The 56,141-nt window shown below is 61.0% G+C and carries 58 protein-coding genes (1 of these 58 only partly in view); 27 read left to right on the top strand and 31 right to left on the bottom strand.

Annotated elements, in window-relative coordinates:
- Positions 1-134, bottom strand: the beginning of a protein-coding gene (locus tag FFR93_RS11785; protein ID WP_138393341.1) for an AraC family transcriptional regulator. 688 nt of this gene lie to the left of the window's left edge; 134 of the gene's 822 nt are visible here — the first part of the coding sequence; its start codon is at positions 132-134; its stop codon lies beyond the left edge, outside the window.
- Between the two features lie 94 nt (positions 135-228).
- On the opposite strand from FFR93_RS11785, the gene FFR93_RS11780 reads away from it, so the two are divergent.
- The gene (locus tag FFR93_RS11780) at positions 229-1,152 is read left to right on the top strand and encodes a phytanoyl-CoA dioxygenase family protein (RefSeq protein WP_138393340.1); all 924 of its coding nucleotides are present in this window, start codon (positions 229-231) and stop codon (positions 1,150-1,152) included.
- 53 nt (positions 1,153-1,205) lie between these two features.
- On the opposite strand, the gene FFR93_RS11775 is transcribed toward FFR93_RS11780, so the two are convergent.
- Positions 1,206-1,715, bottom strand: a complete 510-nt coding sequence (locus tag FFR93_RS11775; RefSeq protein WP_138393339.1) for a nuclear transport factor 2 family protein — start codon at positions 1,713-1,715, stop codon at positions 1,206-1,208.
- A 94-nt stretch (positions 1,716-1,809) separates the two neighbouring features.
- Between FFR93_RS11775 and FFR93_RS11770 the strand changes: the two genes are divergently transcribed.
- The 4 genes from FFR93_RS11770 to FFR93_RS11755 all read left to right on the top strand — a co-directional run bounded on the left by FFR93_RS11770 (position 1,810) and on the right by FFR93_RS11755 (position 5,224).
- Positions 1,810-2,787 (top strand): LysR family transcriptional regulator, encoded by a 978-nt coding sequence (locus tag FFR93_RS11770; protein WP_138393338.1) that lies wholly within the window; start codon positions 1,810-1,812, stop codon positions 2,785-2,787.
- A gap of 104 nt (positions 2,788-2,891) precedes the next feature.
- Entirely contained in the window at positions 2,892-4,295 is a 1,404-nt protein-coding gene (locus tag FFR93_RS11765) for an aspartate aminotransferase family protein (RefSeq protein WP_138393337.1), read from the top strand.
- A gap of 135 nt (positions 4,296-4,430) precedes the next feature.
- Entirely contained in the window at positions 4,431-4,670 is a 240-nt protein-coding gene (locus FFR93_RS11760) for a hypothetical protein (RefSeq protein ID WP_138393336.1), read from the top strand.
- Between the two features lie 65 nt (positions 4,671-4,735).
- Positions 4,736-5,224: a hypothetical protein gene (locus FFR93_RS11755; RefSeq protein WP_171049159.1), complete on the top strand. Its 489-nt coding sequence runs from the start codon at positions 4,736-4,738 to the stop codon at positions 5,222-5,224.
- A gap of 42 nt (positions 5,225-5,266) precedes the next feature.
- Here FFR93_RS11755 and FFR93_RS11750 read toward each other — a convergent pair whose 3' ends face one another.
- Both FFR93_RS11750 and FFR93_RS11745 read right to left on the bottom strand, forming a co-directional pair.
- Positions 5,267-5,689 (bottom strand): TIGR02594 family protein, encoded by a 423-nt coding sequence (locus FFR93_RS11750; RefSeq protein WP_138393335.1) that lies wholly within the window; start codon positions 5,687-5,689, stop codon positions 5,267-5,269.
- A 416-nt stretch (positions 5,690-6,105) separates the two neighbouring features.
- Positions 6,106-7,689, bottom strand: a complete 1,584-nt coding sequence (locus FFR93_RS11745; protein ID WP_138393334.1) for a Na+/H+ antiporter — start codon at positions 7,687-7,689, stop codon at positions 6,106-6,108.
- A gap of 214 nt (positions 7,690-7,903) precedes the next feature.
- On the opposite strand from FFR93_RS11745, the gene FFR93_RS11740 reads away from it, so the two are divergent.
- From FFR93_RS11740 to FFR93_RS11730, 3 genes are all read left to right on the top strand, one after another.
- A complete protein-coding gene (locus FFR93_RS11740) occupies positions 7,904-9,805 on the top strand; it encodes a potassium transporter Kup (protein ID WP_138393333.1) in 1,902 nt (633 codons plus the stop codon).
- A 123-nt stretch (positions 9,806-9,928) separates the two neighbouring features.
- Positions 9,929-10,705, top strand: coding sequence for a protocatechuate 3,4-dioxygenase (locus FFR93_RS11735; protein WP_138393332.1), 777 nt, complete (start codon positions 9,929-9,931; stop codon positions 10,703-10,705).
- Positions 10,706-10,812: 107 nt separating this feature from the next.
- Positions 10,813-11,094, top strand: coding sequence for a nodulation protein (locus tag FFR93_RS11730; protein WP_138393331.1), 282 nt, complete (start codon positions 10,813-10,815; stop codon positions 11,092-11,094).
- Between the two features lie 52 nt (positions 11,095-11,146).
- Here FFR93_RS11730 and FFR93_RS11725 read toward each other — a convergent pair whose 3' ends face one another.
- The 15 genes from FFR93_RS11725 to FFR93_RS11650 form a co-directional block, all read right to left on the bottom strand.
- Positions 11,147-12,616: a right-handed parallel beta-helix repeat-containing protein gene (locus FFR93_RS11725; protein WP_171049158.1), complete on the bottom strand. Its 1,470-nt coding sequence runs from the start codon at positions 12,614-12,616 to the stop codon at positions 11,147-11,149.
- A gap of 315 nt (positions 12,617-12,931) precedes the next feature.
- A complete protein-coding gene (locus FFR93_RS11720) occupies positions 12,932-14,419 on the bottom strand; it encodes a right-handed parallel beta-helix repeat-containing protein (protein ID WP_138393329.1) in 1,488 nt (495 codons plus the stop codon).
- Between the two features lie 382 nt (positions 14,420-14,801).
- Entirely contained in the window at positions 14,802-16,028 is a 1,227-nt protein-coding gene (locus tag FFR93_RS11715; protein ID WP_138393328.1) for an ABC transporter permease, read from the bottom strand.
- A 4-nt stretch (positions 16,029-16,032) separates the two neighbouring features.
- On the bottom strand, positions 16,033-17,169 hold the full coding sequence (locus FFR93_RS11710; protein WP_138393327.1) for an FtsX-like permease family protein: 1,137 nt from the start codon (positions 17,167-17,169) through the stop codon (positions 16,033-16,035).
- Complete coding sequence (locus FFR93_RS11705; protein ID WP_138393326.1) at positions 17,166-17,870, bottom strand: ABC transporter ATP-binding protein; 705 nt, start codon at positions 17,868-17,870, stop codon at positions 17,166-17,168. The genes FFR93_RS11710 and FFR93_RS11705 overlap by 4 nt, the downstream gene beginning before the upstream one ends.
- A gap of 82 nt (positions 17,871-17,952) precedes the next feature.
- A complete protein-coding gene (locus tag FFR93_RS11700) occupies positions 17,953-19,146 on the bottom strand; it encodes an efflux RND transporter periplasmic adaptor subunit (protein ID WP_246661297.1) in 1,194 nt (397 codons plus the stop codon).
- A 248-nt stretch (positions 19,147-19,394) separates the two neighbouring features.
- Complete coding sequence (locus FFR93_RS11695) at positions 19,395-20,402, bottom strand: AraC family transcriptional regulator (RefSeq protein ID WP_138393325.1); 1,008 nt, start codon at positions 20,400-20,402, stop codon at positions 19,395-19,397.
- 144 nt (positions 20,403-20,546) lie between these two features.
- Entirely contained in the window at positions 20,547-21,128 is a 582-nt protein-coding gene (locus FFR93_RS11690; protein WP_064705387.1) for a dienelactone hydrolase family protein, read from the bottom strand.
- Positions 21,129-21,248: 120 nt separating this feature from the next.
- Positions 21,249-21,614, bottom strand: coding sequence for a cytochrome C oxidase subunit IV family protein (locus FFR93_RS11685; protein WP_064705388.1), 366 nt, complete (start codon positions 21,612-21,614; stop codon positions 21,249-21,251).
- A 7-nt stretch (positions 21,615-21,621) separates the two neighbouring features.
- Positions 21,622-22,341: a heme-copper oxidase subunit III family protein gene (locus FFR93_RS11680; protein WP_064705389.1), complete on the bottom strand. Its 720-nt coding sequence runs from the start codon at positions 22,339-22,341 to the stop codon at positions 21,622-21,624.
- Positions 22,342-22,428: 87 nt separating this feature from the next.
- Complete coding sequence (locus FFR93_RS11670) at positions 22,429-23,142, bottom strand: cytochrome c oxidase subunit 3 (RefSeq protein ID WP_138393323.1); 714 nt, start codon at positions 23,140-23,142, stop codon at positions 22,429-22,431.
- Positions 23,139-24,917, bottom strand: coding sequence for a cytochrome c oxidase subunit I (ctaD, locus tag FFR93_RS11665; RefSeq protein WP_064705391.1), 1,779 nt, complete (start codon positions 24,915-24,917; stop codon positions 23,139-23,141). Before ctaD ends, FFR93_RS11670 begins: the two co-directional genes overlap by 4 nt.
- Before the next feature lie 26 nt (positions 24,918-24,943).
- Positions 24,944-25,762: a cytochrome c oxidase subunit II gene (locus FFR93_RS11660; RefSeq protein ID WP_138393322.1), complete on the bottom strand. Its 819-nt coding sequence runs from the start codon at positions 25,760-25,762 to the stop codon at positions 24,944-24,946.
- A 145-nt stretch (positions 25,763-25,907) separates the two neighbouring features.
- Complete coding sequence (locus FFR93_RS11655; RefSeq protein WP_246569368.1) at positions 25,908-26,297, bottom strand: cytochrome c family protein; 390 nt, start codon at positions 26,295-26,297, stop codon at positions 25,908-25,910.
- A gap of 157 nt (positions 26,298-26,454) precedes the next feature.
- The gene (locus FFR93_RS11650) at positions 26,455-27,354 is read right to left on the bottom strand and encodes a LysR family transcriptional regulator (RefSeq protein WP_348640324.1); all 900 of its coding nucleotides are present in this window, start codon (positions 27,352-27,354) and stop codon (positions 26,455-26,457) included.
- Between the two features lie 111 nt (positions 27,355-27,465).
- On the opposite strand from FFR93_RS11650, the gene FFR93_RS11645 reads away from it, so the two are divergent.
- Complete coding sequence (locus FFR93_RS11645) at positions 27,466-28,833, top strand: hypothetical protein (RefSeq protein WP_138393320.1); 1,368 nt, start codon at positions 27,466-27,468, stop codon at positions 28,831-28,833.
- Between the two features lie 183 nt (positions 28,834-29,016).
- On the opposite strand, the gene FFR93_RS11640 is transcribed toward FFR93_RS11645, so the two are convergent.
- The 4 genes from FFR93_RS11640 to FFR93_RS11625 all read right to left on the bottom strand — a co-directional run bounded on the left by FFR93_RS11640 (position 29,017) and on the right by FFR93_RS11625 (position 32,620).
- Entirely contained in the window at positions 29,017-29,940 is a 924-nt protein-coding gene (locus FFR93_RS11640; RefSeq protein WP_138393319.1) for an MYG1 family protein, read from the bottom strand.
- Between the two features lie 147 nt (positions 29,941-30,087).
- Entirely contained in the window at positions 30,088-30,651 is a 564-nt protein-coding gene (locus FFR93_RS11635) for a hypothetical protein (RefSeq protein WP_138393318.1), read from the bottom strand.
- Positions 30,652-30,862: 211 nt separating this feature from the next.
- Positions 30,863-32,143 (bottom strand): bifunctional sulfur transferase/dioxygenase Blh, encoded by a 1,281-nt coding sequence (gene blh, locus FFR93_RS11630; RefSeq protein WP_138393317.1) that lies wholly within the window; start codon positions 32,141-32,143, stop codon positions 30,863-30,865.
- Positions 32,144-32,251: 108 nt separating this feature from the next.
- On the bottom strand, positions 32,252-32,620 hold the full coding sequence (locus tag FFR93_RS11625) for a DsrE family protein (protein ID WP_138393316.1): 369 nt from the start codon (positions 32,618-32,620) through the stop codon (positions 32,252-32,254).
- A 101-nt stretch (positions 32,621-32,721) separates the two neighbouring features.
- On the opposite strand from FFR93_RS11625, the gene FFR93_RS11620 reads away from it, so the two are divergent.
- On the top strand, positions 32,722-33,717 hold the full coding sequence (locus tag FFR93_RS11620; RefSeq protein WP_064705396.1) for an AraC family transcriptional regulator: 996 nt from the start codon (positions 32,722-32,724) through the stop codon (positions 33,715-33,717).
- Positions 33,718-33,839: 122 nt separating this feature from the next.
- Here the strand turns inward: FFR93_RS11620 and FFR93_RS11615 are convergent, their stop codons facing one another.
- Positions 33,840-34,220, bottom strand: coding sequence for a VOC family protein (locus FFR93_RS11615; protein ID WP_138393315.1), 381 nt, complete (start codon positions 34,218-34,220; stop codon positions 33,840-33,842).
- 170 nt (positions 34,221-34,390) lie between these two features.
- Here FFR93_RS11615 and FFR93_RS11610 point away from each other — a divergent pair, with 170 nt between their 5' ends.
- Positions 34,391-34,894: a 2'-5' RNA ligase family protein gene (locus tag FFR93_RS11610; protein ID WP_246661295.1), complete on the top strand. Its 504-nt coding sequence runs from the start codon at positions 34,391-34,393 to the stop codon at positions 34,892-34,894.
- 346 nt (positions 34,895-35,240) lie between these two features.
- Here the strand turns inward: FFR93_RS11610 and FFR93_RS11605 are convergent, their stop codons facing one another.
- Positions 35,241-35,651 (bottom strand): hypothetical protein, encoded by a 411-nt coding sequence (locus FFR93_RS11605; protein ID WP_138393314.1) that lies wholly within the window; start codon positions 35,649-35,651, stop codon positions 35,241-35,243.
- 320 nt (positions 35,652-35,971) lie between these two features.
- On the opposite strand from FFR93_RS11605, the gene ftsZ reads away from it, so the two are divergent.
- Positions 35,972-36,994: a cell division protein FtsZ gene (ftsZ, locus tag FFR93_RS11600; protein ID WP_064705398.1), complete on the top strand. Its 1,023-nt coding sequence runs from the start codon at positions 35,972-35,974 to the stop codon at positions 36,992-36,994.
- 184 nt (positions 36,995-37,178) lie between these two features.
- Positions 37,179-37,592: a hypothetical protein gene (locus tag FFR93_RS11595; RefSeq protein WP_064705399.1), complete on the top strand. Its 414-nt coding sequence runs from the start codon at positions 37,179-37,181 to the stop codon at positions 37,590-37,592.
- Between the two features lie 28 nt (positions 37,593-37,620).
- Here FFR93_RS11595 and FFR93_RS11590 read toward each other — a convergent pair whose 3' ends face one another.
- Positions 37,621-38,445 (bottom strand): helix-turn-helix transcriptional regulator, encoded by an 825-nt coding sequence (locus FFR93_RS11590; RefSeq protein WP_138393313.1) that lies wholly within the window; start codon positions 38,443-38,445, stop codon positions 37,621-37,623.
- Between the two features lie 91 nt (positions 38,446-38,536).
- Between FFR93_RS11590 and FFR93_RS11585 the strand changes: the two genes are divergently transcribed.
- Positions 38,537-39,427, top strand: coding sequence for an SDR family oxidoreductase (locus FFR93_RS11585; protein ID WP_138393312.1), 891 nt, complete (start codon positions 38,537-38,539; stop codon positions 39,425-39,427).
- 36 nt (positions 39,428-39,463) lie between these two features.
- Here the strand turns inward: FFR93_RS11585 and FFR93_RS11580 are convergent, their stop codons facing one another.
- Together FFR93_RS11580 and FFR93_RS11575 are read right to left on the bottom strand one after the other, a co-directional pair.
- Positions 39,464-39,673 (bottom strand): hypothetical protein, encoded by a 210-nt coding sequence (locus FFR93_RS11580; RefSeq protein WP_138393311.1) that lies wholly within the window; start codon positions 39,671-39,673, stop codon positions 39,464-39,466.
- 1 nt (position 39,674) lies between these two features.
- Positions 39,675-39,875 (bottom strand): hypothetical protein, encoded by a 201-nt coding sequence (locus FFR93_RS11575; protein WP_064692058.1) that lies wholly within the window; start codon positions 39,873-39,875, stop codon positions 39,675-39,677.
- A gap of 125 nt (positions 39,876-40,000) precedes the next feature.
- Here FFR93_RS11575 and FFR93_RS40805 point away from each other — a divergent pair, with 125 nt between their 5' ends.
- Complete coding sequence (locus FFR93_RS40805; RefSeq protein WP_020921649.1) at positions 40,001-40,174, top strand: hypothetical protein; 174 nt, start codon at positions 40,001-40,003, stop codon at positions 40,172-40,174.
- A 202-nt stretch (positions 40,175-40,376) separates the two neighbouring features.
- Here the strand turns inward: FFR93_RS40805 and FFR93_RS11570 are convergent, their stop codons facing one another.
- A complete protein-coding gene (locus FFR93_RS11570; protein WP_138393310.1) occupies positions 40,377-42,128 on the bottom strand; it encodes a VCBS domain-containing protein in 1,752 nt (583 codons plus the stop codon).
- A 482-nt stretch (positions 42,129-42,610) separates the two neighbouring features.
- Here FFR93_RS11570 and FFR93_RS11560 point away from each other — a divergent pair, with 482 nt between their 5' ends.
- A complete protein-coding gene (locus tag FFR93_RS11560; protein ID WP_138393309.1) occupies positions 42,611-42,895 on the top strand; it encodes a hypothetical protein in 285 nt (94 codons plus the stop codon).
- A gap of 174 nt (positions 42,896-43,069) precedes the next feature.
- Here the strand turns inward: FFR93_RS11560 and FFR93_RS11555 are convergent, their stop codons facing one another.
- Positions 43,070-43,513 carry an SRPBCC family protein gene (locus FFR93_RS11555; RefSeq protein WP_064705405.1) on the bottom strand — a complete coding sequence of 148 codons (444 nt, stop codon included), beginning with the start codon at positions 43,511-43,513 and terminating at the stop codon, positions 43,070-43,072.
- A gap of 144 nt (positions 43,514-43,657) precedes the next feature.
- Complete coding sequence (locus FFR93_RS11550) at positions 43,658-44,350, bottom strand: type 1 glutamine amidotransferase domain-containing protein (protein WP_138393308.1); 693 nt, start codon at positions 44,348-44,350, stop codon at positions 43,658-43,660.
- A 229-nt stretch (positions 44,351-44,579) separates the two neighbouring features.
- Between FFR93_RS11550 and FFR93_RS11545 the strand changes: the two genes are divergently transcribed.
- The 11 genes from FFR93_RS11545 (at position 44,580) to FFR93_RS11495 (ending at position 56,139) form a co-directional block, all read left to right on the top strand.
- Positions 44,580-45,581, top strand: a complete 1,002-nt coding sequence (locus FFR93_RS11545) for a LacI family DNA-binding transcriptional regulator (protein ID WP_138393307.1) — start codon at positions 44,580-44,582, stop codon at positions 45,579-45,581.
- A gap of 168 nt (positions 45,582-45,749) precedes the next feature.
- Positions 45,750-46,784 (top strand): sterol desaturase family protein, encoded by a 1,035-nt coding sequence (locus FFR93_RS11540; protein ID WP_064705408.1) that lies wholly within the window; start codon positions 45,750-45,752, stop codon positions 46,782-46,784.
- The gene (locus tag FFR93_RS11535; RefSeq protein WP_138393306.1) at positions 46,781-47,092 is read left to right on the top strand and encodes a MocE family 2Fe-2S type ferredoxin; all 312 of its coding nucleotides are present in this window, start codon (positions 46,781-46,783) and stop codon (positions 47,090-47,092) included. Before FFR93_RS11540 ends, FFR93_RS11535 begins: the two co-directional genes overlap by 4 nt.
- 99 nt (positions 47,093-47,191) lie before the next feature.
- Positions 47,192-48,397 carry an FAD-dependent oxidoreductase gene (locus FFR93_RS11530; protein WP_138393305.1) on the top strand — a complete coding sequence of 402 codons (1,206 nt, stop codon included), beginning with the start codon at positions 47,192-47,194 and terminating at the stop codon, positions 48,395-48,397.
- The gene (locus tag FFR93_RS11525) at positions 48,394-49,227 is read left to right on the top strand and encodes a sugar phosphate isomerase/epimerase (protein WP_171049157.1); all 834 of its coding nucleotides are present in this window, start codon (positions 48,394-48,396) and stop codon (positions 49,225-49,227) included. Before FFR93_RS11530 ends, FFR93_RS11525 begins: the two co-directional genes overlap by 4 nt.
- A gap of 244 nt (positions 49,228-49,471) precedes the next feature.
- On the top strand, positions 49,472-51,118 hold the full coding sequence (locus FFR93_RS11520; protein WP_138393304.1) for an EAL domain-containing protein: 1,647 nt from the start codon (positions 49,472-49,474) through the stop codon (positions 51,116-51,118).
- Positions 51,119-51,193: 75 nt separating this feature from the next.
- Complete coding sequence (locus FFR93_RS11515) at positions 51,194-51,703, top strand: hypothetical protein (RefSeq protein ID WP_138393303.1); 510 nt, start codon at positions 51,194-51,196, stop codon at positions 51,701-51,703.
- On the top strand, positions 51,700-52,872 hold the full coding sequence (locus FFR93_RS11510) for a class I SAM-dependent methyltransferase (protein ID WP_138393302.1): 1,173 nt from the start codon (positions 51,700-51,702) through the stop codon (positions 52,870-52,872). The genes FFR93_RS11515 and FFR93_RS11510 overlap by 4 nt, the downstream gene beginning before the upstream one ends.
- Positions 52,872-55,229, top strand: a complete 2,358-nt coding sequence (locus FFR93_RS11505) for a SpoIIE family protein phosphatase (RefSeq protein ID WP_138393301.1) — start codon at positions 52,872-52,874, stop codon at positions 55,227-55,229. Before FFR93_RS11510 ends, FFR93_RS11505 begins: the two co-directional genes overlap by 1 nt.
- 3 nt (positions 55,230-55,232) lie before the next feature.
- Positions 55,233-55,793 carry a hypothetical protein gene (locus FFR93_RS11500; RefSeq protein ID WP_138393300.1) on the top strand — a complete coding sequence of 187 codons (561 nt, stop codon included), beginning with the start codon at positions 55,233-55,235 and terminating at the stop codon, positions 55,791-55,793.
- A 7-nt stretch (positions 55,794-55,800) separates the two neighbouring features.
- Positions 55,801-56,139 carry a hypothetical protein gene (locus FFR93_RS11495; protein ID WP_138393299.1) on the top strand — a complete coding sequence of 113 codons (339 nt, stop codon included), beginning with the start codon at positions 55,801-55,803 and terminating at the stop codon, positions 56,137-56,139.
- Positions 56,140-56,141 lie beyond the last annotated feature (2 nt).

Here is a 56,141-nt window from a genome sequence, read left to right as displayed (position 1 = left end):
ACCAGCACGGCCGCGAAACTCGGCAGTCTCCGGTCCTTCACCGCATGGCGGGCATGCTGCGTACCGCTGCCGGTGATGGCAAGCCCGCCGGCCACAGCAAGGGAAGATCGATAGATGGCCTCGGCTTGCCTCATGAGCGAAAAGTCCAGCTGCAGTTTTCCTCCATGGCTATTGGCCCGCACGGCGAGCTAATTGGTAACAGGTGAAATCAAGCTGTGGATGGATGAAATGTCAATTGCCGCGACTGCCGCCGGGAAGAGAACGCTGCAAACACCCCTCGTCGCCCATGGCAAAACGATTCCCGCCGAACGGCTCGGCGCGCTCGCGCCGACCGATCCCGCCATCGGCATCGAATCCATCCGCCGCCGCTATGAGGAGGATGGTTATGTCTGGCTTAAGGGCCTTCTGCCGCGCCCCGAAGTGATCGATTTTCGCCGCTGGGTCTTCACCCGCCTCGCCGACACCGGCCTGCTGGCATCCGGCCATGATTTGGCACTCGGCATCGCCGCCACCGAGGGCGTCGACTGGAACCTCGCCAACCGCCGGCTGATGTCGATCGTCCGCTCCGCCGCCTATGAAGGCTTCTGCGCCCAGCCGAGCCTCGTGCACTTCATGGACGCCTTGCTCCAGGGCATCTCCTATCTCCATAAACGCAAGCTGATGCGCTACGTCCAGCCGGGCACAGCGGCCGTGACGCCCGCCCATTACGACCTCGTCTACCTCCGCGGCGGCACCAGCCGGCTGGTGACGGCTTGGATCCCGATCGGCGACACCCCTGTCGAGATGGGCGGCCTCGTCTATCTCGAAGGCTCGCATGCGCTTGGCCGCAGCATGGAGGCCGAGTTTCAGGCGAAGAGCGGCGATCTCTCGCCGGAGGAGCGGATCAGCGCTTATAACAGCCACATGGCCGAAGGCGGCTGGATCTCCAAGGATCTGCCCGACATGGCCGAGCGCTTTGACACCCGCTGGCTCGCCGCCGATTACGAGGCCGGCGACGTCGTGCTGCACTCCCCCTACATGATCCACGCCGCCACCACCAACGAGGACGGCGCCCGGCGGCTGCGCCTTTCCACCGACATCCGCTACCAGAACGTCGACGACGAAATCGACGCCCGCTGGAGCAACCACTGGAGCCTGGGGGATATGCTGTAGATCTTTCACATGTCTCTGAATCAAAACCGCTGCATGGTTTTGTCAGACATGCTTCAGGAAGCCGTCAGCGCCGCTGCCTGCTCCAGGCTGATGCCATTGGCAAGCGGGTCGGCGTGGCGGTGCGCCAGCCGCCATTCTGCGCCCTCGCGGCGATAGACCAGGGTGACGCGCAGCGACCAGTCCTGCATCGGCAGGCCGCCGACTTCGACCCTGCAGCGCTCGATGACGGCAAGTACGACCATATCGGCCGAGCCATAGGCCTGCACCACCTCCTGCTCGAAACTGCCATTCGCAAAGAAGCGGCCGACGGATTGCCAGCGCTCCTCGGTCAGTTCGGCCTCACGCGTCGGCCGGCCGCCGAAGGGAGACATCAGCGTGAAATCGGCCGCATGCGGGTTGAGGGCGCGATAGGCTTCAATATCACCGCGCATCAACGCCGCATTCGCCTCGGCCGTGCGGCAGACGAGTTCGGCGCACGCATGATTGACGACGAAACCTTCGTTGCCCGCGCCGGAAAAGCGGCGATCGGCCTCGGCCAGTATTGAATTGGATTTTGATGACATGAGCTTGCTCCATGAGCGATGCGAACGCCCTTTACGCCGCCGCCGGACGATCCCACTTCAGCCATGCTGAATCCAATGATATGATTTCAGCGATATGCTGAATTTGGTTGACCTCTCCCGCACAGATCTCAACCTCCTCGTTCTCTTCGAGGCGGTGCTGGAGGAGCGACATGTCGGGCACGCGGCCGAGCGGCTGAACCTCACCTCCTCGGCCGTCAGCCACGGCCTCAGCCGCCTGCGGCGGCTCATGAACGATCCGCTGTTCCTGCGCACGCCGAAGGGCGTCGTGCCCACGGCCCGCGCCTTGGAGCTCTCCGCGCCGATCGCCGATGTGCTCGCCCGCGTGCGCAAGGTGCTGTCGGCCGCCGAACCCTTCGATCCCGCCAGCTCCACGCGCCGTTTCACCATCGGCGCCCCTGACGGCATTTCCGCCGTGCTGCTGGCGCCTGTTCTGGGCGAGCTTGCTCGCACGGCGCCGGGCATCGATATCAGCATCCGCCAATTGCTGCCGACGCCGGGGGAGACCAGGCCTGAGCGCGCCTGGCGCGGCGCCTTCGCTGATCTCGACGACCGGGTGACCGATATCGCGGTCATCCCCACCGGGCACATTCCTGAGCGCTTTCATGTGGGCGGGCTTTATGACGAGGATTTCGTCGTGGCAATGCGCGCCGGCCATGCTTTCACCGATGAGCCGACGCTCGCGCGGTATTGCGAGCTGCAGCATCTGGTCGTCTCGCTCGGCGGGGATCCTCACGGCTTCGTCGACGAGGCGCTGGCGAGGCTCGGCTGCACACGGCGCGTCGCGCTGACCGTGCCGAACTTCATGTTCGCGCTCGCAATCCTTGCCGAGACAGACCTGCTCTGCGCCCTGCCGAGGCGCTTTGCCGCCATGCATGCGGCGCGCTTCGGTCTCGAAAGCGTCGACGCGCCGCTGGAGCTCACGCGGTTCCGCATCAATGCCGTGCTTCCCAAGGTCGCCTTGATGGATGCCGGCGTCGCCTGGCTGCTTGTCATCCTCGAAAAAGCCCAGCCACCCTTGCCGCCAGCCGGCCGATCCTCCGCCACCATTTGAGCCCTTCAACACGGCCGGGAAAGGTTTTAGACTACCGGCGCCGACAGCTCGTTTGGAGGCGGTCCTCTTGAGGACCGGCGGGCGTTCGGCTGAGAGGGACCCGCATGTCGGCAATCGCATCTTTGTTTCAGGAAGCAGCCCGGCTTGCGGCGGGGTTTCGTGAGCGCGCGCCCGCCCGCCATGTGCCTCGGCACGACTATGCCGCCTCGCTTGCCACCTTCGACGAGCCGCTGCCGGCTGCCGGCGCCGAGATGGCCGATGTCATCAGACAGCTTGCCGAAGGCGCCGAGCCCGGCCTGCACTTCATGACCGGCCCGCGCTTCTTCGGCTGGGTCATCGGCGGCTCTCATCCGGTCGGCGTCGCGGCCGATTTCCTGACCAGCGCCTGGGGCCAGAATGCCGGCAACCACACCGCCGCCCCAGCCGCAGCCGCCGTCGAAACCGTCTCGGCGCGATGGCTTCTCGATATATTGAAGCTGCCGGCCGAAAGCTCTGTCGGCTTCGTCACAGGAGCGACGGTCGCCAATTTCACCTGTCTTGCCGCCGCCCGAGGCGAAGTGCTGCGCAAGGCCGGCTGGGATGCGGACGCCAAGGGCCTTTTCGGCGCGCCCGAAATCACCGTGCTGATCGGAGACGACGCCCACACGACCGTCTTCTCCGCGCTTCAGTTCCTTGGGCTCGGCCACGACCGCGTGCTGCGCCTGCCGACGGACCCCATGGGCCGGATCGACACGGCCGCGTTCACCGGCGCGCTTGACCCGGTCGTCGGCCCCTGCATCGCCATCCTCCAGGCCGGGCAGATCAATACCGGCGGCTTCGACGATTTTATGAGCTTGATCCCGGCGCTTCGAGAAAAAGGCGCTTGGGTACATATCGACGGCGCCTTCGGCCTCTGGGCGCAGGCATCGGAGAAATTCAGCCATCTCAGCCGCGGCGTCGAGTCCGCCGACAGCTGGGCGACCGACGGCCACAAATGGCTGCAGACGCCTTATGACTGCGGCTATGCGATCGTGCGCGACGAGCTTGCCCACCGCCGTGCCATGACGATTGCCGCGAGCTACCTTCCGCTTGCATCAGAGGGCGAGCGCGACCCCTCTCATTACGTGCCGGAGCTTTCCAGGCGCGCCCGCGGCTTCGCCACCTGGGCGATGCTGAAGCATCTCGGCCGCGACGGCATAGCCGCCCTCATCGACCAATGCTGCGCCTCTGCCCGGTTGCTGGCCGAGCATCTCCAGCGCGAATCCGGCATCACCATCGTGAACGAAGTCACACTGAACCAGTTCATCCTCCGCTTCGCCACTGACCGCCCGGACGACGAAAGCGACGCGATCACCCGCAAGACTATTGAAAAGATCCGCGAGGAGGCCACCCTCTTCGCCGGCGGCGCCAGATGGCGCGGCCGCGACGTCCTGCGCCTCTCCGTCATCAATTTCCAGACCACCGCGGACGAGGCAAGGTTGGCGGCGGAGAGCATTGTCGCGGCCTTCCGGAGCGTCAGCCGCGGCTGACCTTATTCGCTCGCAGCTCCACTATTGACACTTCCCCGAGCAGCATTACGGTCCTCTCTTCTGGATTGAGGAGGAGACGTGTCGCTCCGAGTCACTCCCGATCGGAACGACCGATAACCGAGATGAGAAACGGATATGAATAGGTCACGGCGATCACACGCCGTTCCGGGAACGGCAGCCATCTTCCTGATGGTGATCGGTCTGGCCTGCACAATGCCGGCTTTTTTCCTCTCCGGGATCGGCGCTTTGATGGCGTGGGCAGACTACGCCGACCGCGGCTGTCCCTATGGCGTGCAGTGCGAGGATGCCGTGGACGTGATGTGGATTGCCGGCCTGGTATCCCTCACCTGTGTCACAATCGCGCTCCGTGTCTAGCGCTTGCATAGAGGCGGCCTGTTTCGCAGCGATAAGGCGGTTGAACAAAAATGATGGCTTTTCCCATGTCTCGATATCTCCCCGCGATTGTCGCTCTTCTCACCCTGATCCCGGCCGCCGGCCATACCAGTGAGGCGCGTGGAAAATCGACGCTTCCTCCTGCGAAAGACTGCGTGGAAGTCGGCGGGATCGTCTTGCCGGGACAGGCCGGAGGCCCGCCCTATGCGGCAGCCGAGCTCAAATGCGGCGCAAAGCTGTCGCTCGTACTTCAACGCCAGACCGGTATGAATGGAAACCTCCCCGTCTGGACCATGGTCGACCAGGTAACGATCACTAAGCCGAGCCCGCGCCACGAACTTCTGCAGCCGGCCTATTGCTCATCCAGCCGGTTTCCCGATGCCTCCGTCTTCGCGCTCGGCAGAATGGCGGAACAGCCGGACGGCTCCTATCGATCGGAGAAGCTGGTCAAAGCCTGGAGGTTCGATATCAAACGCGAAAGGCTGGCCGTCATCCCCGTCGACGGCGTGCTGTGCGAGCTGGACGCCGTCGATTGACGGTCGATCAGCAATTCGGATGCATCAGAAGGCAACCTGGCTTCATCGTCGAACGGCAACGACCGAGCTGGCTCGGTAGCGTGACAGTTGCACCCGGTTGGATTGGTTGCCGCCGAAGAGATAGACGTATTGGCGTCGCTGATCGAAATGATCGAACAGGCTGACATGGAACCGCCTGCCGCTTAGGATAACAACGACATCTCCCCGCCTCGCCGAGCGGAAGAAGACCGGCTTGCCGAACCTCTTCCAGGAAACTGCCATATTGGGATTGGCTGGTGGCTGGCGCGACGATCGTTTGGCGACGAAGGCGAGGAAGGCTCCGCACCATGACGTTCGGCGGGGATTGATGCTGAGAAAGGAAATGGAACGTTCGTGCATGCGATTGTATTTTGAAGCCGTCACGAGCATGTCGGCCTCACACGGTACGGCAAAAACCGTGAGGGCTATGACGAGAATAATTTTCATTGTTTCTCACCATTGTTTGGATAATTTGGAACATCCGAAATGTGGCGAAGAAAAAATCGCGGACGGAACGTATATTTGAATCGTGGCGGCAATTAGAAGCAATTTATCCGCGTTTTTTCAGAATTTACAGAAACGAAACTCAACTTGGCCAGCAACACCGCCCTGAAAACGGACAATGTAACAACCTCCAGACACTCGGTTGGTGAAGCCGGAAAATGAAGCGTTTGGCTTCGGAAGCGACGAGACGCCAGCGCCATAAGGACACCTCAGCGGAACGACCGCCGACACTTCACAAGGACGCAGAGCTAAGGCCATTAGTTTCGACGCGATTTATATTTACAGGGACCGCATCGAATACTTCGACTTGCTCGTAAATTATTACTGATCGGCTGCCTTCGTTCCGACCGGACGCAAATTCAGGCTTTGGCTGAAATCGCGCTCAATTCCTCGAGATCGAGATCCCGTTCCAGCTCCTGCAGCGTCTCGTCATCGATATCCCCGGCTCGATGGAGGCGAATGAGTTCCCGACGTCCGGTTGCAACCGCCTCGAGAACGACATCGAAATGAGCGTGGAGTACCGGAATATAATGTTCTGTTCTCGCGGCGTAGTCGACGATCGCTGTGGCACGGCGCTGGTATCGCTCCAGCAATTGGGGATGGATGAGGTTCCCCTCGCTGTCGTATGCCAGGTTTTGCACGGTCCCAAGCTGCGCCTGCGCCATGGCGGCCTCGGCCTGGCTCATTGTCAGACGCGCTTTTTCCGTCTCCGGCTCAACCAGCCGCGCCCAAGCGATAATCCGCCCCAAGGTCGTTCCCTGGACGAGCACGGTTCCGAGGATGACGGCGAATGACGTTGCGAGAATGAAGTCGCGGCCGGGAAATTCTGCCGGCAGACTGAGGGCCAGGGCGAGCGTCACCACACCGCGCACGCCCGCCCAGCTAAGGACGGTGGCGCCGCCGGCGCCCAACGGCTGGGCGCGGTTGAAGCCTAACTCGGCACACAGCCGGATGACGAAATCCGAAGCGAAGACCCATGCAAAGCGCGCGATCACGAGCGTCACGAGGATCGCCAGCATCGGCAGCCCCATGGTGGCGATCACCGTGACGAAACCGCCGCCGCGCTCGACGACATCGCGCAACGACAGCCCGATCAATGTGAAGACCGAAGCTTCCATCAGGAAGATCATCACGTTCCAGAACGACGTTCCTCGCATGCGCGTTGCGGCCGAAAAGACGGTGTGCTGGTGCCAGGAAGCGATCAGACCCGTGGTGACAGTGGCGATGACGCCGGACACATGCAGCAATTCGCCGAGCAGATAGGAAATCCAGGCGAGCAGCACGGTAGCGGCGATGATGAGATATTCGTCGCCCAAGCGCCGCACGAATTTCACCCATGCCGTTCCGACAACGACGCCGACGACCGCTCCGCCCAGCGCCAGCACAAAGAAATTGCCAGCCACCTCGGCCGCGCTGAAGCTCCCCGTTGCAGCGGCGGCGACGGCAAAGCGGAAGAGAACCAGACCGCTCGCGTCGTTGAGCAAACTCTCGCCTTCCAGCAGAATCTGCAGCCGCCGCGGCAGCCTCACGCGCTCCAGCACGGCACGGGCAGACACCGCGTCAGGCGGCGAAACGATCGCGCCAAGCGCGGCACAGGCGGCCCAGGGAAGTGACGGAAAGAGAAGATGGGTCACGATGGCCACGACGGCGCAGGTGAAGAATACCGCCCCGACGGCGAGCGCGGCGATGCCGATCACATGGCGCCGCAGCCGTACGAGAGCGATGGCCCAGGCGCCGTCCATCAGGAGCGGCGGCAGGAAGATGACAAGCACCAGTCCGGGATCGACGGTAATCGCCGGCAGCCCCGGCACGAAGGCCAGCAAAGCGCCGCCGGTCAGCAGCGCCACGGACGGCGGCAATCCCAGCCTGTGGGCAGCGTAGTGCAACGCGATGATCGCGAGAAACATCGCAACCACCAGTTCGAACAATTGAGTGGGTTCCATCTCACTCGGTCCCGGCCTAGAAACTGATTTCGGATGCCTACTACATAATTTTCTCGGCCGAAATCGATTCATCCGAGCTTCTCACGACTTGCCATACCGACCCGGCATTCATGCTCGCCTCGTCACGAAAAGTTTGCACCGATACGAATTTACTTGCCCTTCTCCAATACGGCATATGTTTCTGTCTGTAGGCAAGCGGCATGAGCGGGGAAACATGACTTCAACACATGCAGACAAGACCGGTGACGGCACCAGCCGGAGCGGCTTTGTCGGACTGGTTGTCGGCGCAGTCGGCGTCGTCTATGGCGATATCGGCACTAGCCCGCTTTATGCCTTTCGCGAGGCGCTCAGGCCCTTTGCTGCCGATGGCGTACACGAGCCGGAAGTGATCGGCCTAATATCGCTGATGGTCTGGACGCTGACAGTCATCGTGACCTTCAAATATGTGCTGTTCCTGCTCAGGGCGGACAATGACGGCGAAGGTGGCACCCTCTCGCTTCTTGCCCTCCTGATGAAGAAGATGGGACGAAACGTGCCGGTGCTGTTCTTCGCTGGCTTGATCGGAGCAGCCCTATTCATCGGCGATGCGATGATCACGCCTGCCCTCTCTGTCATGTCAGCGCTCGAAGGCCTGAAGCTGGTCACGCCGGCTTTCGCCGATTATGTCCCGCTCGCCTCGGCTGCTATCATGATCGTTCTCTTTGCTGCGCAGTCGAGGGGGACTGCAGCTGTGTCTATGTTCTTCGGGCCGATAACGGTCTTGTGGTTTCTTGCCATGGCTGTCGGCGGGTTGATCCATATCGGCGACGACTGGAGGATTCTGGCCGCCCTCAATCCGATCAATGCGCTTTCATTCCTCGCTCATGCCGGCAGCGTCGGCCTCATCGTGCTCGGCGCCGTCTTTCTGACGGTGACGGGCGCCGAAGCGCTCTACGCCGATCTCGGGCATTTCGGGCGCCGCCCCATCCAGACGGCATGGTTCGTGCTCGTCTTTCCGGCATTGCTCCTGAACTATCTCGGCCAGGGCGCGCTTGTTCTCGCCCATCCGGAAACGGCCACCAATCCGTTCTTTCTGATGTACCCGGATTGGATCCTGCTGCCGGTGGTCATCCTGGCAACGATGGCGACTATCATCGCCAGCCAGGCTGTCATCACCGGCGCGTTTTCCTTGGCCCGCTCGGCAGTTCATCTCGGCTTCCTGCCAAGGCTGCGGATCAAATTCACATCGGAGACCAACACCGGGCAAATTTACGTACCGAGCGTCAATCTTCTGCTGCTGGTCGGCGTACTGATGCTGATCTTTTCCTTCGGCGACTCAGAGTCGCTGGCCACTGCCTACGGCATCTCTGTGACCGGAACCATGGTCATCTCGACCATGCTGTCCTTCCAGTTCCTGCGGGCTGTCTGGGGCTACTCTCTCATGCTCGCCGTCACCCTGCTGCTGCCGCTCTTCTTTATCGAAGTCTTGTTCCTGGCCGCCAATTTGTTGAAAATCCATGACGGCGGCTGGGTTCCGGTCGCCTTGGCGCTGGTGATCATGATTTTGATGTGGACGTGGACCCGCGGGCAGGCCTACCTGAAGAGACTGCGCGCCAACAACGAAATTCCGCTCGATTCCTTCATCCGGTCGATCGAGCGGAAGTCGGACCATTCGCCGGTCACCGTTCCGGGAACCGCGGTTTTTCTGACCAGCGTCCCGGACCGGACGCCGAGCGTTCTGCTCCACAATCTCAAGCACAATCATGTGCTCCACGAACAGAACGTGATCCTGACCGTCTGGACCGAGGACGAGCCTTACGTCCCCGACAGCAGACGCGTCAAACTCAGCCAGCTCTCGCCGCGGTTTGTGCGCCTGGACATTACCTTCGGCTTCATGGACGATCCGGATGTCACAAGAGCCCTGGCTCTCTGCCGGGAGGGAGGCTTCAAGTTCGAGATCATGAAAACGTCCTTCTACCTCGGTCGCCGTAACCTCGTCAGGACACCGAACACCGGTTTGCCCGGCTGGCAGGAACGGATATTCATGGGGTTGGAAGGCTTTGCGATCGATCCCTCCGACTATTTCAACCTGCCGTCAAACCGCGTCGTCGAGCTTGGCGAACAGGTTGCCATATAAAGGCCAGATCGCATCAGCCCGCTTCGGCGCCGGCGGCCTCATCACCGTCGATCATTGCCGGATTTACCCGGAAGTCCCGGTCCATCCACCTTACACGCTACGTCCTGAAGCAAAGGAGGACACATGAAGAGGCGGACCCTTGTACTTGGTGGCACGGCGATTGTCGCATCATCGCTAGCTGCGGCGGCGATCTGGCCGCGGCGATATATCGTGGTGGCAGCTAGGCCATTCGACTGGAAGGGCACTGATTTCCTGAGCGGCGGCACCAAGTCTGTTGCATTGGCAAAGCTTCCCCCGCCGCTCTTCCGCACTCGCCCGAATTGCGTGGTGACCGTCGCCCAGACCCTTGGCCCCTGCCATGTCAACGACGTTCCAGCCCGGCAGGATATCTCGGAAGGAAAAGCCGGACTGCCATTGCGGCTGGCCGTCCGTATCGTCCATGCAGCCAATTGCCGTCCGGTCCAAAACGCCGACATCGAAATCTGGCATACCCATCATCGTGGCATTTATTCCGGCCGAGACGCTGCCAAAATGTGTACGCTGAGCGATGCCGAGGCCGTAAGCGGGCTCGCCTTTCGCGGCCGCCAGCGGACCGATGAGGCCGGGCAGGCAAGTTTTTTGACCGCCTATCCGGGATGGTATGAGGGCCGTACACCGCACGTGCACTGCCGCATCCTGGTGGAAGGCAAGGAACTTCTCGTCAGCCAGGTCTATTTCGACGATACGTTGAGCGACATCATTTATGGCGAGCATCCCGATTATCTTGGACGCCCTCCCCGCAATACCCGCAACGACGATGATGGTCTCATCCCTGAGAACGCTGCCGATCACATATTCGATTTCGAAAAACTCGAAGGCGGTGTTCTGTCCGCCACGATCACAATCGGCCTTTCTTCCTGAGCCGATCGCGTCGAGCTGGAATCTTTCCCGCATCAGGCATGAAACCAGACGCGGCATTTCTGCGTACTACCCTCGACAGCAGAATACAGGCAGCGAGGGATGATGGCATGGTCAGAGAGGAACGCATCGCCCACATAGCCAAGCATGCCGCTGAACAGGGGCTGGCGAGGCTGATGATGAGGTTGCCGGCAACGCGGGCGACGATCAGAGCCGCCGCAGCGAGCCGGTCCCATCTTTACGAGTTATGCGGCACCTATGGCGAGGCCTGCTCCGTCCTCGACCGCATGCGCAGGGATATATCGGCCGATCCTGCGATCATCGCTGAATATGAGATTATCTGCGCCGAAATCGAAACCGACGTCTTGAGAATTCTGCTCGGCGACCGCTGAGCGCCCGTGCCGCCCACGGCATTCCGGCAGCGGCGACACGCTGGAGCTATTCTCAGTGCAGCACGCCATCTTGATGGATGGAGAAGATCGGCGTGTCCGATTCGGTATGATGCGACGGCAGAGGCGCGGTCTCATGAAAGGAAATTCCGCTGCCGCTTTCGGGGCCGGTGAGATCGGCTGCTTCAATCGTGACGCCGTGATCGCCATTGCCAGGCGTCAGCCCGTGCTTTTCGAAAGCCGCCTCCCCGAAGTGACGAAGCAGCAGGGTTCCATCCGATATACCATTTTCCGCGACAAGGTCGTTCTGATGGGCGCCGACCTTATCTGATCCGGTCTTGTCGGAAGCAAGGTTTATACCGTCGTGAGATGTGAGCCCGGCATCGGACATGAGGCTGACGCTTGCATCGGTGGCGACGAGACTGTCGGCGCTTGCAAGCGTGGTGAGACCTGCTTCGATGGTCGTATTGTCGCTGACGGGAAAGGTGCCTGCGGCGATGACCGAGGGGGAGATGCTATATGGCGTGACATCGCTTGCAATGAAATTATCGTGGAAGGATCCGGACGCCGGCCGGTCAATCTTCAAGGCTGCCTGGGTCAGGTCATCGAAGAGGTTGCCGTAGATATCAATGCCCTCACGAACATAGGTCGCCGTGCCGGCGGAACTGATCGCCACGCCCCAGACGCCGTCATGGATATAGTTGCCTGATATATCGTAGTTGCGCGTGTCGCCCGAGTCGCCGAGACCGATGGCGTAAGACCAGCTGTAGCCGCCATAGCCGGAGATATCGTTATCCTGGATGGCAATATTCGTGCCGGCCTGCGCGCTGATCCCGAAGCCGCCGCCGATGATGGTGTTCCCCTCGATCACAGCGTCCACCGGCCGGACGAGCGTCAGTACGCCCTTTGGCGTCACGGCACCTGTCTGATCGAAATAATTGCCGCTGATGACGATGTTGCTGCTGTCGTTTAACTGTACGGCATCCGCCGCCGTGCCGTGGGCATTGGTGACGGTGTTGTTGAGAAGAGTGACGCCCTTGATCTTCTCGATCCAGATGCCGTCGCCGTTGACGTCGTTGATCGTGCTGTTTTCGATCGTGATGTTCGAGCCGGTGCGGAAGGTGATGGAACCGGATTTCGTCAACCCGGTATGATCGACCTCGACGTTACGAACGGTCCAATTTGAGACATAACCGCCATAGATGGCCGCGCCGCCGGTGTCTGATATCTTTATATTCTCGATGACGATGTTCGACGCATAGAGACTATGAATGCCGTCATTGGGGCTGTGAATGACAGGCGCGTCGCCGACGCCGTAGCTGCCGATAGTGATCGGGGCGGCGACGGTGCCGGAATATTTCAGGTCAAGCTGATCGTTATACACGGTGCCGGCGGCGAGCAGCACGCTGTCGCCCGGCTGCAGCTTCAGGTTCTCCACCGCCCAAAACGACGCAAAGGGCGCGTCTGCACTCGTGCCGGCATTGGTGTTGGAGCCGGTCGCTGAATTCACATAATAAACTGTCATATCGCCTTGTTCTCGCATTGTCGCGCAGCCGTCTGGCCGGCTGCAACGAGTGAATCGGATGCGGTCGAGAGCTGAAGGCCACGCTCAAGAGATGGCGTTCTATTGCCGTTACGGCGGTAGGCGGGCCTATGGGCCTGCCTGCTCTCGGGAAGCGCCTGGCGGAGGCTACGTCCCGAAGAATACAACTTACGAGAAAATAATCTAGAAAACAAAGACCGAAAGGTGAATGAAACGGTAACGCGCCATGTTGTCGCGAAGGTTCGGGGCGAGACAGCCCCGAAGGACGAGGGCGGGTGATCAGCCCGCCCCTCGCCCTCAGCTCAGCAAGCCATCCAGATGGACGAAGACGGTCAGTGTATCCGTGTCGCTATGATGCGAGGTTCCGTCATTGATCCCGTAACTGAAGGATTCGCTCACATGTCCGCTGTGATCGGGAAGCTTCGTTTCATCGAGCGTATAGGCGTAGTTGCCTTCCCGGTCCACGTGAATGACGCCGTAGTCGCCAGTCAAAGTCAGGCCGTGCTTGCCGACGCTTTCGTCACCGAAGCGGCGAAGCGCCAGCGTGCCGTTCTCCGAGCTGTCGTTTTCGAGGAGGTTGCCGCGATGGGCCGCCCCCGTATCGGTGAAGATCTTCAAATTGTCGTGCACAGCGACAACGGCCGAATCGGCGGACGCCTCCGTCATTACTGCAGTCTCGGCAACCGAGCTCGCCAGCATCGTATCGACATTGGCGACCGTCTGGTTGTTTTTGACCGTAAAAGTATGCGCGTCGGCGATGGCCGGCGATATACTGGTGGCCTTGACGCCGCTCTCCATCGTATTGTCGTAAAAGGAGCCGGATGCCGGCCTGTCGACCTTCAGCGCCGCCTGCGTGAGGTCGTCGAAGACATTGTCATGGACCTTGATATTGGTGCGGCTGTAGCTGGTGTCGCTGGAGGCGGTGACGACCACTCCCCACGCGCCGTCATGGATGTAGTTGCCGGCTATATCATAGTCCTGCGAATTGCCCTGATCGCCGAGGCCAATGGCGAAGGACCAGTCGTAACCGTGATATCCGGAGATGTCGTTGTCGCGGATCGCGATATTCTTGCCCGCAGGCGCGCTGATGCCGAAGCCGCCGCCGGTCAGCACATTATCTTCGATCACCGCATTCGTGGCCCGTACCAGTGCTATGACGCCCTTTGGACTATCGGCATCGGTCTGATCGAGATGATTGCCCTTGATCAGAATATTGCTGCTGTCGTTCATCTGTACGGCATCGGCCCTCGAGCCGTTCGCGCTGGTGACGGTGTTGTTGAGAAGCTTTATGCCGCTGACCTTCTCGATCCAGAAGCCGTCGCCGTTAACGCCCGTTATCTTGCTGTCTTCGATCGTGACGTTCTGGCTGCTCCTGAAGGTGACGGCACCGTCGCTTTGTGACAAACCGGTCTTGGCGATCTCGACGTCTCGGACCGTCCAGTTCTTGACGTTGCCAGCATAAATACCAGGGCCGCCGGTATTCGATATCTTGAGGTTCTCGATCACGATGTTCGAGGCATAGAGACTATGAATGCCGTCACCGCCGCTATGGATAACGGGTGCGGCGCCGGTGCCGTAGCTGCCGATCGTGATCGGCGCACTCTCGCTGCCGGAATATTTGATATCGAACTGTTCGTTGAACACGCTCCCCTTGGCAAGAAGCACGCTGTCCCCTGGTTTCAGCGTCAAGGATTCCACTTTGGACAAAGTCGCAAAAGCCGAGTTCTGGGTCGTTCCGCTGTTGCGGTCGGAACCAGCTGCTGAGTTCACATAGTAGATTGTCATATCGCCATGTTGCCCTGTTCGTCGGATCGCTGTGTCGCCATCGGGATCGACCAGGATCGGCCGATCGCCTGCGGCGGGGGCAAACGGCCATGGCAACAAGGCGAGAAGATGTTGTCAATGCGGCAGCGGACCTGTTAGCGAGCCTTATTCCACAAGCATTGGCGCCGGGTCTGATGAGGCGCCGAAAAGCCGCAACTCAAAACGGGAAAACAACGACCCATAGGCGAATAAATCGAGGAACCACGGGCGGGAAGTACCTCGCGTCCAGGCTGCACAGCTCCTGATTCTGCTCGCTTATCCCCGGGCCACAGCGACACGCATGCCGATCGGCCGCCACGGTGAGAAGGCCCGCTAGGCCGTCTTGCACCACGGGGATGGGTGATCATCTCTGCGCCACTTCTCCCCTCGCCTGTAACGCCGAAGTCAGCGGCAGCCGCGCGGCGACCATCGCAGGCAGCGCGCCGCCGAGGATGCCGATGGCAAGGCCCAGCAGGCCGGCGGTGAAGACTACGTCGGGAGTGACGTCGAGCTGAAAGGCAATCCTGGTGTTGTTGGCGCCCATCGTGCTTGCCTGCCAACCGTCGAAAACGAGCCTGGAGGCTAAGACGCCGAGGCCGGCGCCGGCCACCGACAGGAGCACCGCCTCCACCCAGGTGGCGGTGAAGGCCGGCAGGCGGGCAAAGCCGAGGAGGCGTAGCGTCGCAATCTCGATGCTGCGGTCGGAAACCGAACTCATCATCGTATTCAATGCGCCCGCCGCCGCACCGACCGCCATCAGCAGCGCGACCGGCCAGCCGAACAGGCGGATCAGGCTTTCAGTCCGCTCGGCCTGGCGGGCGTAGAGATCAGTCTCGGAGACGGCGACGAGCGGTGTGCCGGGCAAGGCCGACAGACGATCACGCAACGTCGCCAGCGCTCTTGCGGGATCGCCTCCGCCATCGAGCCGCATACGAAGGCTCTGTACCTGCCCCTGCCGGTCGAAGGCCGCCTGCACCGCCTCCAGATCCGCCCAGATCTCGGATTCAAAGGCGCTGCCGCCTGAACTGAAATGCCCGACGATCCTCCAGTCGAGCGCGCCGAAGCGGATCGTGTCGCCGACTGCGAAGCCGGGAAAGGTATCGGCTGTGCGGGCGCCGACGACGATCTCGCGCGCGCCCTGCGAAAACATCTGGCCTCGCACAAGCCGCGTGTCTTTGCGCAGACTGGGGCCGGCCGGATCCATCCCCCTGAGCGACAGCGTCTGCTCGACGCCTTCGCCTTGTCTGATATCGACGGGAACGACGGTCTCGCGTGACAATACTGGCCAGCCCGCTCCGTCGCGGGCAACGCCCGTATCACCGCTCACGGCCACAAGGCTGCGGATTGCCTCGGCTGGCACCTCCGAACCGGTCTCCTGGTTTGTGCCGCCGCCGAGAATCACGGCGATATCAGGCGAGCCGGCGCCCGCCAGCGCGGCCTCGAAACCGCGCGCCAACGCCAGGAAACCTGAGAGCACCGCCACGACAAGGGCGACCGACAGCACCATCGACAACGAGATCCACAGCCGTCGCGGCAGGCTCCCAAGGTTGACTCTAATCATGAGAAAAGTCTGCTTGAGCGTTGACGACATTGGGTTATCTCGTTCTGAAGGCGTTGATGATGGGCAAGCGCACGGCGATCACCGCAGGCAGCAGGCCGGTCAGCAGGCCGAGCTCCGCCATGATGGAGAGAGATTTCGCGAGCACGGTCGTGCCGAAGACGAGCCCGAACTCCGGGCCGATGGAAAGCGTCGCAAGCTTGGCGAGAACAAGTCCGCCGGCGCCGCCGACAAGAAAGATAAACAACGTCTCACCAAGAATGAGCCCGAGAATCCGCTGACTGGAAAAGCCGAGCACCTTCAACACGCCGATCTCGAAACGCCGCTCCCTCACCGCAAAGAGCATAGTGTTGACCGCGATCATCAGGACAGTAACGAAGGCCGCCCCCACGACGAGGCTCACGATCAGGCCGATGTCAGCGAATTGCCGGAGAAACGCTTCAAGAAACTGCTTTTCCGACTGCGTCCTCGTCTGCGCCGCCGAATTCGCGAATAGAGCATCGATCCGCGCCGCCAGCACACTTGGCGATACGCCCGGGCGCGGACGTACCACGAAGGCGTCGACCGTATCCTTGTTGCGCGCCCGGGCGGCATTGATGGCGTCGTAGCGGGCGAGCATGAAATAGGTGTCCGTGCTGGCATGTGCGCCCTCAAAAATGCCCGCGATCGTGAAGCTCCAATTCCGGCTGCCGTCAGCCCTAAGCTGCCCGGTAAATCCGATGCGCTGGCCGATCGACCAGCCCTCAGCTTCTGCTAGAGCCCTGCCGACCAGCACCCGATCGCCCGCCTCTTCCATTGCCGCGATCAGCTCCGGCGTCAGTCTCAACTCGTCGCCATTGGCCGCGGCGATCGCCTGTGAATCGACGGCGCTGACGGCAACCACGTTCTTTTCCACCTCGACGAAACCCCGCATCCTCGCGGTATAGGCGACCGCCGCGACATCGCCCTCGGCCGCAATTCGGTTGAGGTATGCCAGTGGCAGCGGCAGCCCGCGGCTGGACTTGTTGAAGACGCCGAGCAGATTGTCGCTGGCGCCCGCCGCCCCTAGGCTGCCGCTGACGAAGCTCGCCGTAAGCCCGTAGATCAGGAAGGCGATGCCGACTGAAAACATCAGCAAAATGGCGCGCAGCCGCTTGCGCCAGACATTGCGCCGCATGAGCTGGAAGAAGGTCATCGGCCCGCCCTTTCCTCGCTGACGAATTCGCCCTTGTTGAGACGCAGCGTGCGCCGGGCGAAGCAAGCGGCCTCGGGATCATGCGTGACCATGATGATGGTCTTCTGAAGCTCGCAATTGAGAAAGCTCAGCATCTCCAGGATATCATCGGCTGATTTGCGATCGAGATCGCCGGTCGGCTCGTCGCAGAGAATGAGATCGGGATCGGTGACGATGGCGCGCGCAATGCCGACGCGCTGTCGCTGCCCGCCGGACATGCTCGACGGAAACTGCCGCTGGCGGCCCGCGAGCCCGACGAGATCCATGACCGTGTCGACGCGGGCCCGCCGCTCTTTGCGGCCGAGCGGCTTCAATAGCAGCGGCAGCTCGATGTTCTCCGCCGCATTCAGCATCGGCAGCAGATTGTAGAACTGGAAGACGATGCCCATGGCATGTGCCCGCCAGACCGCTCTTGCCCCTTCGCCCATCTGCTCGAGATGGCTGCGGCCGACCCTGATTTCGCCGGAATCGGGACTGTCGATACCACCGAGCATATTGAGCAATGTCGACTTCCCGGAACCAGAAGGCCCCATGACAGCGACGAAATCGCCGCGAGGAATGGAAAGATCGAGTCCGGAAAAAATCGGTATCGTCTCCGCTCCGATCCTGAAGGACTTCCTGACGCCGGCTAGGGCGATATAGGCTTCTGTGATGTCTGTCATGCTTCTGTTCCTTTGCGGTTACTGGTCATGGGTTTGACGGTTCCCACAGGAACCGATCAGCTCGCAGCACACCGATCAGCCCTCACCTGAGATGCGCAGGCCAGCGGCCGGGGCCTTGATAGGACGGGGCCGTCTGATGGGTACCCGCTGGCTCCCCGCCAACCACCAGCCGGATGCGCACGGCCATTGCAGGCCGCATGGCCGGCAACGGCGAAGAGGGCGATAGGCGCAACGTCACCGTGCCCTTCTCCTTGGAAATGACCGGCGCAACTTTCGCCACTTCGACCGCGAAGGGCTCATCGGGGAAGCCGTCGAGCACCGCCTCGCCTTGGAGACCCGGCCGCAGCAGCGCCATGTTGGCCTCGGCGACATCGGCATCGATCGCCAGGCTGGTCATATCGGTGATGGCGAGCAGGCTTTCGTTCTCCCGCACGCTATCCTCGCGTGACAGTACCGTGTCGCCGGCATGGGCATCGAGCCGCGTCACCGTGCCAGAAATTGGCGCCCGCACGGCCAGCGCCTCCATCTGCTCGCGCACCCTATCGATATCGAGCTTCGCCTTTTCGAGATCCTGTCTCGCCTGTGCCGCGGCATTGCCGGCTATTTCGAAGGCAGTACGCGCCGCCTCCATCGCCTCGGCCGACATGGCATCATGCTCAGCCAACCGCTCTGCACGATCCAGCGAAGACCGCGCCTGAACGAGCGCAATATTCCTCGCCTCCAACGTCAGCTCCGCCACCCGTCTTGCTATGTAAGCGCCACGAAGCGCAAAGCCTGCGCCCGCATCATCGAGCCGCACGAGCAACTGGCCGGCCACGACCCGATCGCCCGCCTCTACCTCGACGGCGACGATCCGCCCCTCATACTTGGAAAAGACGGTGGCGATGTCGGGCGCCACGACATAACCGGAGCCGCTGATCTCGCGGCTCGGCGCGGTCGCACCCCTGGTCGGTGCGACGGTGTCCTGATTAGGCGTGGCTTTGTCGACCGCCGTATCCTCAGGCAAAGCCATGACTGGCAGCGCCGCTCCACCAGCCGATAACGCTGCGTCGCCGTCCATAAGCCTTGCAAGCGTCGCCTCGATCCGCTCCAGCGCATCCGGCCGATAAAGAAGAACCGCCGTCAGCGACACCGCCCCCGCAAGGACCAGCATCGTCGACACTCGCAGCCACCGGGCTCGGCGTTCCGGCGGCTGCGTCTCGAAGGCCGCGGGCTCGATCGAAAGCGATCTGAGGCTGGCGGCAAGGTGTCGTTCATGTTCCGATGTCGTGTTCATGCCGACAGAATGGCCGCCGGCGGTAAAACCGCGACCTCGAACATGATTCAGGCGGTCCTCGATCGCGATTGTGTACGTGGTGGTCGCGCTATGTGGATGGATGAGTGCGGAGAAAGAGCGCGGCGCTTGGTTCACCGGAAGGCGGGCGCGCGTCAACGTTTATGCGACATGGCACACCGCGATCAGTTCTCATCCCGATGTGGACACGCCAAGGGCCGGGGCCACGAGGGAGACGGGCGGCCAAGCCCTCATCCCCTCCTCTGTCGCCAAGCCACCGGCGTCATATCGGTCACCCGCCTGAACTCGCGATTGAAATTCGATTTCGTCTGGAAGCCGACCTCGAACATCACCTCGGTCACCGATTTTTCGGTAGCGGACAGCAGGCGGCAGGCCTCGCCGATCCTGTAGTCATTGACATATTGCGAGACGTTCTTATCCATCGCCCGGTTGATTGCTGCCGAGATCTGGCGGGCGGGGATGCCTGCCTTGCGGGCGAGCCGGTCGAGGTTGAGATTGGCGTCGCGGTAGAGCTTCTTCGCCTCCATCAGCGCGTCGACTGCCGCAATCGTTTCCTTATCCTCGCTGGATTCTGGCCTCGGCGCTGCCTCCGCCATCTCCGCCGGCGCCCGGCTGCGGCTGGCAGCCGCCGCCGCAATGCCGAGGATAACGAGGGCGGCGAGGTTTCCCACGCTGATCAGCGCCAGCGCCCGCTCGCCATGTGCCGAGGTCAAATCGAGAAAGACAAAGATATCGACGGCGGCCGAGAGACACAGTGCGGCGGCCGCGAAGATGATGGCCCGATAGGCCGGCACGGCGCCTTCGAAGGGGGCGAGCCGCAGCGCATCCGCGCCCGGCCGCATCAAAAGCAGGATCGCCAGCGCATAACCGATGAAGACGAGCACCAGCGCCATGTCGATCGCATCCCGCCAGGAGGCTACCAGCAGCAGGATGAGGATAACGGGCAAGGCATGCAGCCCGATCCGCGCCGCAAGCGGCCGCCGGCTCGTCCTCACCAGTCTGGAAACCCCGGCATAGGCAAGGGGCGGCACCATCGCCGCCGTCACGGGCGCAACCAGCCCCACCGCTTGCACGCCATAACCCCAACGCAGGCCGGAAAGCACGGATTGCAGCGCCGAAAGCAGAATCAGCGCCAGAAAAGGCAGGTTCGGCGCCGCCTCCTCGTCGCGCCTGAGGACCACAACGAACAGGATGAGCAGCAGGAGCGCAGCGACGAAGGGAAGAGGAATGAAGATCATGGGGTTCTAAGATCGGAATGGCAAACGGCGCTATCATCGCCGAGTCCGCCTTTGAGCGCGACCTTCATTATGTTTTAGGACGCGTTTACCGGACATTTTTTGGATTGTCGGCCGCTGGGTAAGAGCAAGCCATGAACGCCGAAATCAGACGCGCCCCAGAAACGCAAGCACGCGGGCAGTGAGGAGCGCGGTTGCATCAGCGTCATATGACGGAAGCGAGCTGTCGGCGAAGTAATGCTGGTCGCCGGGATAGAGAAAGAGCTCCGCGTCAGCGACCTTCGCCACGATCTCGCGGGCGGCATCAATATCGCCCTCGCCGACGAAGATCGGGTCCTTGTCCATGCCGTGGATCTGGACCGGGACGCCGTCCGGCCAAGGTCCGAAGGCCCACTCGCCGCTGATCGGCAGACAGGAATGGAAAAGCAGAGCCCCGCGAGCTCCAGGCCGTGTTTGCGCCAACTTCTGCGCTGGCAGCACGCCGAATGAAAAGCCGGCATAGACCAGTTCGGGAGGCAGTTCGCCAGCGATCCGAACGCCGCGTTCCCTCACAGATTCGAATCCGATCTCGCCGACATGGGCGAGCCCCTCCTCGATGCTCTCGAAGGTGCGTCCGTTGAATAGGTCGGGAGTGTGCACGATGTGGCCGGCTGCCCTGATCTCGTCAGCGAAGGCATGCACGCCAGAGGTCAACCCCTGTGCATGATGGAATAACACGACTTCAGCCATATCAAGCCTCCTCCCGACGATTGGAAGCTACCGCATCGGCCCCAAAATCGGAAGGCAGTTGCCCGCTTTCCCGTGCAGGGGTGGTGGGAGGTGAGAGTTCGCCTGGGCGAATAGCGCCGCTCAGGGCGTAGCCCCGAAAAAGGCGAGCCGGGTGAAGATCGTATAATCCGCTTCCGACACCATCAGTGCCACGAAGACCAGCACCAGCACCGGCGGCAGCAGGATGGCGTAGACGAGCGCCAGCCGCTCCCAGGCCATATGCATGAAGACGGCGACGATCAGGCCGGCCTTCAGCATCATGAACACGAGGATCAGCGTCCACCTGACATAACCTTGAAGGCCGAGATAATCGACCATGTAGGAAAAGGCGCTGAGCACGAAGAGCAGGCCCCAGACGAAGAGATAGAGCCGGATCGGGTGCTGCTGCCCGGTGTGTGCCTGTGCATGCACCGTTTGGGTTTGGGCGTGTGCCGTTGTCTCGCTCATGACGACCTCACCACAGATAGAAAAACGCGAAGATGAAAACCCAGACCAGATCGACGAAATGCCAGTAGAGGCCCATGATCTCGACAGCCTCGTACTGCCCTCGCCGGCTGGTGAAGAAGCCGCGCCGTTCCTCGTCGAAATCGCCGCGCCAGACCTTGCGGGCGACGATGAAGAGGAAGATGACACCGATCGTGACATGGGTGCCGTGAAAGCCCGTTATCATGAAGAAGGTCGATCCGAATTGCGCCGCCCCCCATGGGTTCTCCCAGGGGCGCACGCCTTCGGTGATCAGCTTCGTCCATTCGAAAGCCTGCATGCCGACGAAGGTTGCCCCGAGAAGCGCTGTCAGCAGCATCAGCGCCGCCGTCTTCCCGCGGTCGCGGCGATAGCCGAAATTGACCGCCATGGCCATGGTGCCGCTGCTCGAGATCAACACGAAGGTCATGATCGCGATCAGGATCAGCGGAACGTCCTGGCCGCCGATATGGAGCGCGAAGACCTCGCTCGGATTGGGCCACGCGACCGGCGTCGACATGCGGGCGGTCATGTAGGCAATCAGGAAACAGCCGAAGACGAAGGTGTCGCTCAAGAGAAAGATCCACATCATCGCCTTGCCCCAGGAGGCGGTCTTGAAGGCGCGTTGATCCGAAGCGAAATCGGCCGCGACACCGCGCAGGCCCGCCGACCTGAGGCCGGGCTCGCCATGTGTCTGGATAATCCGTGTCATGTCCAAACCTCCTCGGTTCAGGCCCTATCTCATTGTTCTTACGCAATTCCGGACGCAAAACCGCTGCACACTTTTGCTGGAATTGCGCTAGCTCAGCAACGTGCGGCAGAGATCGACGAAATCGTTCGCCCACCCTGCAAAGAGCGCAAAGAGCAGGAGCCAGACGGCAAGCATGAAATGCGAATAGACGGCCGATAGATCGACGCGGAGGCTGAGCCTGTCCGTCGAAGCTTCGCTGGCGAATGCCTTCACGGTCGTGTAGGCAACCACGGCAAGTCCGCCGAGAATATGCAGGCCGTGCATGCCGGTCAGCATATAGAAGAAGCTGTTGGCAGGATTGTCGGCAAGCACGTAGCCGGCCGCCACGAGCTCCCGCCAGGCTTGGATCTGTCCGACGAGAAAGAAGACGGCAAGGGCCATTGCCATGGCAAGCGCCGGCCGCAGACGGTCCATGCGGCCATGCCGCGCTTCGCCTTTCGCCCATTCCAGCGCCGCGCTGCTTAAGATCAGGGCCGCAGTGTTCACCCAGAGGAGGCGCGGAACCGGCATCCCCCACCAGTCGGCCGATGCCATGCGCATGAAATAGGCGCTGACGGCAAGACTGAAGAGAGCCCCGACGACTCCGAGAAACACGAACAGTCCGACCTTGACCGCCGGCACCGGCGGCCGATCGGCGCCGTCATGAGCCGGCAGATGCACCGAACCGGTTTCGAGCCAGGGCTTCGAGGTCAGCCGCTGTCCGGCAAGCCACCAGAGGATGATGGCGATGATTGCCGCGAGGAAGATCAGCGTGACGTTCATGCCGGGCTCTCCCGGGTTACGCTCCCGCCCGCCGGCTCTGTCTGCGGAATGAAATCCTCGGCAGCGCCAGGCACGCTGTAATCATAGGCCCAGCGATAGACCACCGGCAGCTCCTTGCCCCAGTTTCCGTGCGCGGGCGGCGTCTGCGGCGTCTGCCATTCGAGCGTCGTTGCCCGCCATGGATTGCCGCCCGCTTCCCTGCCCCGCGAAAGGCTCCAGACCAGGTTGAACAGGAAGACGATCTGCGCCGCGCCGACGACGAGCGCCATGACCGTTATGAACACGTTCAGACTATGAGCGGACGGCGGAACGAAGGCGATCTCACCGAGCTCGAAGTAACGGCGCGGCACCCCGAGCAGGCCGAGGTAATGCATCGGAAAGAAGATCGCATAGGTGCCGAGGAAAGTGACCCAGAAATGGATCTGCCCGAGCGCCTCGTTCAGCATGCGCCCCGTGACCTTCGGATACCAGTGATAGATCGCCCCGAAGATGACGAGGATCGGCGCCACGCCCATGACCATGTGGAAATGTGCGACGACGAACATCGTATCCGACAGCGGCACGTCGACGACGACGTTGCCGAGGAACAGGCCGGTCAGCCCGCCATTGACGAAAGTGACGATGAAGGCGAGCGCGAAAAGCATCGGGAGCGTCAGATGGATGTCGCCGCGCCAGAGCGTCAGCACCCAGTTATAGACCTTGATCGCCGTCGGGACGGCGATGATCAGCGTCGTGGTGGCGAAGAAGAAGCCGAAGGCCGGGTTCATGCCGCTGACATACATGTGGTGCGCCCAGACGATGAAGCTGAGCGCCCCGATGATGACGATCGCCCAGACCATCATGCGGTAGCCGAAGATGTTCTTGCGCGCATGGGTGCTGATCAGGTCGGAAACGATGCCGAAGGCCGGCAGCGCGACGATATAGACTTCCGGATGCCCGAAGAACCAGAACAGGTGCTGGAACAGGATCGGGCTGCCGCCGCCGTGTTTCAGCTGCTCGCCCATTTCGACGATGGCGGGCATGAAGAAGCTGGTGCCGAGCAGGCGGTCGAACATCATCATGACGCAGGCGACGAAGAGCGCGGGAAAGGCGAGCAGCGCCATGACGGTCGCGGTGAAGATGCCCCAGACGGTAAGCGGCATGCGCATCAGCGTCATGCCCCGCGCGCGTCCCTGCAGCACTGTTACCACATAGTTCAGCCCGCCCATGGTGAAGCCGATGATGAAGACGATCAGCGAAGTGAGCATGAGCAGGATGCCCCAGTCCTTGCCGCCTGGCGTGCCTGACAGAACCGCCTGTGGCGGATAAAGCGTCCAGCCGGCCCCCGTCGGGCCGCCGGGCGCAAAAAAACCGGCGGCGAGGATCAGAACGGCCAGCAGATAGATCCAGTAGCTCAGCATGTTGGCGTAAGGGAACACCATGTCGCGCGCGCCGACCATCAGCGGAATGAGGTAGTTGCCGAAGCCGCCGAGGAAGAGCGCAGTCAGCAGGTAGATCACCATGATCATGCCGTGCATGGTGATGAACTGATAATAGTGATCGGCATCGAGGAAGGTGAAATAGCCGGGAAAGGCGAGCTGAATCCGCATCAGCCAGGAGAGCACCAGCGCCACCAGACCGATCGAGATGGCGGTCACCGAATATTGCACGGCGATGATCTTGGCATCCTGGCTGAATACATATTTCGTCCACCAGCTATGCGGATGATAAAGCTCGACATCCTCGACTTCAGCGGGCGGGATGACATCTGCGCCGCCGGACGGAATCTCGACCATGATATCTCCTCCCTTTCCCCGCCGGTTCAGTTTGCCGGCGGCGGCTCTCCCGATGACGCCGTCAGCTGGGTGAATGTCTGCTGCTGCCCGAGCCAGGTCTGATAGTCCGCGTCGTTGTCGACCACGACGGTGCCCCGCATCTGCGAGTGGCCGACGCCGCAAAGTTCGGCACAGAGGATCTCGAAAGTGCCCGTTCGCGTCGGCGTCAGCCAGAAATAGGTCACCATGCCCGGGATCATGTCCATCTTGGCGCGGAATTCCGGCACGTAGAAATCATGAAGCACATCAACCGAGCGCAGCAGGATATGCACCGGTTTGCCCACGGGCAGATGCAGTTCGCCCCCTTCGACGATGATATCGTCGAGGCCGCTTGCATCGTTCTTGTCGAGGCCGAGCGGATTTTCCGGGGTGACGTCGCGCGTTTCGGCGCGACCGAGCTTTCCGTCCGCACCAGGCAGGCGGAAGCTCCACAGCCATTGCTGGCTGACGACTTCGATCGATGCGGCATCGGCCGGCACGGATATGAACTGGTTCCACACGATGAGGCCGGGGGCCAGCATGGCTGCCACGCCAACCGCCGTTCCCGAGGCGAGCATGACCTCCAGCCTGCGGTTCTCGGGCTCGTAATGCGCCCGATTGCCCGGCTTGTGGCGGAAGCGGTAGACGCAATAGGCCATGAAGGAAATCACCGCCACGAAGACGATGCCGGTGATCCAGAAGGTGATGACGAGGGTGCTGTCGATATAGGTCCAGTTGGACGCGATCGGCGTCCACCACCAAGGGCTCAGCACATGGAACAGCACGGAGCCGACGACAATCAGGACGAGGATCAGCACGACAGCCATTTCCGCTCCTCCTCGAGCAGGTTGACCGTGAAACCGCATTCCATAAAAAGTCCGTGTTTATTATCGCACAGATAGAAAATATCGGCAATTACGGCGATTTAGGCATCGCCAAACGGCCGCACCCCGTCATTTGAAGTATTGCTTCTCATTGGGAATATTGCTTGAGGTAGGCGACGAGATTGGTGATTTCCTGATCATCCTTCACTCCGACGAAGGCCATCTTCGTCCCCTTCACCTTTGCTTTCGGATTGTGCAGGTAGTCACGCAGCGTCGCCTCGTCCCAGACGAGGCCACCCTCGCCGGCCGCCTTCATACCGCTCGAATAGGCAAAACCCGGATGCGTTCCGGCCTTGCGGCCGAACAGCCCTTTCAGCGACGGACCGACCTTGTTCGTATCGGAATCGACGACATGACAAGTCGCGCACTTCTTGAAAACGGTGGCGCCGGCCGTCGCATCTCCTTCCTGCGCCCCGGCGCCTGCAGGAAAAAGGGCAATGACGGATGTGGCGATCAGCAAAACAACACGGTAGTCCACGGCAAACCTCATCCTCCTCAAGGTCGCCAGCCACTCTCACCCTCGGCCATGATTCACGCGGGGGTGGTGGTTGCTATGGGTTAAAGTTAGTCCTTCGCGGCTGCAAGTCAATCGCTTCCGCGTTTGCGCGGGACTACTCATCACCTCGCGCCGCCGTTCATGACGCCGCTCTGGCAAATTCGCCCTGCTCGACCAATACCCTCACGACTTCCAGGAAGCGCTCGCCGCTGGCTGACAATGTAGGCGGGTGCCACGCCGCCGCGATCGGCAGGGATGGCGGCGGCGGGAGGACAGGGCGATAGGCAACACCCGGTCGGGTCGCCCTCCCGATGCTGGAGGTGACGAAGCCCAGACCGGTTCCGGCCGCGACGAGTCCAACCAATGTGGTCATAGGCGTCACCTCTTGGACAATCCGGGGACTGATCCCCTCGGCAGTGAAGAGGGCAATCAAACGGTCGTAAATACCGGGGCCGATACTCCGCGGTGCAATCAATAGCGGCTCGTGAGCAAGATCGGCGACGCGGATGACCGCCTGCTCCGCTAGCCGGTGCGTCGCCGGAAGCGCCAGAACGAACGGCTCGTCCGGCAGGGCGTAAAGAATGAGATCCCGCGAAACCGGCGGATGCAGCACGCCGAGGTCGATGTCACCCGACGCAAGCGCGGCTTCCACTTTGGGCGAACTCATCTCGATGAGATCGACCTCGACTTGCGGATGACGGATACGAAACGCCTGCACCGCTTCCGGCAGAACGCCGTAAAAGGCGATCGGCGTAAAGCCTAGCCGCAAGCGCCCGACCTCGCCGCGCACCGCCCGCAGCGCTTCGGCCTTCGCCATGCTGGCGTGCCGCACCGCTTCGCGGGCTGGGCCGAGGAAGGCCGCGCCCGCCGGCGTCAGCGCTACCCCGCGCCTGTCACGCTCGAAAAGATCGGCTCCGACCTCGCCTTCCAGCGCCCGTATCCGCTGGCTGAGCGCCGGCTGTGTCAGGTTCATCCGTTCCGCGGCGCGGCGAAAATGCAGGTCTTCGGCAACGGCCACGAAACAGGCGAGCGTACGAATATCCAGGATACCCTCCTAATGCAAAACGCCTATCACAGGCGGCTTAATTCCAATTGGAGAATTATCAGCATCGGCGGCATTTTTAAGGACCGCCAACAAGGGAGCAGTGTTATGAACGGACCAATCCTCGCCGCTGCGACGTTCGCCATCGCCTTTAGCCTTGCCGCGCCCGATAGCACGCAAGCGGCCGGGGGCGCAAAAGCAGCTTCTGAGATTCTCGGCCGTGTTTCTGCAAGTCGGATCGCCGTCATCTCCGACGGCGATTTCCTTGCCCAAACCTATGGCACCGCTGAGCTTGCACCGCGAGAAGCAGGCTATCGCGACCTGCTGACTATCATGTCGCAAGCTGAGAACAAGATCGTCACTCGCTCGATACCGATCTCCAATTCGGTGACCTCGGCGCCAGAAATCCTGGCACTCACCAAAGACGGGAGAACTGCTTTCGTCACGGAAAGGCTGGGGGAGCGTCCGGAGGGTGGTAAAAGGATCGGCGACCTGCCGCCGGGCCGGCGGCTTTTCGCGGTCGATCTTTCGGACAGCGCCCCACGTCTCTCCGCCACGATCGAGATTGAAGCCTTTCCCGAGGCTTTGTCGATCAGCCCTGACGGAGAGAGCATCGCCGTCGTCTCTAACACGCCGGAGGCGAGCTTCGTCCAGATCGTGGCCTATCGAAACGGTCGCTTCGGCCACCTCGCTCGTTTCGACCTCGCCGACCTGGGGGTGACGGGATCCGCACCGGCCCCGCGCGGTGGCGTGACCGCGACCAACGTCCACTGGCATCCTTCAGGCCGCTTCCTGGCGGTCAACATCAATACCCAAAGCCGTGTCGCCTTCTTCGAGGTCATCGGCGCCGACGACGCGCCCATGCTGCGTCCCTGGGGGAATGTCGTGAAGGTCGGCGCAGATCCCTTCGTCGGGCGCTTCACGCCGGACGGGCGCCATTATCTAACCGCGAACTGGGGCCGGAACTTCGCTGCGACGAACCTGGAGGGCCGCATTCCGCAGACACCGTCGACGATCAGCGTCATCAAGCTCGCCAATCCCGCGGAATCGCATCGACCGGCACGCCACAATCTTGTCGGCGCCGCTGAGACTGACTTCTCCTCCGAGGGTATAGCCATCAGCCCGGATGGCCGGCTCGTCGCTACCGTCAATATGCGCGGCACCGCCTTCCCGCCCGGCTCGGCCCGCTTCCACCGCAACGCCAGCGTCACGCTTCTGAGCTTCGACCCGGCAACCGGTGCCATCTCCAAGCGCGCAGACTATTCCTTCGAGGGAGTCCTGCCGGAGGGCGGTGCCTTCGATCGAACAGGAGACCATTTCCTTGTCACTGTTTTTCAGGGCCATGATGGATCCCTGCCTGAGGCCGGCCCGGGGCTCGAGGTCTTCCGCGTTGAAAAAGGCGACCGGCCGACGCTCAGCCGGCTCGGCCGCGTGCCGCTGCCGCACGGCGCACATCATGTTGATCTCGCACCATAGGATGTCTGAAGTTCAACGTCGGTGACATTCCGGATGCGCTATTCCTAGCAGCCGCGAAGTCGCCTATCCCGAGCTGTCGCAAACATCAGGCAAAGCGATCGCTTTCCGTCACCAAATCTTGCGACAGCGACGATGAAGGAACGCTCCCGCGGGATGAAGCGCCCTCAGCTGCTGCCATTTGAACTACACCTCGACGGAAAGCGCCTCCTTTACCGCCAATTCGGCCATGGCAAGGGCCGCCTCCCGGGTCTTGGCGGCGGCGATGAAGCGGCCATTATGGCAAAAGCTTGCGCCCTTTATGCCGCAGGCCGCTTCCAGCTCACCATTCGCAAGTCCGGCCCAGGCCGCGGGCAGGTCGGCCCGCAGCTCGAACCCCTCGTCGCCGCGTCGAATGCCGGTTACGCACCAATCCTTTTCGCGGGGGTGGACGACGAACAGCAGATGATCGGCACCGGCCTTGACGATGGCGGGTCGGAAAGGCATTCCCCTCGGCAATTCCAGAACACGCCCCTGTCCCGCAGCCTCGATCGCCCGATAAACGATCGCCTCGGCCCGCAGTTTTGCGGCGCTCTGCGCGATCCCCGCCTCGACGAAACTGCGGGCAATGCCCAGCGCCGAGAGAAAGGCGCGATCGTCAGCCTCGGGCTCCGTCTCATCGAACACCGGTTTCAGGGTCTCGAGCAGCGCCGGCAGCGTCAAGCCCGCCAAAGGACCCGAGGGGCTGAGCGCGCCATTGTCGGTCAGGTCGATCGGCAGCACGAAACCGGTGTCGAAAGAGGCGTGGAGGGCCTCGACATGATCTTCGGGAAGACCGGAGGCTGCGAGATATTGACGGCCGTAATGCTTCCAGATCAGACCGAACGAGCTATAGGGCTGGCCATCGTCGCGCAGCGGCGCGCCGCGCTGGTGATGATCGAATACGCCTGTAGCAGAATTGTAGGCTCCGCCGACATCATAGATGATCCGGTCCGGAGCTGGCGTGATCCATTCCGGCGCCCGGCTGCGGATCAGACGCGCCTGCGGGAAAAGCCGCGTCAGGATGACGCTCGACAGCAATTCGTCGGCATGGAAACCACCGGAATGGGTGACGAGGAAATCGGGACTCATGGAAGCTATGCGCCTTGTGGTTTGGGAGGATCCGCTTGCGGGTCGGAACGAGATAGCGGTTGCCGGTCGCTACCTCAACCCCGCTTTCGCTTGCTGGGCCGAGAGGCGCGCCGGCAGCCTTGAGAAGACATTTATCAAGGCAAGGGCTTAAGGCAGCGCCGGTCCCTGTTGTGCTGTGACAAGCGCGCGGCTCGACGCTGCGCCCATATGCAGGCAGATCAGTCCGATCACGGCCAGGGCGTTGATCAAAAGAACCTCGGCGACAACTGCTGCCGAGAACGCGCCGTCGCCTGACGGAAGCACTACCGCCGCGGCAAAGAGCACACCTTCATACGCAATGAACCCGGCGGTAAAAGCGCCAGCCATGGTAACGGCTGGGCCGGTATCGAGGCGGAGCACGCCAAGTGATGCGGCGAGAGACGCAAATGTCGCGATACCGATCGTCAGCCCCCAGGCAAAGCTGTCGAAGGTCTGGGGATAGCCGAGCATGAGATATCCGACCGCCTGGTTGGCAAGCCAGGCAAGCAGCACCGCCGTTATCGCCATCTGCCTGGGAAGAGCGACCGCCGAGACTGCCGCCAGGGCAACGAAAGGCGTGATGCAGGCGAAAAGCAGGCTGAGAGCGACGCTGGCGCCAGCAATGACCGTGACCCAGGCGGCGGCGAACCCGGGAGCAACCGGGCGCAAAGGAAGCTGATTTCGTTCGAGCATTTCAAAACTCCGTTCGACCGGGCGCGCACACCTTACAGCGCAACGCGTCCTGTCGGACGCGCAAAGGACGCTGTAGCACCTTGAAACTGCGCATCATGCTTTCCGAACACCGATTCCGATTTTCGGAAAGCATGATGCAATAGGAAATCATAGGCCAGTCCGGGAAAAAGGCCAGCCAGTTCATGACGGCCTCGCCTCCTCGTCGCCTCCATCATAAGGCATCCAGCGGGATCTTCAGATACCGGCGGCCGTTCTCCTCTGGTTCCGGCAGCCGGCCGCCGCGGATATTGACCTGCAGCGCATGCAGCATCAGCTTCGGCTTGGGCAGTGTGCGGTCGCGCGCCTGACGCAGCGCGACGAAACCTGCCTCGTCTATGCCTGCAATATGCGCATTAGCGCGCTCTTGCGCTGCGACCGTGCTTTCCCAGCGCGGGTGACGGCCGCCCGGCTGGTAATCGTGGCCGGAAAAGAGCCGGGTCTCCTCGGGCAGCGACAGGATCGCCTGGATCGAGTGCCAGAGGGCGGTCGCACTGCCGCCGGGAAAATCCGTTCGCGCCGTCCCCGAGTCCGGCGTGAAAATCGTATCATGGACGAAGGCAGCATCGCCGATCACATAGGTCACCGATGCCAGCGTATGGCCGGGCGAAAACATCACATGGCCGGTAAGATCGCCGATTTCGAAAGTGTCGCCATCGGCAAAGAGCCGGTCCCATTGCGATCCGTCGGTTGCAAGCGTTGGCCAGTTATAGATCTCTTTCCAAAGCCTCTGCACATCGTTGACATGGACGCCGATCGCAGTTGGCGCGCCCGTCTTTTGCTTCAGATAATGGGCGGCGGAGAAGTGATCGGCATGCGGATGCGTGTCGAGGATCCACTCCACAGTCATCCGCTCGCCCTCGATGTAGGCAAGCATGGCATCGGCGTTCATCGTTCCCGTCGCGCCCGACATCTCGTCGAAGTCGAGCACGGGATCGATGATCGCACAGCGTTTCGTCGCCGGATCGGTGACGACATATTGCACGCTGCAGGTGCGGGGTTCGAAGAAGGCTTTCACCTGAGGCCGCGGGCTTGCCGTCTTTTCCAGCCAGCGGCGGGCGCCGGCAAGATCGAAGCCGAGGCTCTCGCCGAAGGTCTGGACATCCGCCGCCTTCATCCGCCCTTCGAGCACCTCGCCCAGCACATAGAGCGTCAATGCCCGCGTACCGCTCTTGCAATGGGCAACGACCGGCCCCTTAGCCTCAGCCATCGCCGACTGAAAGCCGCGGATGTCGGCCTCCGTAATCTCGTTCCCGTTCACCGGCACGAAACTGTAGGAGAGCCCCGTGGCGGCGGCGGAAATCTTTTCCGCCGCATTGCCTGGCTGGCCCGGCTCCTCGCCATCTGGCCTGGCATTAATGACCGCTGCGAAGCCCTGCTTGGCAAAATCGGCAAAATCGGCTGAATCTGGCTGTCCCGCCACCGATATCCGCTCATTGACCCTTACGGGCATCATCGAAGCCTCCGCGCCGCCCATGCAGCGGTATCGCATGTCTAGCGGTACAATCTCACAAGTATATTGCCGAGCGCAAGAATAGACGATTCTGCTCTCGCGCCTGGCTCTTCAAAACGACAGCGTCGCCGCCCCTTGCTTGATCTCCGCATGCATGGCGCTGGCGCCAACGATGACGACGCCGTCGAGCAGATCTTCCTGCGCGTAACCGCGGGAGGTCACGCAGGGCGGGCAGGCCCAGATCGTGCCGCCGCGCTGCTGAAAATTCTCGATCAGACTCGACAGCGAGTCGAGCGGCGGCACATGCGTCATCCGCTGGCCGCCCTTCCGCACCAGGTCAATGGCAGCGCTCGTGAGGAACACCGAAACCCTCAGGCCGGCGGTGATGCCGCCATTGGCAATGGTAAAGGCGACGGAGGATAGTTCGGAATCGATGCCCTTGGTGACGAGTACGACCAATTTGTCGCTTGGCGTTTGCATAGTATTCTCCCTGTGAGTTGACGTTACATCTCAGCGAAGCTGTCCGCTTGGCCTGAACAAGATCATGATAGGAGGATGCGCGGGGCGCGTATTTGGCCGGAATGCTTGAAGCCTTGCCCGAAAATCCAGCTGCCCAGGGTGTCATACGTGACGACGTGCTTTCGGCGCTGCTTTCGACCATCCGCCTTTCCGGTGCGCTGCAGTTCTGCTTCATGCCGACGGGCGACTGGCAGACTGATGCGGCGCCATCCCTGGCGGGCCTTTCGGGCAGGGCCTTCGGCACCATGCCCTTTCACATCGTCGTCGCCGGAAACTGCTGGCTGAAAACGGAGGGCGAAGAGACCGATCTCGAAGCCGGCGACGTGCTGGTGTTTCCCTTCGGCACCGGACATCAGCTCGGCGCGGGCAAAAATGGCATGCTCGTGTTGCCGACGCGCGACCTGCCAGAGAAACCGTGGCGTGAAATTCCTGTGCTGCGCTATGGCGAGGCGGCGCAAGGGGTAAGGCTGCTCTGCGGCTATCTGCAATGGGACGGCTTGAGCTTTGGACCTCTGCGCCAGTCGCTGCCGAAGCTCATCCATGTGAGAACCCGTGTCGCCAATGACGGCGATTGGCTGCGCGCCACCATCCGCCAGATGGTCGAGGAGGTCGACAGGCCACGCGCCGGCGGCGTCTCGATGTTGCCGCGGTTGACGGAGCTCATCTTCATCGAGATCCTGCGCCACCAGATCAGCATGACCGCGCCAAAGGCGGCAGGCTGGCTCGCCGCGCTTGCCGACCCCGCCCTATCGCGCTGCCTTTCCCTGATCCATGGCGATCCCGGCCGAGACTGGTCCCTGGAACAATTGGCAGCGGCCGCCGGCCTCTCGCGCAGCGCGCTCGCCGACCGATTCCAGGCCATCCTCGCCACCTCGCCCATCCGCTATGTCAGGGACTGGCGTCTCACTCTCGCCAGCACGGCGCTCGCCACCACGGCCCGGCCCATTGCGGCCATCGCCTGCGACGCCGGCTATGCCACCGAAGCCGCTTTCAACCGGGCCTTCTCCCGCGCCTTTGCCACTCCGCCGGCGGCATGGCGGGCGATGGTCCGGAGCTGAACAAAACACGGCCGGCAGAGTCCTGCTGGTCAGTGCGGTTGCGTTCCAACAGAAACGACGGCATTTTGAAATTCGGCATAATCCACCTCCCCCTGCGGCGATATCTGACGAGGCGGGCGTCCTCACGCCCGCGGCACAGGTTCATTGATCATTGCCTCGATATTGTATCCGTCGGGATCGAGGACGAAGCAGGCGTAATAGTTCCCGGCATATTCCGGCCTCGGACCGGGCGCGCCGTTATCCCGCGCTCCGGCCTGAAGTGCCGCCTGATAAAAGGCCGCGACCTCCGCCCTGTCTCGCACCCTGAAGGCGACGTGCAGACGCGTGAGCGGCGGTTTTTCGTCGGTACGCTGGATTTCGAACAGGCTGCCGCCGACGTCGAAGGCCCAGAACACGCTCTCTTTGCCGAAAGCGCAGCGATAGCCGAGGGGCTCGAGAGCACTTTCGTAAAATGCCTTGCTCCTCTCGAGGTCACTCACAGCGATGGTGATGTGATCGATCACCTCATCTCTCCCATTCCGGCTCCCGTCATGATTGATGCCCCTCCTCCCGAGCCTGTCACGCTCATTTTCCGATGGCAATGTGCGGCAGCCGCCATCGATTCTTTCGACCGCTCGACATAGCACATGGCCTCCGATTATCGTCGGCAGGAACGAACCGGATACGTTTCTAAATGCCTTACGGGATCAGCCTCAAATGTCTTAACGACACCACCTCATCGGTATTCAAGCTCTGGGATGAAGCCGCAGCATTCGAAGAGGCGGCCTCGATGCGGGCTTTGCATTATCCGCCTCATATCACCCTCGCCGTGTATCAGGAGATTGCCATCGATCGCTTGGCAGAGGCAGCAGAACGTGTCTTCCGGGTCCGTCCTGCCGTTACGTCAAGTTTTTCGGGCATTGGTTACTTCGAGAACGAATTGCTTATCTTATGGGCGCGGCCGAACTACGACGAGCAGCTCTTCCAACTGCATGCGGAACTTCACCGGGACGTCGATCCCGCCCATTGTCATGCGCACTATCGGCCCGGCAACTGGGTGCCGCATTGCACGATCGCCACCAAAATCCCGAGGCAAAATCGCAGGCAGCGATCAACTGGGCAAATCGAAACCGGATGCAATTCTCGGTCACTTTCGATGCCGCAGACTGTGTGCGATTTCCGCCCGTGGAGGTCCTGAGCTAAATCGGGCTGGCATCGCAATGATCGCAAAGTCAGCATGAGCAGCCCCGCCAATCATTCACGGGGCTGCTCATGCTGAAAATCGGCCGGCATTAAGACCTAGGAGGAATCGATGATCACCTTCTGCCAATCTAAGGCTTGCGCAACCAACATGCCTTCCGAGAATCTCCCGCCTGCCCTGTTCTCGTCCGGAAGCCAGATAGCTCTACCTTGCCATTGGAGGACCGCTCCCCGCCTGTGGCATAAGTCAAGCAGCAGATCGCGCTGAACCGTAGCCTTGGGGAAGCCCGCGCCCCAGGATTACGTCGTCATAATGCATTCACCTCAAGCGCGGATGGGTGAAATCAATCCTGGCCCTGCAAGCGATCTATCACCTGCAGCAACAGATCGGCGCAAACCTTCATTGGTTCGTCCTCCGCGCATTTCAGGTCTATCCGGGTATCTCCATCCTCGATCTCGAAGTGGGCTGCCTTGGTCTGCGGCGGCATGCGATGACCTCGGTAACCATGAAAGCCCATGCCGCCTCTCGAACCATGCCACCGGTCGTCGGGACGGTCTCGGGACGGCTCATCCGAGCCGCGACGCATACTCCCCTCGTTATCAGGCGCCGACGGCGGAGGTGGCGACACGGGCTCGGTCGCTGCGGGCGGCTCCACGGCGGGTGGTGAGGCGGGGGGGGAGGCGGGCGGCTGTTGGGCGAATGCGGTGGCGGCCGATGCTGCAAGGGCTAGACCGGATAGCAAAAATCTTTGCATGGGGATGTTCCTTTCAGAGAAGACGCATGCCTGTAAACACCGCGGCGCGACTTTGGTTCACACGCCGTTGGAGCTTGTGATCGAAATCAGCAACGCTGCCGGACCTCTCGCATGAAAGGACGCCACTGCGGTCAGAGGAAAAGCCATGCGCTTGCCGGCTGTCTCGGATTTGCCAACAAAGAGCTGACAAGAACTTCGCGCTGCTTAAGGCCGCCATCGCTTCTTTCGCCTCGCCTCTGCCTTGTTGGGAGACTATGCTCGACGCCGATTCGCTGTCCGCGACGAGGGCGTGCGGAAACGACATATCAAAGGAGAGTGCGATGACGGACGCCAAGAGCGGCATTACCGGGCTGCGGCCGCAAATCACTGTGGTCGGCGTCGGCGGCGGCGGCGGCAATGCGATCAACAATATGATTGCGGAAAAGCTCGCAGGCGTCGAATTCGTCGCAGCAAATACCGATGCCCAGGTTCTCGCTACCTCTAAAGCGTCGCGCCGCATCCAGCTCGGCGCCAATGTGACGGAGGGCTTGGGCGCCGGTTCTCTGCCGGAAGTCGGTCATGCGGCGGCAGAAGAATCGATCGACGAGATCATGGACCACCTTGCCGGGTCGCACATGTGCTTCGTCACCGCCGGAATGGGCGGAGGAACGGGCACCGGCGCAGCCCCCGTCATTGCGCGCGCCGCACGCTCGGCCGGCATCCTGACCGTTGGCGTCGTCACCAAGCCCTTCACTTTCGAGGGCAATCGCCGCATGCGGACGGCGGAAGCTGGCATCGAGGCGCTTCGTCAGGCCGCTGACACCGTTATCGTCATTCCCAATCAGAACCTCTTCCGCATCGCCGATGCGAAAACCACCTTCGCCGATGCTTTCATGACGGCCGACCGGGTGCTCTTTGCCGGCGTCGGCTGCATCACCGACCTCATCGTCAAGGAAGGCCTGATTAACCTCGATTTCGCCGACGTGAAGTCGGTCATGCAGGGAATGGGCCGTGCCATGATGGGCACCGGCGAAGCCGCCGGCGAAAGCCGGGCGATGAAGGCGGCGGAGGCGGCAATCGCCAACCCGCTTCTGGACGACATCTCGATGAGGGGCGCCAGGGGAGTGCTGATCTCGATCTCCGGCGGCTCGGATATGACCCTGTTCGAAGTCGACGAGGCGGCAAGCCGTATTCGCGACGAAGTGCAGGACGACGCCGATATCGTCGTCGGCGCGATTTTCGACCGCAGCCTCGACGGCAAATTCCGCGTCTCGGTGGTGGCGACCGGCCTGGAAGGGAACTCTCTCTCCGCGTCCCCTTCTCACGCCCCCGCCGAACCGATCCAGACGCGTACGCTGCAGTAAGCGGCCGCAGTTTACCGGCCGGTTTGCCAGACTCTGGCCGGATAAACATAGCTCCCAAAATGCAGAAGAATACTGCGACGCATACTTCGAGACTCCGCCCCTCAGGCTGTGCACCTCAGCATGAGGGGCGTCGGAGGATGCCTCGTCAAAACTCAAGAGAGCCTCCGCGGAAATTGAGAGAAATTTGAAAAACCTGTTTATATCAGTCGCATTATCCCTAACAACGGCTCTCCTTTCGAGCTGCACGACAACCTCCGAGGGCTTCCGGCAGCAGTCCCTGTCAGTCACGGTGCGCAGCGGCGTCAGAACGCTGGTGGCCAAGAACTGGCATATCGGCGACGACTGCCGCCAGATCGACTATCCCGCCATGGATGTGGTCGAAAAGCCGAAACACGGGCGTCTCGAAATCGTCCATGAACCGCTCTTCCCCAAGCTCGACGGAAAAACTTCGAAATGCGAAAGCGTCAAGATTAACGGCGTCGTCGGCTATTATACGGCTGACAAGGGCTACACCGGTAGCGACCGGCTCGTCATCCGCTCACCTTACGAAGAGGGGAAGACAGAGGAAGGTGTATTGAGCGTGAAGGTAGTCAATTAAAGGCGTCTGCCGCCCAGTACCGGCTGTCTCATCCGACCAATCCCCGGATCTTCGCCGCATCCTCGGCCGTCGTCGGATTGTACACCACCATGCTGAGATCCGGCCGGCCGTCCACCTGGAAGGCGGAATATTCGAAAGAGAGCGGTCCGAGCACCGGGTGCTTGATGTGTTTGGCGCCCTCGCCGTGGGTGCGAACGTCGTTGTCACGCCACATGGCCCGGAATTCCGGGCTCTTCCGGCAGATCTCGTCGACCAGCGGCTCCACCTCGGCGGCAGCGCCTGCGCGTGCCGCATCCACCCGGAAGGCGGCGACGACGAAGCGGGCCACACTTTCCCAGTCGTATTGGGCGGCGCGCACGCGTGGATCGAGGAAGATGAAGCGCAGCACGTTGCGCTCTTCGGGCGGCAGTGCGCCGTAGTCGGTGAGTAGCACAGTCGCGGCCCGGTTCCAGGCGACCACGTCCCAGATTGCGGTGCGGATTAGTGCCGGGCTGGGGTCAAGCGCGTCAAGCACACCCTGCAGCCGCGGCGTGACACCAGCTTGCCCGCGGTAGCGCACCTCAGGCGGGCGGCCGAGACCGATGAGGAAGAGGTGCTCGCGCTCGATATCCGTCAGCATCAGCGCCCGCGAAATTCGGTCGAGCACATCGGCGGACGGCGCGCCGCCGCGGCCTTGCTCCAGCCAGGTGTACCAGGTCGCACTGATATTGGCGCGGCTCGCCACCTCCTCCCGGCGCAGGCCGGGTGTGCGGCGTCGCTCGCCAGCAAAGCCGAGGGCGGCGGGATCAAGCCTGGCACGGCGGTCCCTAAGGTAGGCGCCGAGCCGGTTCTCGAAGGCGGCAAATTCAGTCATCCTATTAGCCACTATACCATGATAAAGTCACTACTTTACCATGATAGCATTCTGCTCGATATCTGTCTCCGTCACATTAGGAGATATCGACATGCGCGTATTCGTCACCGGAGCCACCGGCTGGGTCGGCTCGGCCGTCGTAAAGGAGTTGATTGCGGCCGGCCATCAGGTTCTCGGCCTCGCTCGGTCGGATAAGGGAGCGGCGGATTTGGCTGCCGCCGGTGCAGAGGTCCAGCGCGGCGCGCTAGAGGACCTGGAGGGCCTGAAGCGCGGCGCGGCTGAGGCCGATGGTGTCATCCACACGGCCTTCAACCATGATTTCTCGAAATTCGCGGAGAATTGCGCCGCCGACCGGCGCGCGATCGAGGCTCTCGGCGAAGCTCTTCGGGGCTCCAACCGCCCGCTGCTCGTCACGGCTGGCCTCGGCCACGCGCCGGACCGCATCGGCACCGAGAAGGACCCGCCGATGCCAACGACGCAGAAATATCCCCGCGCCTCCGAAATCACTGCGGTATCTCTTGTCGCCCGTGGCGTACGCGCTTCCACCGTCCGGCTGCCACCCTCGGTGCACGGCCATGGCGATCACGGCTTCGTGCCGATCCTGATCGAGACGGCCCGACAGAAGGGCGTCTCCGCCTATATCGGCGGCGGGGACAATCACTGGCCGGCCGTGCACCGTCTCGATGCTGCCCGCGTCTACCGCCTGGCGCTTGAACGGGGCGCCGTGGGCGGCCCTTTCCTGGCAGTCGCCGAAGAGGGCGTACCATTCCGGGAGATTGCCGAACTCATCGGCCGGCGGCTTGATGTGCCGGCCGTCTCGCTGCCACGGGAAGAGGCAGCTGAACATTTCGGCTGGTTCGGGATGTTTGCAGGCTTAGACGTGCCGACCTCCAGCGCCCACACCCGCGCGCTCCTCGGCTGGCAGCCGACAGAACCCGGCCTGCTCGCCGACATCGACCATCCGGCTTATTTCGGCCGTTAACTTAAGGCGAACGGAATGAGGCGGTGCGCCAAAAGCTCAGCGCATCCGCCCCTCGTTCGTATCGGCGGGATCGTAGTTGATGTCCCAGTCCTTCTCAGGCTTCTTCTTGCCCGGAGGGTTCTTGTTCACCGTTGCATCCTCGGAGCCGGTGATCACCGTTGGCTTTGCGCTCGCCACGCCGCTCGCTTTCCGGTCGGCTTGGGATCTGGCGAACTGGCCGGCCGCGTCCTTTTTCGGATCGGCCATGTCATTCACCCTTCTGCTTCAGCGCATCGGAAATGTCGCTCATCTCCGGGTCGCGATTGTTTTCGCCGTTGGCGTCGCGGTTTTTGTCCGGATCGTCCTTGGGTTTCAGGTAGCCGCGCGGAGTGTTTCCTTTCGGTCCTTCCCAGCGGGGGGACTGATCGGTGGTGCCCGGAGGCCCGTCCTTGGGAGTTGTCATGCCCATCGTCGTTTCTCCTAGTTGAGTAGGGAAAACCGCCAAGGCTAGGAAGTGTTCCGGCAGAAAATATGGAACTGTGTCGGCCCCCACCGGTTGGTGAGAAGTCGTGAACCTCGAAAAAGGAGCCGAACATGAGCAAGACCAACGTTCGTGAACTTCAAAAACGTGCAGAACAGCAGGTCAGGAACACCAGCGCCGGCGGCCACCTCGGCGGCACCTATTTCGGCCAACAACCGGACGGAAAAACAGCGTCGGACACCACCAACGACAGCGCCAAGGCAAGGCCGAACGATGGGAGCAATTGAAGTCGGCACGCTGCCGCAACGCGTGTGAAGTGACGCTATCGACCGCCCGATGAGTCTTGTGCGCCCAGCGCGCTCGGCGCACAAAGCTCCCGGGAGGCCTCGTCAGGCCCCAGCGCGGTAATGAGGTAGAGTTCGGCTGCTGCCGGAAAAGTGCCTCATCTTCTGCGAGCCCCGTGAATCCTGGTCGTGATCACAGACCGCCTCAGCCAAACAGGAAGTCACCCGAGTTGAAGTTTGCAAGCCCGCCGAGGGTGGTGATGTTGTCGAATTCAGCAACCAGCACCGCGCCGCCGGCTGAACTTGGGTTCTGATCGTAGTAGACTGCCGCATGGCCGAGATCCGTATTGTGGAACACGAACAAAGCTCCTGTGGTGATGTTGCTGTAACCATTGATGGTGCTCTGGACCGTTGCGTTCGTGACACTCACGTCCGTTTTGACGGCCACCTCCGTTCCGGCAACATTGATCGTGCCGTTGTTCCCCACCTTCACATTGTCAACGCTTATATCGTTGTTGCCGACCGCGAACTCGAACGTGCCGCCTCCAACGTCCAACTGGAACTTATCCACGGTTGTGCTATTCGTCCCGGCGTTGAAGTCAGTCATATGGTTCGTGGTGTTGGCAAACTTCTGGAAGAAGAAAGTGTCATTTCCCACGCCCCCGGTCAGGGTATTATTGCCGACACCACCGTTGAGGGTGTCGTTGCCGTCTTGGCCGAAAAGAGTGTCGTCACCTCCGAGCCCAAACATCATATCGTTACCGCCACCGCCGTAGAGCACATCGTCGCCCGTCCCACCGCTCGGATTGTCGACTGAATTGCCATTACCACCGGTGATCATCGTGAACGTCTCGGTCTTTTCGAAGGCTGGCCCCATCGGATCACCGGTCTGCGTTGCCGTTACCGTCACTGAAAATGTGCCGTTCGTTGATAGCGCATCCGAATTAAGCGTATTGCCGGTTATCGAAAACAAGCCCGGATTCGACTGCGAAGCAATGCTGAAGCTGAATCCACCTGCGTCGGGATCAGTCGCCGACAGCAGACCACTGAACTCGAAATTATTGAAGTTGACGCTGTCCGCCGGAACGACGGGCGTCAGCTTAATGTCAGTCGGTGCCTGCCTAGCTGGCCCATCATCTGCGCCGGTGATGGCGACGACGATGTTGTGGCTGGCCGTGCCGTCGAGCGAGCTGACGCTCAGCGTGTCGCTGACGGCGTCGCCCTGGTTGAGCGCCTGCGTCGCCGCCCGGTCGTTGTCGAGCGTATAGGTCCAGCTGCCGGTGGCGGCATTGAAGCTGAAGCTGCCATAGATGCCGTCGAGCGAGGCCGGGGCGGCAAACACCGCCTCGCTGTCGTCGACATCGCTGACCGTCAGCTTGCCGGAGGCATTCGGATCGCCGCTGCCGGCCGCACCCGCCTCGACCGTCGCCCGGTCGTCGCTGACCGTCGCATCGACGACGATCGAAGCCGCATCGTTGGCGCCGGTGAGCGAAATCGTGACATTTGCCTCGCTCAGCGTGCCATTGCCGAGTCGTATCGCGTAGACGAAACTATCTTTGAGGATTTCACCGGCAGACAGCGTGTTGATATCCGCGCCCGAGCCCGCGATGCCGCTTCCATCGCTAAGACGGTATTCCATCTTTCCATTGTTGATCCTGACCCAATTGCCGAGCAGGGTCTTCTCCCAGGCAGATGCCCCATTCGCTCCGACGTCTTTCGCAAGCAGCTCATAGTCGGTGGTAATTGGATTGCCGTCTCCATCGTCGACGGAGAACAGGGATTTGGCATTCCCGCCAAGATCATTCGACATCACGTCGAGGGTTATGGTTTTGGTAGCCGCATTGTAGAGCTGGAGACTGAGCAGCTGGTCTTCCGTCCAAATGTAAGAGTCATCCGTCGCCTGTGGCGTATTGGCGAAAGAAATCGTGCTGCCACCGCCGCTGCTTTGCGTACCCATCAAAATACCCCCACAAACAACACAAGTAAACCAGCACTGATTCAAGTTTATAAAACCGGCCGGAAGCGCGAAAACGCACCGCCGCGCCGATATTTACCGGCAACAACGCCATTTTTTTCTTAGATCAAACCGGAATACTCCCCACTCCTAATAAAGTGTTAACATATATACTGCGAAATGGAAGGCGATTTTCTTGCGACAGTTAATTTCTGGCCGAGTTCGCTGCGAGAGAGGCCTCTTGTCGGCGGGGCACGCGCGCGACGGCGATCGCCGAGGCTGAAATCGCAGAGCTCAGGCCTAATGAGCAATGGGGTGCGACGGCGTGCGCGAGGCGTTGACGAAGCGAGGGGTTCAGAGCGTTTCCACTTTTCCTCGATCAGGTCAGCATCGGCTGAGTCCACGCCGATCACTTCATCGACATGTCATGAAACTTCTAGCCCCGGATCGGCTTTCTACCAACGAAACCAAACAAGGAGCTCCAAATGTCCGGCGAAGCCGAAAACAATGCCAATACCGCGATTGTTCCAGTTCAGAACGCGTCAGCAGCCGAACAAGCCGCTACCGCGTCCGTGCTCGAAGACATGCAGAAAGCACTCCCGGAGACTCGCCAGCCGGAACAGGCGGTCGCGCTGTTTTCCTGGGAGCTCGATCCACAGGAAACGGCCAGGCTGATCTCTGAGGCGATGACACTGCCGATGGTCTTGTGGTCGACTGGCATATCCCTGACCTATTCCCTCTGGCTGTCTTCGCTGCTTCCCGCGCGCTAGACGATCAGCACAATAAAGCAAAGCGCTCATTACTTAGAATTCGGCCGACCGCGGCCGACCACCCCCAGCGCCTGCAACTCCCGCCTCTCCGCCCCCGTTCCACGGAATATTGTGGAATGACGGGCGGAGAAGTGGCAAGCGGCTGCGCGGCACGTCTAGTCTCGCGCAGTCACACTATTCGTTGATATCCGGCTCGATGACCCGGGCAAGGTTGCGCAGAGACTCCTGCCAGCCGAGGTAGCAGGCTTCGGGCGGGATGAGATCCGGCACGCCGGCCTGGGTGATATCCACCTCGGTGCCGACCGAGACTTTCTTCAACGTCACGGTAACTTCCATTTCGCCCGGCAGGTTCGGGTCTTCGAACTTGTCCGTATAACGAACGCGTTCGCCAGGGACGAGCTCGAGAAATTCGCCGCCGAAGGCGTGGCTGTTGCCGGTCGTGAAGTTGCGGAAAGACATTCTGAAGGTGCCGCCGACGGTCGGTTCCAGGTGGTGCACGGTGCAGAGGAAGCCGTTCGGCGGCAGCCATTTGGCAAGCGCGTCAGCCTCGATGAAGGCGCGATAGACCTTCTCCGGGCTGGTCGCGAAAACGCGGTGCAGGCGTATGGTGCTTGGCATGATGGTGATCCTTTTGTAGACGGAATGAACGAGCTAAGGACGGACAAGCCCTCGCCGATCCGACACTGCGCCAAAGCTTTTCTTTAAGAAAAATCGCTCGAAGCCCAACTGCACCGCACCGCAGACACGTTTCTCCCATGCGCGTCATGCTGCGGCCTGATTACCGAGCGCGTTGAGCAGCAGGCGTGCGGCCTGCTTCGACGAGGCCGGGTTCTGTCCGGTGATCAGCAGCCCATCCTGGACCACATGCACCGCCCAGTCATCAGTCGCTGAAAACCTAGCCCCCTGTTCTCTCAGCACGTCTTCGAGCAGATAAGGCACGACCTCGACGAGCTGCACGGCGGCCTCCTCGGAATTGGTAAAGCCGGTCACAGTGCGACCCTTCGCGATCGGCGCGCCGTCTGGCGCCTTGACATTGGTCAGGATTCCCGGTGCGTGGCAGACGAGTGCCAGCGGCTTTCCCGCCTCAAGTGTCTCCTCGATCAGTGAGTGCGCATTGCGGTCGTTCGTCAGGTCCCAAAGCGGGCCATGGCCGCCGGGGAAGAACACAGTGTCATAATCGGCCTGGTCGATGTCGGACAGCCTCAACGTGCTGGCGAGCGCAGCGGTCGCGGCCGAATCTTTTTCAAATCGCCTCGTGTCTTCCGTCTGGAATGCTGGCTCGTTGCTCTTAGGGTCGAGCGGAGGCTGGCCCCCTTTGGGCGACGCGAGTACGACCTCGGCCCCGGCGTCACGGAAGACGAAGTAAGGAGCCGCGAGCTCCTCAAGCCAGAAGCCGGTTTTTTTGCCGGTATTTCCCAGCTGATCATGTGATGTGAGAACCATGAGAATTTTCATTGCCCAGCTCCTTCGCCCGGCCGGAGGGACAAAGCCTACCGTGCCGGTTTAACGGTGAAATTCTGCCTGCAATCTCATGCTGAATTGTGAGAAATCATAGATCGGCTGCACCCGCGAAACAAGCTTTGCGTTGCGTCACTGCCTGTGCGTTTTGGCGCCCGGCTGTATGAAGAAGCAAAAATTGCCCATAGGTTCGACCACATCGCGTTAGCATCCGAAGGACTGGAAAGTGAGCAAGCCGAATTATCGGGATATCGCCCGCCACGCCGGCGTCGGGACGGCCACGGTCGAGCGGGTCCTGAACGGACGCGGGGGCGTTCGGCCGGAACTGGTCGAGAAGGTCATATCCGCCGCGCGTCACCTGGACTATCCGCGCAAGCTTCCCGACACCCATCGCGGCCTGCTCCGGATAGAAGTGCTGATGGTTCGTCCGGAAACGAGCTTCTATCGTCGCCTATCCCACGCCTTCGAAAGGATTGCAGCGACTCTCGATCCGTTGGTGGTCGTGCACCGCAGTTTCACGGACGAGATGAATCCGGAGGCGATTGCGCGACGCATCCTCTCCACCGACCTTTCACGCGCTGGCTTGATCCTTGCCGTGCCAAGCAGCCCCCTGATCAGTGCCGCGGTGGAAAAGGTAAATTCGCAAGGCCTGCCCGTGGTCCAGGTCGTCACCCGGGCTTCCGAGCGCGTCGGGGAGTTCGTCGGCATCGACAATAATGCCGCCGGCCGGACGGCTGCGCTCTATATCAGCCGAATGGCACTTCGAACTGGGCCTGTCGTTGCGATCTGCCATCCCATCTATCAGGTGCATCGCGACCGGATCCGCGGCTTTTCGGACTATTTCCGCGATCATCCCGGCACCTCGAATTTCGAATGGCTGGGGTTCGGTGGTGATGAGGAGCGCACCAGCGCCGATCTCCTGTGGTCCGCCCTGGCGAACTATCCGGACCTCGCCGGTCTCTACAATGCCGGCGGCGCCAACTCCGCCCTTATCGAGGTACTTCGCCGGCATCCGCGCGGCGGCGACGTGTTCTTCGTCGGCCATGAATTGACGGACTATACCCGCGCGGCGCTAGAGGACGGCATCATGGATGTCGTGCTGGATCAGGCGCCGGAGGCGCAGGCGCGGCGGGCGCTCGATCTCGTTCTGCACCGCATCGGCCTGACCGATATCAAACCGGACCAGGCACCGATCCGCTTCATCACCATCACCAAGGAAGGCCTTTGATCTAATTAGATCAAGGAAGGCTTCGCCGTTCTGAACCCCCGCTGCTAATTTCGCATCAGGGAGGCAATCCGGCGCGGCAAGAGCCGGCTGACCAAAGGCGCAAATGGCGCTCTCCCCAGCAAACATATGTGCGGGCACGGAGGCGTCCGGCGCCCGGAGGAGATGCCAATGGATGATCTGAACTTCGGCAAGCGCAACAAACGCGGCGATTGGGCGCCGGACCGGCCGGCCGAAACCGCGCCGCTTTTCGCCTTCCCGCCGCAACTGACGGCGGTCCTGAAATGGTTGCCGCACTACTTCCTTCCCTGGAATCTGATTTTTGCAGCCTCCGCGCTCGCCTATTGGGCGTGGATCATTCCCCCCGTCGCCACGATGCAGACGCTGAGCCTCGGCTGGATCGCGCGGCTTTACGCGGTGAATGCGATCTGCGTGTTTCTGTTCTACGGCGCCTTCGAACTGCATCTCTATGTTCTGAAGCGCCAGGAAAACCGCTTCAAGTACAATGGCAAGTTTCCCGGCGAACAGAGAAACAACGTCTTCTGGTTCCAAAGCCAGAACCTCGACAATATTTTGCGCACCTTCCTTTCGGGCGTCACCATCTGGACCGCCGCCGAGGTCGGCATGCTCTGGGCCTATGCCAACGGCTATGCGCCGTGGCTCGGCTTTGCGGAAAATCCCTGGACGCTGGCACTCGTCGCGCTCGTGGTTCCGGTCATCCATGAATTCCACTTCTTCTGCATCCACCGGCTCATCCACACGCCCTTCCTCTACAAATGGGTGCACTCGGTCCACCACAACTCGGTCAACCCCTCGCCCTGGTCGTCGCTGTCGATGCATCCGGTCGAGCATCTGCTCTACTTCGGCACCGCATTTTACCACCTGATCCTCCCCTCCAACCCGGTCATCATGCTCTATCAGCTGCACTATGCCGGCTTCGGGGCAATTCCCGGCCATGTCGGCTTCGACAAGATCGAGGTCGGAAGGGAGGGGCTGGTCGATAGCCACGCCTACGCCCATTACCTCCACCACAAATATTTCGAGGTGAATTACGGCGACGCCCTGATCCCGCTCGATAAGTGGTTCGGCACCTGGCACGACGGCTCGCCTGAAGGCGAGGCGCAGATGCAGGAGCGCTACCGCAGGCGAAAGGAAAAACTCGCGGCCCGCAAAGCCAGCCTGGAAGCCGGAGGCGCCGCCGAATGACCTGGATCACCGCTGGCAAACTCGAGGACATCGAACAGGAAGGCGCCATCCGCTTCGACCATGGCGGGCGCACCTACGCGATCTACCGTGGTCCGGATGACAGCGTCTACTGCACTGCAGGGCTCTGCACACACGAGGCGATCCATCTCGCCGACGGGCTGGTCATTGATTTCGAGGTCGAGTGTCCGAAACATTCGGGCGCCTTCGACTATCGCACCGGTGAAGCGCTGAGGCTGCCGGCCTGCGAAAACCTGAAGACCTACCCGGCGGAGGTGGTCGACGGCGAGGTGCGCGTGGCACTTGGTTAGCCGGCACCTCTCAGAAAGGCCGGGCCTTCCAGGAAGAGAACGGGTGAGCCGCACACCAGGGGTGATGACGTGAATCAATCTGTATTTTCGGAGAACAGCATGGACGGTATCGTCATCATAGGCGCTGGCGAGTCCGGAACCCGGGCGGCCTTTGCCCTGCGCGAGGCGGGCTATCGCAGACCCGTGACGCTGGTCGGAGCCGAACCCCACCTACCCTATGAGCGGCCGCCTCTGTCGAAACCGGTCGGCGGTATGGTGCAGATGACGCCGATCTGCGCGAGAGAAGCGCTGGAGGCGGCCGGCATCTCCTATCTCGAGGGCTGCTCGGTCTCAAAGCTGGATGCCGTCGCTGCGACAGTATCGTTGAGCGACGGGCGGGTGTTGGGTTACGAAAAGCTGCTGCTGGCCACCGGCGCAAGGCCGAGACGGCTTGCGTGCCCCGGCGCGGAACGCGCGCTCGACTTCCGCACCCACGCCGACGCCGAAGCGATCTTCGCCAATGTCGCGCCCGGCCGGCGAGTTGCGATCATCGGCGCAGGGCTGATCGGGATGGAGCTCGCAGCGGTCCTTCGCGGAAAGGACGTTGCGGTGAGCGTGATCGAAACCGCGCCGAAAGTTTTGGGCCGCGCCGTCCCTGCCCGCTTTGCCGACAAGCTGCATGCCCGGCACGCTGCCGAAGGTGTTCGCTTCCATCTTGATCGGACCGTTGCGGCAATCGGCGAGGATGGTGTGGTTTTGAGCGATGGCAGCATCCTACCGGCTGACCTCGTCGTCAGCGCCATCGGGGTCGTCCCTGAAATGACCTTGGCAGAAGCATCGGGGCTGGCCACGGCAAATGGAATTCTGACGGACGCATGTCTTCGCACCAGTGCCCCGAACATATTTGCCGCCGGCGATTGTGCCGCCGTGGCCCAACCCGGCGGAGGGCACATCCGCCATGAAAGCTGGCGCAATGCCAGAATGCAGGCCGAGACCGCAGCGCGGAACATGGCCGGCGCTGCCGAGACTTTTGCCGCCGTTCCCTGGTTCTGGTCCGATCAGTACGATCTTGGTCTGCAGATAGCGGGACGGCCGCAGCCCGCGCACCAGACCGTCTTGCGTACGACGGCGGAGGGAGAGCTCGAATTTTATCTCGATGATGGGCGATTGGTGGCCGTCGCGGGTCTTGGGTTCGGCAACAGCCTGGCCAAGCATATCAAGCTTGCCGAAATGCTGATCGCCGCATCTATCAGACCGGAACCGGCGGCATTGGCCGACCCGGGGGTGAACCTGAAAACCCTCCTGAAAAGCGCGCGGGCCGCATGATGCAGAAGCTCCTGATCTTCCAGTCGCTCTGGGCCATGGAACGCCGGAACACGGACGGGGTCGAGCTGAGACTCGACGACAACATCGCTGCGATCTCCGAAGCGGGCTTCGACGGCATCAGTGCGCACTATACCAGCCATGGGGATGTGATCCGCCTCAACCAAGCCATCCAGGGCACCGGCTTGAAGATCGAAGCGGTCTGCTTTCCCCGTTGCGTCGAGGATTTGCGTCTGCCGCTGGAACTTGCCGCGGCCTTTCCGGTCAGCCACATCAACCTGCAGCCGGATATCCGTCCCCGCCGGATCGACGATTGCCTGCCGCTTCTCGATGGTTGGATGCGGCTCGCCGAAGATGCGGGCATCCCGGTATTCATCGAAACCCATCGAGACAGGATGACGACGGACCTGTTCTTTACGCTGGATCTGCTTGAACGCCGTCCCGATCTGCCGCTGCTGGCCGACCTGTCGCATTTCCTCGTCGGGCGCGAATTTGCCTTTCCGGTCGATGAGGAAAATCACGCCTTCATCCGCCGCATCCTGCAGAATGCACATGCCTTTCACGGCCGCGTTGCCTCGTGCGAACAGGTGCAGATTGAGATCTCCTTTCCGCACCACCGGCCCTGGCTCGACCTCTTCCTGCAATGGTGGGACTATGGCTTTCGCCATTGGCGATCACGCTCGGCTGAGGACGCCGAGCTGGTCTTTACGTGCGAATTGGGCCCCAAACCCTATGCTATCACCGGCAGAGACGGCAACGACTCCACGGACAGATGGGCCGAGGCGCTGGCGCTGCGCCAGATGGTGCGCGAGCTGTGGGCTGCCATTACCTGATCCGCAGCCGCACGAACAATCGCTCGGAAATCCGTTCTCTCGTCAGCCCCTACCGCCGCTTCTATGGTGGCGGCCAACAACTCCGTCAGATCAGTGCAGGCGCGTCCACAGCTGTGGACGTGTTGGCAGAGGTTGGGGATTGTTAATCAGAAATGCCTAATGTATTTCTTAACGTGCACAAGTTGTGCGGGAGTTAAGTTGCTTTATTATCTGGTAGGACATTTGATTAGGGAGAGCCTCCGACATGCGGAAATTTCCTGCTGCCCGCTTGGCCCTCGAAAAAACGGAGCCAATAACTTCCGGCTTGATCGACCGGCTTTTGTTCTTTGACCGCGAATTCAATCCCGTTGAAGATTTGCTTGGCAGCGCGCTGCCACCTTCTGTCAAACCAGCCGCTTCTTTTTGGGAGCATTTTCCGGAGCTGGACAAGTCGGCAATCATGCTGGCTTTCCGTTCACTGGATGATAGCTCCCAGCCTTTGCGCATATCAGGCGCTCTCGGCAGCCCACATGACCTGACGATCTATCGGATTGGTGATCTGTTTGCCGTGGTCCGATCCGAGGAGCAGGTCGACGACGAGCGCGCAACCCTTTTGCATCTCGCCACCCATGATCCGCTGACAGGGCTGCCGAACCGGCGCCAGTTCAGCGAGGACCTGACCGCGCTGTTGCAGGAGACCGCTGGCTCGAGCGAGCCCCTCTCATTGATGCAGCTCGACCTCGACGATTTCAAGCCCGTCAACGATACGCTCGGGCATGCTGCTGGCGACAAGCTCCTTCAATCGGCGGCAAGGCGTATCCAAGCCTGCCTTTCCCAAGATGATCAAGCCTACCGATTGGCCGGTGACGAATTCACAGTGATTTGTGTGGACGGGGGACATCCGGCCAAAGCGCACCGCTTGGCGGAAGACCTGGTTGCCGCATTCAAAAAACCCTTTACGATAGACGGGATCGCGGTCTTTGTCGGTACCAGCATCGGCATATCCACCGCGCCGTCGGACGGGACGAGTCCGGAACAGCTTATGAAGGCTTCCGACCTCGCGCTCTACGCTGCCAAGAAGGAAGGGCGCGGTCGGGCAAAAGCCTTTGACCCGACAATGCTAGAATTACTGGAGCAACGGGAACTGTTGCGGCGCAGCCTGCGCACGGCGCTCGACCAACAGCAGTTCTATGTCGAATACCAACCGATTGCCGAAGGCGGCTGCGTTGTCGGCTTCGAAGCATTGCTGCGATGGCAGCACCCCCTGCTCGGAAAAATTCCGCCGGCGGCGTTCATCCCGATGGCCGAGGCGGATGGAATGATGCCGGATATAGGTGCCTGGGTTTTGGAGCAGGCATGTCGTGAGGCGATGAAGTGGCCGGAGAACTACCTGGTCGCCGTCAATTTATCGGTGACTGAATTCCTGACAAGCGGCCTCACCGACCGTATTTCCCAGACGCTCGACCTCGTCGGACTTCCGCCCGACCGTCTGGAGCTCGAAATAACCGAAAGCGTGCTGCTCGAGCGGACCGTCAACAACATCGACACCCTGATCACTCTGAACGTGCTGGGAATACGAATTTCGCTTGATGACTTCGGCACGGAGTATTCGTCTCTGAGCTATCTCAAGACATTCCCTTTCGACACGATCAAAATCGACAAATATTTTATCACCGATCTCGAGACCGACCCGAAGAGCCAGGCAATCGTCCGCTGTGTCGTGAACCTCGCGCACGACCTCGACATGCAGGTGACTGCAGAGGGGGTCGAGACACCAGGTCAGGCGGAATGGCTGCGAGGTGTGGGCTGCGACAGGCTGCAGGGCTATCTGGTGAGCAGGCCACTTCCCGTAGCGGCAATCGACGAATTCATAAGCCGGGCGGAAGAAACTAAAAGCAACACGAGACGATAGCGCGCGGCCCAATTTTCTCTATGCTACTGAAACCGGTGCAAATCTGACGCTATAGACAGACGAAGGGAGGGTGTATTGGAAGAGACAGCATCCCGCTTCGATGACCAGGCGTTTTCGCCGATGGTATCGCTGGAGATGAATGTTGCGGTGTTCAAATCCCATTGGCAGTATTGCGACGAGATTACCGAATATCTCTCCGACATCCTCGGCCAGGGTCACAGCGATCCCGCTCGCTACTCGAACTTCCTTTCAGTCGCGGCGAACGAACTCATCGAACTCGCCTCCCGTGCGACGGACAAGCAGGGAACGATAAGTTTCAGTCTCTATCGCAGCGCGACGTTCAATCGGCTGAGAATTGCCTTTCCCTGCGAGGAGGATTTTGGCCGCAAGCACACCGAGCCAAGTACAGGTGAAGCACAGCCTGCCCTGGTCAGCGCGTCTGGTCACCTGGCTGCCAGGTCCGATGGGACGGCTTTGCTCAACAGTTTGAAAACAATATTCGGCGCAGCGATCCGGGTCGAGCAAGGCGGCGCGGATGGGGTCGAAATTGTTGCGGATTTTCCCTCCGACGAGGACTTCCGATGAGCCTTCTTCCCCTGCCCTTCACTGCGCGCTTTGATCCGACAAATCAAGAGCTCGTGCTGTCCGGCAAGATGCGGCCCGAAAGCACCGCCGAAATTGCCGATGCCCTCGAGCTGATACGGCAAAGTTTGGAAAAATACAGCGGTGTCGTTTATCTCAACGTCAAACGCCTGACGCACATCAATATGACGGCCTTCACCGCCCTGGCCGATGTCCTTGCGGCGGCTTGCCGCGCCAAGCCGGAACGGCAGATCAAGATCATTACCTCGAGCGTGATGGTATGGTCCGCGTCGCTGTTCGAGATGCTGACGGAATCCCAATCGAACCTGTCGGTCGAAGTCTATGATTCTGCCTTTTATCCAGGTCAAAGCTTCGTCGAGGACGAGAGCTTCATACCCATTCTGCGGACGCAGACGAAAATGACATGGAGGCACGAGCGCGAACTCTTGCCGCGCCATGGTCTGCGCAGCGGTCTTGCTATGGCCGATATCTGCTGCGGCATTGGCGATTTCGCAGCTCTGGTTCACCGCGAATTCAACCCAACGCGCCTTGTCGCACTGGACCACTCCACGCGCAGTCTCGAATATGCCCGCAAGGTCGCCGCCGAGTTCGGTCTGGAAGGCATCGAGTACACGTATGGCGACGCTTCTCAGATGCTGCTTCGGGACAATCAGTTCGATTTCGTGACCTGCCGGCACTCGCTGCAGATTTTCAATCGCCCCGAAATTCTCCTGCGGGAGCTTTATCGCATCTGCAAACCCGGCGGCCGCGTCTACATCACCAATGAAAAGAATTCCCATTGTCTGGGAGAGCCACATGCCGACTCGATCAGATGGACCTATGAGGAAGTCGCAAAATTATTCAGGCACTTCGACATGGACGTGGAGATGGGACCGAAAAGCCGTCATCTCCTCCTCAACGCCGGATTGGAGGACATCAAGGTCGATTGCTTCATGGTCACCAACCTTGACGGGGATCCCCAGGATTTCGCAGACATCATCGAAGCCTGGGAAAGCGTCTATGCGGGCGAGATGGCGGTCCGCCGCGGCGACTCGCCGGACTTCATCCGCAGGTTCCGGCAGGGCTTCAAGGATCACGTCTTTGCCGCTCTTCACCCCAAAGGTTACGCAGGCTGGCCGATCTGGGCTGCCTCTGGTCGAAAGCCGCTGTAATGGACGGGGGATCATCGAAGAGATCAGTGGGACTGAGGTCGTTTCGGGCGAAATTCATCCTGGTCGTCGGCGGAGCCGTTCTCTTCGATTTGCTGGTCAGCGGTGGCCTGGCGCTCTGGAATGTGCAGAGACTGTCGCGTGACGCGACGCTCGAGGTCGGCCAGGGTCTCGAGGCCGCCAGCCAGGAGTATATACGCACCTATGCCGATTCGACCGCAGCCCAGGTGGGCCTGCTCCTGCGGCAGGTTCACAACGACGTCGATACTTTGGCAGGCGTGCTCCAGGCGCAGATCGACAATCCTGCCCGCAATACAGACGTCGGCGCGGCGATTGCCCGCACGTCCCCCGGCAGCGTCAGTGTTTTTTACGACGAGCAGGGGAAATGGTCTCAGAATGCGCCTGGTTCCGCTTCGGTGGTGAGCGTCTGGGGTTACCTGCTCGGACAGGACCATCAGCCGACAGCCGATATCAAGCGCGATATCGAGGCAAGCGCGGTTCTCGATCTGGTTGCCCCGAGCCTGCTGCAACATGGCGCTTCAAAACTGCAAATGTATTACATCGGACCGAAGGAACGACCGATCTTCAGGACGGCGCCCTACACCGACCAGGCGCAGACCTTCGATCGGCTCTACCCCGGGCACAACGAAGCCGATTTCTGGAATTTCTTCTTTCCCGGCCTTTACGAGTCCTGGCAAAGCTGGGCCGGAGACGCGAAAACGCGACCGGTCGCGGATGATATCACACAGACGGCGCCCTATACGGATGCCATCACTGGCAAGCTGATCGTCAGCTTCTTTCACCCGCTCTGGACCGCCGACAGGAAGGATGTCGCCGGGACGGCCGGCGCCGACATCACGCTCGACCAGCTCGCCCAAACCGTCGAAAATGTGAAAGTGGCGCAGTCCGGCTTTGGATTTCTGGCAATGTCCGACGGCAACGTGATCGCAATCAACGCCACGGGCGAAGAAACGCTGGGCCTGCGTTCCGCCAGCGAGGCGAGCGGAACCGGGGTGACCGGGCTGGAGCGTTCCTTGAAGGGAAGTTCCCAGCCCGCGATAGCGCAGCTGGCGCTCGACCGGGAACAGGGCATTCAACATCTGCTATTGCAGCGGGAGGGCGACCAGGTTCCCTATATCGTCATGGTAAAGAAGCTGCCCGCCACCAATCTCTGGTCCAGCGGCCCGGTTCGGCAGGAGGCGATGCTGCTGGGATTGGTCGTGCCGGAACGGGAAATCGATGCCTCCCTCTATGCCGCCCAGGCGAAAATTTCCGAAGCCACCAACCGGATCGTGATCTACCAGATCCTGGCAATCCTGATATCGCTGCTTGTCGTGGCGATCGCCGTGTTTGCGGCTTCGAAACGGATAACGAGCGGCATCAGCGCACTTGCGGGTGCCGCTAAACGGATTCAGGCGCAGGACTATTCCGTCAGGGTGGCGATCACAAGCAAGGATGAGGTCGGCGCCGCTGGTGAAGCCTTCAACCGGATGGCCGAGCAGATCAGCTATCACACCGAAAATCTCGAGCAGCTTGTCGAAGAACGAACGGCCCAGATCGAAGATCAGAAGGAAGAGATTTCGGCACTGAATGCGCAGCTCGAACGGGAAAATCGCCGTCTTGGGACGGAGCTCGCCGTCGCCGAGAGAATCCAGCTGATGGTTCTTCCGTTGCAACAGGAGCTCGAGGAATTCCAGGACATCGAGATCGCAGCCTATATGAGACCGGCGGAGGAAGTCGGCGGAGACTATTACGACGTATTGAAGAACGGAAAGCGACTGAAGATTGGCATCGGCGACGTCACCGGCCACGGGCTGGAAAGCGGCGTGTTGATGCTGATGGTCCAGTCCGTCGCCCGTGCCCTCCAGGAGGCCGGGAACTCCGACGCCGTCAAATTCCTGGCGAATCTCAACAGCGCCCTGTTCAAAAACATAGTCAGAACGAAAATAGACAAGCATCTGACCCTGGCCTTTCTCGATTATGACGGCAAGGAGTTGATCCTGTCGGGACAGCATGAGGAGGTTGTCATAATACGGTCAAACGGTGAAATCCAACGCATCGACACCATGGATCTGGGCATCCCAATCGGTCTGGAAGCCGATATTTCCGCATTCATCAAAACCCGTGAAATAGCCTTCGAGAAAGGCGACCTCATACTCCTGCACACGGATGGCGTAACAGAAGCAGAAAACGGTGCGGGAGAATTGTTTGGCATCGAACGTCTCTGCAGCGAGGCGCTTCGCTTGAAGGGTCAGAGCGCAGATAAGGTTGTTTCCGGAATTGTCGCGAGGCTGATGCAGTTTATCGGATCCCAGAAGATCTACGACGACATCACGCTTCTGGCAGTACGGCATAGGTGAGACATGGCGCCCAGGATATACGGCATCGAATCTCTTGCAGACATCAGCCTGGATTCCGGTGCGCGCCTGAAACTGAGCGACGGTCCGCTTCAGCTCGGATGGAAGCATTCGGGAATGACTTCGGACTTCATCGCGGAAATCATGGCCCTGCCCTATGCGCGCTCGAGAAAGGATTACCTCCAGGCGCATCATGACATCGGCTATCTCAGCAACGAACTGATCGAAAATGCCGTCAAATTTCGACAGCCCGGCGAGATCCTGATCGAGGCGGGCATGGTCGAGGGAAGCTTTTTGATCCGGGTCAAGAACGCCATCGACAGCGAGACCTCGTCTCGCTTTCAGCAACTCCTGTATCGCCTTCAATTAAAGGATCCAGGCGTCCTTCTTCTTGAGCAAATCGAAACCAACGCCATATCGCCAGAAAGCGGTTCCGGCCTGGGCTTGCTAACCCTTCTGAGCGATTACGATGCGAGAATGGCATGGACGTTCGAAGAGAATAAGAACGAGCTTATCATACTGACGACGACTGCAGCTGTGGCAATGCCACCCTCCTCCAATCTGTGAGCGAAGAATGGAAATCAGCGACGAGAACTTCCGCGTATGGGCGGAAAACAACGAAGTCTATTTCGACGGCGTCTTCCGCCTGGCAGGGCCGGACGCCTATGCGCCGATTTATTCATTGATAACACGGCTCCTCCACGAGGGGCACAAACAGGTGACGTTCAACCTGACGGGCCTCGAATTCCTCAACTCCTCGGGTATCAATCTGCTGGCGAAGCTGACGATCGAAGCCAGAAAAATCGGTGACCTCCTGCTCATCGTCAAAGGCACCAACCAGCATCCGTGGCAGGCAAAATCTCTCCCGAATTTGAAGAAGCTGCACCCGCTCCTCGATTTGCGCCTGGCGTGATC

The sequence above is a fragment of the Rhizobium sp. MHM7A genome (genome assembly GCF_005862215.1).
Classification (GTDB): domain Bacteria; phylum Pseudomonadota; class Alphaproteobacteria; order Rhizobiales; family Rhizobiaceae; genus Rhizobium; species Rhizobium bangladeshense.
This window is presented reverse-complemented; position numbering and strand designations above follow the sequence as displayed.

Coding starts and splice junctions, on each gene's coding strand:
- FFR93_RS11780 (WP_138393340.1), top strand. CDS start 229: ATGTCAATTGCCGCGACTGCCGCCGGGAAGAGAACGCTGCAAACACCC.
- FFR93_RS11775 (WP_138393339.1), bottom strand. CDS start 1,715: ATGTCATCAAAATCCAATTCAATACTGGCCGAGGCCGATCGCCGCTTT.
- FFR93_RS11770 (WP_138393338.1), top strand. CDS start 1,810: ATGCTGAATTTGGTTGACCTCTCCCGCACAGATCTCAACCTCCTCGTT.
- FFR93_RS11765 (WP_138393337.1), top strand. CDS start 2,892: ATGTCGGCAATCGCATCTTTGTTTCAGGAAGCAGCCCGGCTTGCGGCG.
- FFR93_RS11760 (WP_138393336.1), top strand. CDS start 4,431: ATGAATAGGTCACGGCGATCACACGCCGTTCCGGGAACGGCAGCCATC.
- FFR93_RS11755 (WP_171049159.1), top strand. CDS start 4,736: ATGTCTCGATATCTCCCCGCGATTGTCGCTCTTCTCACCCTGATCCCG.
- FFR93_RS11750 (WP_138393335.1), bottom strand. CDS start 5,689: ATGAAAATTATTCTCGTCATAGCCCTCACGGTTTTTGCCGTACCGTGT.
- FFR93_RS11745 (WP_138393334.1), bottom strand. CDS start 7,689: ATGGAACCCACTCAATTGTTCGAACTGGTGGTTGCGATGTTTCTCGCG.
- FFR93_RS11740 (WP_138393333.1), top strand. CDS start 7,904: ATGACTTCAACACATGCAGACAAGACCGGTGACGGCACCAGCCGGAGC.
- FFR93_RS11735 (WP_138393332.1), top strand. CDS start 9,929: ATGAAGAGGCGGACCCTTGTACTTGGTGGCACGGCGATTGTCGCATCA.
- FFR93_RS11730 (WP_138393331.1), top strand. CDS start 10,813: ATGGTCAGAGAGGAACGCATCGCCCACATAGCCAAGCATGCCGCTGAA.
- FFR93_RS11725 (WP_171049158.1), bottom strand. CDS start 12,616: ATGACAGTTTATTATGTGAATTCAGCGACCGGCTCCAACACCAATGCC.
- FFR93_RS11720 (WP_138393329.1), bottom strand. CDS start 14,419: ATGACAATCTACTATGTGAACTCAGCAGCTGGTTCCGACCGCAACAGC.
- FFR93_RS11715 (WP_138393328.1), bottom strand. CDS start 16,028: ATGTCGTCAACGCTCAAGCAGACTTTTCTCATGATTAGAGTCAACCTT.
- FFR93_RS11710 (WP_138393327.1), bottom strand. CDS start 17,169: ATGACCTTCTTCCAGCTCATGCGGCGCAATGTCTGGCGCAAGCGGCTG.
- FFR93_RS11705 (WP_138393326.1), bottom strand. CDS start 17,870: ATGACAGACATCACAGAAGCCTATATCGCCCTAGCCGGCGTCAGGAAG.
- FFR93_RS11700 (WP_246661297.1), bottom strand. CDS start 19,146: ATGAACACGACATCGGAACATGAACGACACCTTGCCGCCAGCCTCAGA.
- FFR93_RS11695 (WP_138393325.1), bottom strand. CDS start 20,402: ATGATCTTCATTCCTCTTCCCTTCGTCGCTGCGCTCCTGCTGCTCATC.
- FFR93_RS11690 (WP_064705387.1), bottom strand. CDS start 21,128: ATGGCTGAAGTCGTGTTATTCCATCATGCACAGGGGTTGACCTCTGGC.
- FFR93_RS11685 (WP_064705388.1), bottom strand. CDS start 21,614: ATGAGCGAGACAACGGCACACGCCCAAACCCAAACGGTGCATGCACAG.
- FFR93_RS11680 (WP_064705389.1), bottom strand. CDS start 22,341: ATGACACGGATTATCCAGACACATGGCGAGCCCGGCCTCAGGTCGGCG.
- FFR93_RS11670 (WP_138393323.1), bottom strand. CDS start 23,142: ATGAACGTCACGCTGATCTTCCTCGCGGCAATCATCGCCATCATCCTC.
- ctaD (WP_064705391.1), bottom strand. CDS start 24,917: ATGGTCGAGATTCCGTCCGGCGGCGCAGATGTCATCCCGCCCGCTGAA.
- FFR93_RS11660 (WP_138393322.1), bottom strand. CDS start 25,762: ATGGCTGTCGTGCTGATCCTCGTCCTGATTGTCGTCGGCTCCGTGCTG.
- FFR93_RS11645 (WP_138393320.1), top strand. CDS start 27,466: ATGAACGGACCAATCCTCGCCGCTGCGACGTTCGCCATCGCCTTTAGC.
- FFR93_RS11640 (WP_138393319.1), bottom strand. CDS start 29,940: ATGAGTCCCGATTTCCTCGTCACCCATTCCGGTGGTTTCCATGCCGAC.
- FFR93_RS11635 (WP_138393318.1), bottom strand. CDS start 30,651: ATGCTCGAACGAAATCAGCTTCCTTTGCGCCCGGTTGCTCCCGGGTTC.
- blh (WP_138393317.1), bottom strand. CDS start 32,143: ATGATGCCCGTAAGGGTCAATGAGCGGATATCGGTGGCGGGACAGCCA.
- FFR93_RS11625 (WP_138393316.1), bottom strand. CDS start 32,620: ATGCAAACGCCAAGCGACAAATTGGTCGTACTCGTCACCAAGGGCATC.
- FFR93_RS11620 (WP_064705396.1), top strand. CDS start 32,722: ATGCTTGAAGCCTTGCCCGAAAATCCAGCTGCCCAGGGTGTCATACGT.
- FFR93_RS11610 (WP_246661295.1), top strand. CDS start 34,391: ATGCCTTACGGGATCAGCCTCAAATGTCTTAACGACACCACCTCATCG.
- FFR93_RS11605 (WP_138393314.1), bottom strand. CDS start 35,651: ATGCAAAGATTTTTGCTATCCGGTCTAGCCCTTGCAGCATCGGCCGCC.
- ftsZ (WP_064705398.1), top strand. CDS start 35,972: ATGACGGACGCCAAGAGCGGCATTACCGGGCTGCGGCCGCAAATCACT.
- FFR93_RS11590 (WP_138393313.1), bottom strand. CDS start 38,445: ATGACTGAATTTGCCGCCTTCGAGAACCGGCTCGGCGCCTACCTTAGG.
- FFR93_RS11585 (WP_138393312.1), top strand. CDS start 38,537: ATGCGCGTATTCGTCACCGGAGCCACCGGCTGGGTCGGCTCGGCCGTC.
- FFR93_RS11580 (WP_138393311.1), bottom strand. CDS start 39,673: ATGGCCGATCCGAAAAAGGACGCGGCCGGCCAGTTCGCCAGATCCCAA.
- FFR93_RS11575 (WP_064692058.1), bottom strand. CDS start 39,875: ATGGGCATGACAACTCCCAAGGACGGGCCTCCGGGCACCACCGATCAG.
- FFR93_RS40805 (WP_020921649.1), top strand. CDS start 40,001: ATGAGCAAGACCAACGTTCGTGAACTTCAAAAACGTGCAGAACAGCAG.
- FFR93_RS11570 (WP_138393310.1), bottom strand. CDS start 42,128: ATGGGTACGCAAAGCAGCGGCGGTGGCAGCACGATTTCTTTCGCCAAT.
- FFR93_RS11560 (WP_138393309.1), top strand. CDS start 42,611: ATGTCCGGCGAAGCCGAAAACAATGCCAATACCGCGATTGTTCCAGTT.
- FFR93_RS11555 (WP_064705405.1), bottom strand. CDS start 43,513: ATGCCAAGCACCATACGCCTGCACCGCGTTTTCGCGACCAGCCCGGAG.
- FFR93_RS11550 (WP_138393308.1), bottom strand. CDS start 44,350: ATGAAAATTCTCATGGTTCTCACATCACATGATCAGCTGGGAAATACC.
- FFR93_RS11540 (WP_064705408.1), top strand. CDS start 45,750: ATGGATGATCTGAACTTCGGCAAGCGCAACAAACGCGGCGATTGGGCG.
- FFR93_RS11535 (WP_138393306.1), top strand. CDS start 46,781: ATGACCTGGATCACCGCTGGCAAACTCGAGGACATCGAACAGGAAGGC.
- FFR93_RS11530 (WP_138393305.1), top strand. CDS start 47,192: ATGGACGGTATCGTCATCATAGGCGCTGGCGAGTCCGGAACCCGGGCG.
- FFR93_RS11525 (WP_171049157.1), top strand. CDS start 48,394: ATGATGCAGAAGCTCCTGATCTTCCAGTCGCTCTGGGCCATGGAACGC.
- FFR93_RS11520 (WP_138393304.1), top strand. CDS start 49,472: ATGCGGAAATTTCCTGCTGCCCGCTTGGCCCTCGAAAAAACGGAGCCA.
- FFR93_RS11510 (WP_138393302.1), top strand. CDS start 51,700: ATGAGCCTTCTTCCCCTGCCCTTCACTGCGCGCTTTGATCCGACAAAT.
- FFR93_RS11505 (WP_138393301.1), top strand. CDS start 52,872: ATGGACGGGGGATCATCGAAGAGATCAGTGGGACTGAGGTCGTTTCGG.
- FFR93_RS11500 (WP_138393300.1), top strand. CDS start 55,233: ATGGCGCCCAGGATATACGGCATCGAATCTCTTGCAGACATCAGCCTG.
- FFR93_RS11495 (WP_138393299.1), top strand. CDS start 55,801: ATGGAAATCAGCGACGAGAACTTCCGCGTATGGGCGGAAAACAACGAA.